Below are 57,671 nucleotides of genomic sequence, written 5' to 3'. Positions count from 1 at the left end.
CGTGAGAGGAAACTTCCATCGCGGCAAAGGTAGCCCCTTGCTGCGCCAGATCGTTAAGCACGTGCTGCACGTCGACGGCAGAGCCGGTGGTATTTTCCGTTGGGCAAACCTGGTCTAACAAACCGTTGCCCACGGTACCCATCACGGCGGCAGTTTCGCCCAACAGTTGACTCCACTGAGCCAGCAGTTGTGTGGTGGTGGTTTTACCGTTGGTCCCCGTCACGCCAATCAGGCGCAGACGTTCGGCAGGCTGATGATAGAAACGCCCGGCTAACGCCGACAGGCGCTGGCCAAGCTGGCTCAGGTAAATCACCGGCACGCCGTGCATTTCGCAAATTTTACCGTCTTCAGCTTCACCTTCCGCTTCGGCGATAACGGCGGCAACCCCTTGGGCGATGGCTTGCGGAATATAGCGGCGTCCATCCGTTTGATGGCCAACTACGGCGACAAACAGATCCCCGGCAGCCGCAATACGGCTGTCTAATATCATTTCCCGCAGCGCGCGCTCGGGTGCCGTTGGCACCCACGGAGCGAGTAAATCGCGCAAATTACGATCGGCCACCTGAACCCTCTTTGTTATTAATCACTAATTCGCTTTTGTCACCGGTGGGTAGCGCATCTGGCTGAACGTTCATGATCCGCAGCACGCCCCCCATGATGGCACCAAACACCGGCGCGGAAATCGCACCACCGTAGTATTTCCCACCCTGTGGATCGTTGATGACCACCACCAGAGCAAAACGAGGCTGGCTAGCTGGCGCCACCCCCGCGGTATAAGCGATATATCGGTTGACGTATTTACCATCCGGCCCGACCTTTTTGGCGGTACCGGTTTTAATGGCGATACGATAACCCTTGATGGCGGCTTTCACCCCACCACCGCCCGGCAAGGCGACGCTTTCCATCATGTGCACTACCGTACGCACGGTAGCCTCAGGGAAAACGCGTTCACCGGCAACCGGAGGGTCAACCCTGGTGATCGACAGTGGGCGATAAACGCCCAGGCTGCCGATCGTGGCATAGACTCGCGCTAACTGTAACGGCGTTACCATTAGCCCATAGCCGAAAGAGAAGGTGGCCCTCTCTATGTCAGACCACCGTTGTTTTTTTGGGTATAAGCCACTGCTTTCTCCGACCAGCCCCAAATTGGTCGCTTTTCCCAGCCCAAAACGTGAGTAAGTATCTACTAACGCTGAGGACGGCATCGCTAACGCCAGCTTTGAAACACCGACGTTACTCGACTTCTGCAAGATCCCGGTCACAGTCAGTTCCGAATAGCGCGCCACGTCTTTGATTTCATGGCCGCTAACGCGGTAAGGAATGGTATTGAGCACGCTATTTTCTTTCACTACGCCGCGCTGCAACGCCGTCATTACCACCATCGGTTTCACGGTAGAACCAGGTTCAAAAATATCGGTGATGGCACGGTTACGCATGGTGTCTTTCGGCGTATCGGCCATGTTGTTCGGGTTGTACGATGGGCTGTTGGCCATCGCCAGCACCTCGCCAGTGTTCACGTCCACCAGCACTGCGGTACCAGACTCCGCCTTGTTGAAGGCGACGGCGTTATTCAACTCACGATAAACCAGTGCCTGCAGGCGCTCATCGATGCTCAGCGCCAGGTTGTGTGCCGCCTGGCTGTCTACCGAGGAGATGTCCTCGATCACTCGGCCATAGCGGTCTTTACGTACGGTTCTTTCGCCCGGTTGGCCGGTCAGCCAGCGATCAAAGCTCTTTTCGACCCCTTCGATCCCTTCGCCGTCAATGTTGGTCACGCCGATGATATGAGAAGTAACCTGGCCAGACGGGTAGTAGCGGCGCGATTCCTGGCGCAGGTAGATGCCAGGCAATTTCAGCTTGTGGATGTAATCACCAATCGCCGGGTTAACCTGCCGGGCCAGATAGACAAACCGCCCCTTCGGATTGGCATTAATACGATTGGAGAGCTGATCGAGCGGAATTTGCAACGCGTCGGACAGCGCTTTCCAGCGCGAATCCAGCGTAATACCCCCGCGTTCGTTCAACTCTTTCGGATCGGCCCACACGGCGTTCACCGGCACGCTCACCGCCAGCGGGCGGCCAGAGCGATCGCTAATCATGCCGCGCGCGGTAGGCACCGCCTGCACACGCAGCGAGCGCATATCGCCTTCTTTCACCAACCGGTCCGGATTGATCACCTGCAAATAAGCCACACGCAGCATCAGCCCAACCAGCGCCAACAGAATACAACCGCACAGCAACGCAAAACGCCAGCTGACAAAGCTGGCCTGATCTTCCTGGCGTTTCAACTTCTTACCGGGACGTACTGCTTTCATGCGTTAGCTATTTGCTCCGTATCGTAACTTCGGCTAAACCACTCATGGCTTGACAATGATATTTTCCTGCGATGGATCAACGTGTTGCATCTGCAATTTTTCGGTGGCAATACGCTCTACGCGGCTGTGATCGCCAAGGGCATTCTCTTCCAGGATCAGGTTGCGCCATTCGATATCCAGCGCATCTCTCTCCAGCACCAGCTGTTCGCGCTCAGCGGTCAGCAGGCGGGTACGGTGCGCGGTGGTCACCACAAACACCGCAGAAACCAGCGCTGCGACCATCAAAATCAACGGGATCTTGGCGTTACGCAGCAGATCGCCACCAATGACGCCAACTAAACCGTGGCGCTCATTACCAATCACGCGGGCATCCTCTCGGCAATACGCAGTACCGAACTGCGCGCCCGTGGGTTTTCAGCCACTTCAACATCACCTGGCTTCATTTTGCCCAAGGCTTTCAGCGTGCGGCCGCCCATTTCACGCAACTGAGCTTCAGTGAGCGGAATTCCTGCCGGAACCTGGGCACCACGGCTGTGGTGGCGCATAAAGCTTTTGACGATACGGTCTTCCAACGAATGGAAGCTGATGATCGACAGGCGGCCTTCTGGTGCCAACACGGCCAATGCACCGTCCAGCGCGCGTTCGATCTCTTCCAACTCGCTGTTGATGTAGATACGGATCGCCTGGAAGCTGCGGGTTGCCGGGTGTTTATGCTTGTCACGGAACGGGCTGGCATGGGCGATCAGCTCGGCCAGTTCCTTGGTACGGGTCATTGGCTCGACCTGGTTTCTTTCCACGATGGCGCGGGCGATGCGTTTGGCGAAGCGCTCTTCACCGAAGGTTTTCAGCACCCAGGCAATATCGTCAGCTTCCGCTTTCATCAACCATTCGGCGGCGGATTGGCCGCTTGAAGGGTCCATACGCATATCCAGCGGGCCGTCACGCATAAAGGAAAATCCGCGTTCTGCGTCATCCAACTGCGGTGAAGAGACACCTAAGTCGAGCAACACGCCGTCGATCTTGCCCACCAGTTCCCGTTGCTGCACATAATCAGCCAAATCGGAAAACGGGCCGTGGATGATAGTAAAACGTGGGTCTGCAATAGATTGAGCTGCGGCAATAGCCTGCGGATCGCGATCGATAGCCAACAAACGCCCTTCCGGCCCCAGTTGGGACAAGATCAGACGAGAATGGCCACCGCGACCAAAAGTACCGTCGATGTAGATGCCGTTACTGCGAATATTGAGACCCTTCACGGCCTCATCCAACAGTACGGTCGTATGTTTATAATTTTCCAGCATGCTTATAGTGACAAGTCCTGTAGCCGCTCAGACAACGGTTCCTGAGTGGACTGTTCCACGTCAATATCATCCTTGACTTGTTGATACCAGATCTGTTCATCCCACAGTTCAAACTTGTTGAACTGCCCGACCAGCATCACTTCTTTAGTAAGCCCGGCATGTTGGCGCAGCGTATTGGCTAACAGCAACCGACCGGCATTATCCATCTGACACTCGCTGGCATGGCCCAACAGCAAGCGCTGGACGCGGCGCTCGGCGGGATTCATGCTCGACAGACGGGACAACTTTTGCTCGATGATTTCCCATTGCGGTAATGGATAAAGCAGCAGGCAGGGCTGATGGAGGTCAATGGTGCAAACCATTTGGCCTTGCGATTCCTCATTCAGTAAATCCCGATACCGGGTCGGTACGGCGAGCCGTCCTTTACTGTCGAGGTTGACCATCGTTGCCCCACGAAACATACCTGAGCTACCCCCTCATGACCCTTTTCACCACTTTACACCACAAATTCCCACATAAGGGAGTTTACGGAGGGTATGAAAACCTTGTCAAGCCAGAGCAAGAGCGGTTTGGCAATATTTATAGGCATAATTTGGAGGCTGGCTCACGAAAGGAACTCTATTTATTGCATGAATATAAATTAACATCATGATTAAAGAGGAGAATTTTCTAAGCGGAAAGAGTGTGATTAAAATAAACACAAATTGACGATTAAATAACTCAATATGCCCTTCTGCAATCCAGGTCTCACTTTTCAACATCGCTCTCGGTGGGGATAACCCCACCGCATCCCGCATCGGTCAAGGCTTGGCCACAAACGCCTGCCCGCTGAAAAATGCCATAAACCCTTGACTTAATAACACTCAGAGAGTATTTCGCTGCCAACGGCGCGCTATTTTACTTCAATTATTCCGTCAAAGAACAACCCAAAGATAAAATAAATGGCGAACCACTGGCTCAAGCCGCTAATTACGATTCAAATCAAACTCGTAAGATTATTCTCAAAACACCTATTTACAATTCGCCTGGCTTTTTTTGCCAATTTTTAAATATACGTAAATTTAGTGTGCCTATTTATAAATCCCCCACAAAGCCGTCCTCTCCCCGGCACCAGAAAATCATAACACATTGTTTATAATGATAATAATTTCAAGCGCCATTTTAAATTCCTGCTTTCCAGGCTTTTCCCTCTGTTTTCAGGATAAAAATCAGCCAAATGTTAAAAATAAAAATTTTAAACCACTTAAAACATTCAACTCAGTCAAGTAAACTACTAAATAGCAATACATCCAGTTAATAACACCTAATTAACATTAATAAGCAACATGTTAACCAATGAATTCAGGGATCGTGTCATGTCTAGAGCCGTTTCACCATGGCGCAGCGCTGCCGCCGATACCTTTGCGCTGGTGGTGTACTGTTTTATCGTCGGGATGGCGATAGAAATATTGATTTCGGGCATGAGCTTCAGCCAATCGCTCTCCTCCCGGCTGGTGTCGATCCCCGTCAATATCTTGATCGCCTGGCCCTATGGCCGCTACCGCGATTTCTTTATCGCCACCGCACGCCGCAGCCCCCGCGGGCAATTTTTGCTGCGTAACCTGGCCGATCTGTTGGCTTACGTCAGTTTTCAATCGCCAGTTTACGCCGTCATTCTGTGGAGCGTGGGGGCAGACGGCCAGCAGATCCTGGCTGCGGTGACCAGCAATGCGGTGATCTCAATGGCGATGGGCATGGTGTACGGTTATTTTCTGGAGTATTGCCGCAGGCTGTTTCGCGTGGTGGGTTACGTTTAGGTCCCCTCACCCCAACCCTCTCCCACAGGGAGAGGGAGCCGATGGTCCCTGCTCGAGTGGAAGTAAAGAGGTAATCTCAGCACCAAACAGGCCCACTCGATCGGAGAGAACAGATACGGAGCTGTAATCAGATTCTGTAGCTGGGATAACGCGCAGGACGAAAACCGTATCAACCAGTGGCACGATCGGTCCCCTCCCCCTATGGGCTGAGGAATCCCCACTAATTTTTTGTTAGTGGTTTCAGAGAATTAGAACGAGTGTTTTACGAACAATCTGTTCCATTTTGTTCGTAAATTGGCAGTGAGAGAATGACGAACGACTTCTTCTCGTCTGCTTAAGGCTGTTTTTCACCCCCACTTTTGTTTGAAAAACAGCCTATTTCTCGCCTCAATTTTTCTGGGGATTCCTCAGCCCACAGGGAGAGGGAGCCGATGGTCCCTGCTCGGGTGGAAGTAAAGAGGTAATCTCAGCACCAAACAGGCCCACTCGATCGGAGAGAACAGATACGGAGCTGTAATCAGATTCTGTAGCTGGGATAACGCGCAGGACGAAAACCGTATCAACCAGTGGCACGATCGGTCCCCTCCCCCTATGGGAGAGGGTTAGGGTGAGGGCATTATTTGCGGCTCAGGCTGCCACGGCGGAACAGGTTACGACGAATCCGCGTCATACCCGGTTTGGGTTTGCGTGGTTCATCCAGGCTGGCAAGCACCAGCTCCAGCACTCGCTCGGCAACATCACGGTGGCGTTGGGCCACGGCAAGCACCGGGCACTCTAGGAAATCCAATAGCTCATGGTCACCAAAGGTGGCAATTGCCAGATCCGCCGGTAAACGCCCATGCTGTTTCAGCGTTACGTCCATCACCCCCTGCAACAGCGAGAATGAGGTGGTAAACAGCGCCTGTGGCATCGGATGGGTTTTCAGCCATTCCGCAAACAGCACACCGGCCGCCTCACGTTCATAGCTGTTGGCATACAGATAATCCACCTGCCGCTCATCATCTTGCCAGGCCTGGCGGAAACCCTGCTCACGCAAGAAACTGACAGAAAGCTCAGGCAAAGCCCCCAGATACAGCACCGACTTGGCGGGGAAAGTGCGTAACTCCTGCGCCAGGGCAAAGGCGTCTTCCTGATCGGCCCCCACCACGCTGATAAAGTGTTCACGATCCAGAGCGCGATCCAACGCGATAATTGGGAAAGGATCGTTAGCCCAGCGTTGATAGAAAGGATGCTCTGGCGGCAACGCAGTAGAAACGATAATCGCGTCTACCTGACGCTGCAGCAGATGTTCAATGCAGCGCATTTCATTATCCGGCTGATCTTCCGAGCAGGCGATCAACAGTTGATAACCGCGCTGACGAGCCTGACGCTCCAGGTAGTTGGCGATGCGGGTATAGCTGGTATTTTCCAGATCCGGGATCACCAGGCCGATAGAACGAGTGCGGCCTGCACGCAGCCCTGCAGCTACGGCATTCGGGTGATAATTGTGCTCCCTGACCACGGCCATCACTTTTTCGACGGTTTTATCACTGACACGATACTGCTTCGCCTTGCCGTTGATGACATAACTGGCCGTAGTGCGCGAAACGCCTGCGAGACGCGCGATTTCATCCAGTTTCACGTTAACCCCTTTAAATGACTCTGAAAATGACAATGGATCCTGTGGCGTTGTTTACCCTACGCTTTCAGAGTACGGCTTAACACACAGCGTACCGAAAGCGGAAGGGTAATGAGTAACCATGATAGTCACTATGGTTATTCAACCCGTAATGGCGATCTAACAGCAGAAAACACGGCCGAGCAACCGCTTTCGCCCAAAGGTGCCAACAAATGGGCAAAAAATAAAAAAGAAAGGGCGTAGCAAGCCCGCCACGCCCTCGATACAGTGCAGAAAACCCGCTATCAGCGCATAATCTTGTCGCCGCGTGACACACCCACAATCCCCGAGCGGGCCACTTCAACGATTTCTGCCACTTCACGTACGGCGTTGAGGAAGGCGTCCAGCTTATCGCTGGTCCCCGCCAACTGCACGGTGTACAGCGACGAGGTAACATCCACAATCTGTCCACGGAAGATGTCCGTGCTGCGTTTCACCTCTTCACGTCCGTAGCCACTGGCCTGCAGCTTCACCAGCATGATTTCACGCTCAACGTGAGCCCCCTGCACCAGCTCACTAACACGCAGCACGTCAACCAGCTTATGCAACTGCTTCTCTATCTGCTCCAGCACCTTTTCATCACCCACCGTCTGGATCGTCATGCGCGACAAGGTTGGATCATCGGTAGGAGCGACCGTCAGGCTTTCGATGTTGTAGCCACGCTGAGAGAACAGCCCAACGACGCGCGACAACGCACCGGATTCGTTTTCCAGTAATACCGATAAGATACGGCGCTTCATCAGGTTCTCTCCGTTTTGCTTAGCCACATTTCGTCCATGCTTCCACCGCGGATCTGCATTGGATAAACATGTTCGGTCTCGTCGACGGTCACATCGACAAACACCAGACGTTCTTTTTCAGCCAGCGCCTGCGCCAGCTTGCTTTCCAGCTCATCCGGGGTACGAATGGCGATGCCGACATGGCCATAGGCTTCGGCCAGCTTGACGAAGTCCGGCAAGGAATCCATATAGGACTGCGAATGGCGGCCAGAATAGATCATGTCCTGCCACTGTTTCACCATGCCCAGGTAGCGGTTATTCAGGTTGACCACCACCACCGGCAGGTTGTACTGCAGAGCCGTGGACAACTCCTGGATATTCATTTGTATGCTGCCATCACCGGTGACGCACACCACCGTTTCGCCCGGCAATGCCAGTTTTACCCCCAGGGCAGCTGGCAAACCAAAGCCCATGGTGCCCAGGCCGCCAGAGTTGATCCAACGGCGCGGTTTATCGAACGGATAATAGAGCGCGGCAAACATCTGATGCTGGCCAACGTCGGAGGTGACATAGGCATCACCCTTGGTCAGACGGTGCAGCGTTTCGATCACCGCCTGAGGTTTGATGGTGCCACTGTCTTTGTTGTAGCCCAGGCAATCACGCGCGCGCCACTGTTCAATGGACTGCCACCAGTCACGCAGCGCATCGAAATCCTGCGCTTTACTCTCCTGCGCCAGCAGTTCCAGCATCTGCGTCAGCACCTGTTTGGCATCGCCAACGATAGGAATATCGGCATCCACCGTTTTGGAAATGGAGGTCGGGTCAATATCGATATGCAGTACCGTGGCATCCGGGCAGTATTTGGCCAGGTTATTGGTAGTGCGATCGTCAAAGCGCACCCCGACGGCAAAAATCACGTCGGAATGATGCATGGTCTTGTTGGCTTCATAGGTACCGTGCATACCCAGCATACCGACGCTTTGGCGATGAGTCCCCGGGAACGCCCCCAGGCCCATCAGCGTACAGGTGACCGGCAGGTTCAGCTTTTCCGCCAGTTGCAGCAACTCTTCATGGCACTCTGAATTGATAGCGCCGCCGCCCACATACATGATGGGCTTTTTAGCCGCCAGAATGGTCTGTAGAGCGCGTTTGATCTGCCCGCGATGGCCTTGCACCGTCGGGTTGTAGGAACGCATGCTGACGTCTTGCGGATACGCGTAGGGCATTCTTACCGCCGGGCCAACGATATCCTTCGGCAGATCGACCACCACAGGGCCAGGACGGCCGGTAGAAGCCAGGTAAAACGCCTTTTTCAGCACGGCGGGAATGTCTTCGGTACGCTTGACCAGGAAGCTGTGTTTTACCACCGGGCGGGAGATCCCCACCATGTCGCACTCCTGGAAGGCATCGTAGCCAATCAGCGAGCTCGGCACCTGGCCAGATAGCACCACCATCGGGATGGAATCCATATAGGCGGTGGCGATGCCGGTAATGGCGTTGGTGGCTCCAGGACCGGAAGTGACCAGCACTACGCCCACTTCGCCGGTCGCTCGCGCATAGCCATCGGCCATATGCACCGCCCCTTGCTCGTGGCGCACCAGAATATGATCGATGCCCCCCACCGTGTGCAGGGCATCATAGATATCGAGTACCGCCCCGCCCGGATAGCCGAATACATGCTTAACGCCCTGATCGATCAGCGATCGGACGACCATCTCGGCTCCTGACAATATTTCCATGGGTTTGCCTCCAGGCTTACATAGCTTGTTCTTGTCTGACGCCGGAACGTAGCGCCTGTCCTGTCTGGGGCATGGCCCCAACAATCTTATGGACGTTTTGGACTCTTAACATAGCGTCAGAATATGGGGCAAGCAAACGGCAAAATGGCTTATCGTGGGCAAGGGTATTGCCATCAGGCTGGAGAAGTGCGGCTTGGCAAAACTATGCACTAGCTGAGCGGTTGTCCATCTAGGCATTATTTCGAGGGTGGGGGTAATTACAGAACTATATCAGGCAAGGGCGACTGGGGATTTTTCGTCCGCCTGCCGCCCCTATCATCACTTTTCCTGATACATCGACTCTATTTCATGCTGATAACGCTGTAGGATCACCTTGCGGCGCAGCTTCAGCGTCGGGGTCAGCTCCCCCAATTCCATCGAGAAGGCCGCCGGCAGCAGGGTAAATTTCTTCACCTGCTCAAACAGGGCCAACTCTTTTTGCATCTCCCGCAGACGCTTTTCGAACATTTCGATGATATGGCTGTTGCGCAGCAGTTCGATCCGATCCTGATACTTCAGATTGACCGATTTGGCATACTCTTCCAACGACTCAAAGCTCGGAACGATCAGCGCGGAGACAAATTTGCGTGCATCGGCAACGATCGCGACCTGTTCGATAAAACGATCCTGCGCCAGGGTACCTTCCAGCATCTGTGGCGCAATGTATTTGCCGCCGGAAGTCTTCATCAGATCCTTCAGCCGCTCGGTAATAAACAGGTTGCCGCCATCGTCGATCATGCCGGCATCACCGGTTTTCAGCCAGCCGTCTGCGGTAAAGCTATCGGCCGTCTCCAACGGTTTATTGAAATAGCCTCGCATCACGATTGGCCCACGCACCTGGATTTCATTTTCATCACCGATGCGCACTTCCACGCCGGGTAGCGGCTTGCCGATCGAGCCAAAGCGGAAGTTGTTCTCTTCCCAACAGGAGACCGTGGCACAGGTTTCCGTCATGCCGTAGCCGTATTTGATGTTAATGCCCATCGCCTGGAAGAACAGGATGACGTTGTCATCAAGCTTGGCACCGGCCGCAGGCAAGAAGCGCACCCGCCCTCCCAGGATCCCCCGCAGCTTGCTTAACACCAGCTTGTCAGCCCAGCGGTGAGAGAGATCGAACAGCTTGCCTAACGGTTTTCCAGCCCTTTCCTGGAGGAACTTGCGTTCACCGCAGACGATGGCCCAGTGGAATAAGGCACGCCGCAACCAAGGCGCACGTGCGACCTTTTCATGCACCGCACTGAAGATTTTTTCATAAAAGCGGGGCACTGCGCACATCAGGGTCGGTTTGACATCGGCCATCGCTTCCCGCACCCAGTCGGTATTGGGCAGATAAACGTTCTGCGCGCCCGAATGCATGATAAAGAAGCTCCAGGCACGTTCAAACACGTGTGACAGTGGCAGAAAGCTGAGGGAAACGTCATCCGCCGTCACCGTCAGGCGATCGTCATGCAGCTGCAGCTGTGCGGCCATATTGCGGTAGTCAAGCATCACGCCTTTCGGCTCCCCGGTGGTGCCTGAGGTGTAGATAAGGGTGAACAAATCCTGCAAATCGCGCTCGGCAATTCTTTGCTGACGCTGGGCATCGAAACGCTCGATATCCGCAAGACGTTCGAAATGATGCAGGTGTTGAGCAATCTCACAGCCGCGCAAATCGGCTGAAGCATCAAAGACAATAATGTGGGTCAGTTGCGGACATACGCCACGCAGCGCAATAGCAGCATCCAACTGTTCTTGTTCGCCGACAAACAGAATGCGGATATCGGCATCGTTAATGATAAATGCCGCCTGAGCCGGAGTGTTGGTGGCATAAAGCGGCACGCTGACCGCCCGCAGTTCGAGGATCGCCAGATCGGCCAACGACCAGGCCATGCTGTTATTGGCAAAAATCGCGATACGTTCCTGTACCTCGACGCCCAGTGCCAGCAAGGCGCAGGCAATATGTTGCATATGCGCCCCGACCTGAGACCAGGTCAGCCGTGTTTCCCCCTGCGGAGACCACTGACGGAAAGCCGTATGTTCGGCACGGTTAGCAATTTGATGCTGTATACGTTCGACCTGATGGTAATGCTGCAAGGTATTGGTCATAGCGCTCTAAGCCTGAAATTAATCAATCAGTTAACCGCGATCGGAGCGAAAGCGCTCACATCTCAGCTTACACGTGTTTACTTTTTTTTCGCAGTCTACCTAGTCTCTGGCTGTGGGAAAAGGGATTTCAGCGTCGAAGTGTGAGCTAAAACGCGCTTGTACTCACTTCTCTTGATCTTGGACAAAAGGGAGTGCAAAAGGTTTATGCCAAACAGACAAAGTGGGATCGACGATAAGAAGGGAGAGGTGACAGGTTAAAATAGCGGCAGTGTCGTTTGGAGCAGAATAGAGTTTCAGTTGCTCAAATTAATTAACCCTCGCGGGTAAATGATATTTCCAATGATGCCACCACAAGGAATAATCTTAATTTTCCTTAACCCCATTCTTATTAATCCGTCGCGCTATCCATTATCAACCCGACGCACTCGAAAGCGCGCTGGGCCAATAAATCACTCATTAGCGCAATACACCAGCTTGGCTAAGTACAGACTTCATCCATTGATGGCCTTCATCACGCTCGGCAGACTCATGCCAGGAAAGATAACAGGTGATGGTTTTTCTCTCCCAGGGCAGCGGAATTAATTTTAGCTGCAAGGCTTGCGCGTGCTGCTGAGCAAACCAACGGGGAGCAATTGCCACCATCTCGGTCATGGCAACGAGATTCAATACGCTGAACAGGTCGGTACATTGCTGAGTGACACTGCGTTGTATGGTTTCATCAAGATAGTAGGGTTTGCTGAAGGAACAGAAACGCTCTAATGCAATGACGGCATGATGTTCCGCCAGCATTTGTTTCTGGCTAATGGTGCCCACCAGCCGTGGATGAGACTGCGCGGCAACCAGGGTCAATTCATCATCGAATAAGGCAATATCCTGAAACTCGGGATGCTCAAGGCGGCTGTAGCCAATAACAAACTCGGTTTCCTGATAGCGTAACTGATGCTCGATGTTATTGCTCATGTAAGACTTGGTCTGTATTTGCACGTTGGGAGCCATGCTCTTGACGTTGTTAATTATTTTGGCAGTCAGACGTATATCTAGCGGGCTGCAGACAGAAAGCACAAAGAGGCGTTCGCTGCTCAGGGCATCAAAACCAGCGCCTGGCAGCTCATTTTGTACCAGCTGCAGTGCCTGGCGTACCGGGCCAAAAAGTTGGCGGGCGCGCATAGTAGGCTGAATGCCACGGCCGAAGCGGACAAACAGTTCATCATTGAACATGATTTTCAGCCGCGATACGGCATTGCTGACCGCAGGCTGCGACATCCCTAAGGAATTTGCCGCTTTGGTAATATTCTGCATCTGCATAACCGCATCAAAAACAGTGAGTAAATTAAGATCCACACTGCGCAAATGAATATCACCGTTTTCTTTCCTCAAGACAGTTCCTGAATTATATTCGGACATATCCAAACTCCACTAAGTCCCATGTAGATAATCCCGCTAGCGCGCAAGGGAATAACGGGAAAAGACACACTTACGTTATTCCCACACAGCGAAATTAGTTATCCCTTTTGACTACCCTCGTAAGATAGCAATCGGGCATCATCCTATAAAAATATGACACAGCGGTGCATATTAGGCATTGTTCGTTGGTAGGTAGCCTTGGCACATCGGCTCGCAACTCGCCGATGGCATACAAACAAAATTGGCAGGCAAAACACCTGAGTTATGGATACCTGTTGGGTACTCATCAACCTCTGGATCAGACCATAAAATGAGTTAATGGACAATCATACCAGAGCAAAATAGATATCTTTAGCATCACTTAATTGATTGTAGCCACTCAGTTCAGCGTTAAAAATACGAACAATGAATAAATTAACACCAACAAATTGACACTGTGAATGATAAACCCGCAACATCAACCTCCAATCAAACCCCCGTTTGCTGTTTTTTTGCGCCAACGATAAATGTTAACCGAGTAGTTTTGTTAATCAATGCGACAGTGTCGCTTTCAAACCATTTATGCTAATAAACTGCCGATCATCAGCGGGTTTAGCACTGGCTCTGGGGGGTTTTGCCGAGTTTCCAACTAGTGCCATCCCCGTTGGTGCCGCGCTTTTCAATACCCCTGTTTTAATCAGGTGTTGACATGCCCCGGCCAATAAAGTATCAAATTAGGCAACGAAACAATTTTAGAGAAGCTGACCGCCATGATCCGTACTCACCGTCTACTAGGCCTACTACTAAACGCATCTTATGTGCGCGGTACGCTGGTGGACGGGGTTCAAAGCTGATTCAGCCCATCATCTGCAAAACCCGCGCTACTGCGCGGGTTTTTTTTTACCCGCTTAGCGTGAAACAAACACGACAAGGAACAACACGATGAGCCAGCAAGTCATTATTTTCGATACCACATTGCGTGATGGTGAACAGGCGCTGCAGGCGAGCCTGAGCGTTAAAGAAAAAATCCAGATCGCCATGGCGCTGGAAAGAATGGGTGTCGATGTAATGGAAGTCGGCTTCCCAGTCTCCTCTCCTGGGGACTTTGAGTCGGTACAGACCATTGCCCGCCAGATCAAAAACAGCCGCGTTTGTGGTCTGGCACGCTGTGTTGATAACGACATTGACGTCGCTGCCGAAGCGTTACGCGTGGCCGAGGCTTTTCGTATTCACGTCTTCCTGGCCACCTCCACCCTGCATATCGAATCCAAATTGAAGCGCTCTTTCGACCAGGTGCTGGAAATGGCGGTGCGCTCCGTGAAACGCGCCCGTAACTATACCGATGACGTAGAGTTCTCCTGTGAAGACGCTGGCCGTACCCCCATTGATAACCTGTGTCGCGTAGTAGAAGCCGCCATCAACGCCGGTGCCACTACCATTAATATTCCTGATACCGTTGGCTACACCACGCCAAACCAGTTCGGCGGCATCATCACTACGCTGTACGACCGCGTGCCTAATATTGATAAAGCGATTATTTCCGTCCACTGCCACGACGATTTGGGCATGGCCGTGGGTAACTCCATCGCTGCCGTCCAGGCTGGTGCCCGCCAGGTCGAAGGCACCTTGAACGGCATCGGCGAACGCGCCGGTAACTGTTCACTGGAAGAAGTGATCATGGCCATCAAGGTGCGCCAGGACTTTATGCAGGTGCACACCAATATCAATCATCAGGAAATCTACCGCACCAGCCAGTTGGTCAGCCAACTGTGCAATATGCCCATCCCGGCCAACAAGGCCATCGTCGGTTCCAATGCCTTCGCTCACTCCTCCGGTATCCACCAGGACGGCGTGCTGAAAAACCGCGAGAACTACGAAATCATGACCCCGCAGACCATCGGTCTGAAAGATGTCCAGTTGAACCTGACTTCCCGTTCCGGCCGCGCGGCGGTAAAACACCGCATGGAAGAGATGGGCTACAAGGAGCAGGATTACAATCTGGACGTGCTGTACGCGGCTTTCCTGAAGCTGGCCGACAAGAAAGGCCAGGTGTTTGACTACGATCTGGAAGCCCTGGCATTTATCAACAAGCAGCAGGAAGAGCCTGAACATTTCAGCCTGGAATACTTCAGCGTGCAGTCTGGCAGCAGCATTATGGCTACCGCCTCGGTCAAACTGAAATGTGGCGACGAAGAGAAGTCCGAAGCCGCCACGGGCAATGGGCCGGTCGATGCGGTTTACCAAGCCATCAACCGTATTACCGACTACCCGATTGAGCTGGTGAAATACCAACTGACCGCCAAAGGCCAGGGCCGCGACGCGCTGGGCCAGGTTGATATCGTGGTGTCTTACAATGGCCGCCGCTTCCATGGCGTGGGCCTGGCAACCGATATTGTGGAATCCTCTGCCAAGGCGATGATCCACGTATTGAACAATATCTGGCGCTCTCAGCAAGTAGAAAAAGAAAAGCAGCGCTTGCAGCAAACCAAACATCAAAATAATCAGGAAACGGTGTGAACATGACTAAGACCTACCACATTGCCGTCTTGCCCGGAGACGGGATCGGCCCGGAAGTAATGGCTCAGGCCCACAAAGTGTTGGATGCCGTGCGCCAACGCTTTGGTATCCGCATCACAACCAGTGAATATGACGTCGGCGGTATTGCCATCGATCGTCACAGCACCCCATTACCCGCAGCGACCGTTGCCGGCTGCGAGCAGGCCGATGCCATCCTGTTTGGTTCGGTGGGCGGCCCGAAATGGGAGCACCTGCCACCGGCAGAGCAGCCGGAGCGCGGTGCACTGCTGCCGCTGCGTAAACACTTCAAACTGTTCAGCAACCTGCGCCCTGCCCGCCTGTACCAAGGGCTGGAAGATTTTTGCCCGCTGCGTGCCGATATCGCCGCACGTGGCTTCGACATCCTGTGCGTGCGTGAGTTAACCGGTGGTATCTACTTCGGCCAACCCAAAGGCCGTGAAGGCCAGGGCATGCATGAGCGTGCCTTTGATACCGAGGTCTACCACCGCTTTGAGATCGAACGCATCGCCCGTATCGCCTTTGAGTCCGCCCGCAAGCGCCGCAACATCGTCACCTCGATTGATAAAGCCAACGTGTTGCAAAGCTCTATCCTGTGGCGTGAAGTCGTGACCCAGGTAGCCAAGGATTATCCGGATGTATCGCTGTCGCATATGTATATCGACAACGCCACCATGCAGTTAATCAAAGACCCGTCCCAGTTCGACGTGTTGCTGTGTTCCAACCTGTTCGGCGACATCCTGTCGGACGAATGCGCCATGATCACCGGCTCAATGGGCATGCTGCCTTCCGCCAGCCTGAACGAACAAGGTTTTGGCCTGTACGAACCCGCAGGTGGGTCCGCTCCGGACATCGCGGGCAAAGACATTGCCAACCCGATCGCGCAAATTCTGTCGGCCACTCTGCTGCTGCGTTACAGCCTGGGTGCCGATGAAGCCGCAGATGCGATCGAACGCGCCATTAATCAGGCGTTGGAACAGGGCTACCGTACCGCCGATCTGGCCGGTGCCGGCAAAGCCATCGGCACCAGTGAAATGGGCGATATCATTGCCCGCTTCGTGGCTGAGGGGGCGTAAATCATGGCCAAGACCTTATATCAGAAATTGTACGATGCCCATGTGGTGCATGAAGCGCCAAACGAGACACCGCTGCTGTACATCGATCGTCATCTGGTGCATGAAGTGACCTCCCCACAAGCCTTTGATGGCCTGCGTGCCATGGGCCGCAAAGTGCGTCAGCCGGGCAAGACCTTTGCCACCATGGATCACAACGTTTCGACCCAGACCAAAGACATCAACGCCAGCGGCGAGATGGCCCGTATTCAGATGCAGGAGCTGATCAAGAACTGCGCGGAGTTCGGCGTCTCGCTGTATGACCTGAACCACCCCTTCCAGGGCATTGTCCACGTTATCGGCCCTGAGCAAGGCATGACGCTGCCGGGCATGACCATCGTCTGTGGCGACTCCCATACCGCCACGCACGGCGCCTTTGGCTCGCTGGCGTTCGGTATCGGTACTTCGGAAGTGGAACACGTGCTGGCGACCCAAACCCTGAAGCAGGGCCGCGCCAAGACGATGAAGATTGAAGTCACCGGCAATGCCGCAGAAGGTATTACCGCCAAAGATATCGTGCTGGCCGTGATCGGCAAAACCGGCAGCGCTGGCGGTACTGGCCACGTGGTGGAATTCTGTGGCAAAGCTATCGAAGCGTTGAGCATGGAAGGCCGCATGACGCTGTGTAACATGGCGATTGAGATGGGGGCCAAAGCGGGCCTGGTGGCACCAGACGACACCACCTTCAATTACCTGAAAGGCCGCCAGTTCGCTCCTACCGGGGAAAACTGGGAACAGGCCGTGGCCTACTGGCGCACCATGAAGTCCGACGCCGAAGCCAAATTTGACACCACCATCACCCTGCGGGCGGAAGATATCGCACCACAGGTCACCTGGGGCACCAACCCTGGGCAGGTTATCGCGGTCGATCAGGCGATCCCAACCCCCGATTCCTTTAGCGATCCGGTGGAACGTGCCTCGGCTGAAAAAGCGTTGGCCTATATGGATCTGCAGCCCGGCATCAAACTGACTGACGTCGCAATCGACAAAGTGTTTATCGGTTCCTGCACCAATTCACGCATCGAAGATCTGCGTGCCGCAGCCGCCATTGCCAAAGGCCGTAAAGTGGCCGCAGGCGTGCAGGCGATTGTGGTGCCTGGCTCCGGCCCGGTCAAAGCTCAGGCGGAAGAGGAAGGTCTGGACAAGATCTTTATCGAAGCCGGTTTCGAATGGCGTCTGCCGGGCTGCTCCATGTGCCTGGCGATGAACAACGACCGTCTGAACCCAGGCGAACGCTGTGCCTCAACCAGCAACCGTAACTTCGAAGGGCGTCAGGGCCGCGGTGGGCGTACTCATCTGGTCAGCCCGGCGATGGCCGCCGCCGCCGCCGTTACCGGCCATTTTGCCGACATCCGTGAATTGCACTAAGGAGCACCAGCGTGGCTAAATTTACTCAACATACCGGCTTAGTGGTGCCTTTGGACGCAGCCAACGTCGATACCGACGCCATTATCCCGAAGCAGTTTCTGCAGAAAGTCACCCGCACCGGTTTCGGCCAGCACCTGTTCAACGACTGGCGCTTTCTGGACGATGCGGGTCAGCGGCCAAATCCCGAGTTTGTACTGAACCTTCCGCGTTACAAAGGAGCGAGCATCCTGTTAGCCCGGGAAAACTTTGGCTGTGGCTCCTCCCGTGAGCACGCGCCATGGGCACTGACCGATTACGGCTTTAAGGTGGTGATTGCACCAAGCTTTGCGGATATCTTCTACGGCAACTCATTCAACAACCAGCTGCTGCCGGTCACACTGAGCGAGCAGGATGTGGATACGCTGTTTAAGCTGGTGGCAGAGCACGAAGGCACGGAGTTCGTGGTCGATCTGGAAAACCAGACGGTAAATGCCGGGGGCAAAAGCTACCCGTTTGAGATCGACAGCTTCCGCCGCCACTGCATGATTAACGGTTTGGACAGCATTGGCCTGACGTTGCAGCACGAAGCGGAGATTTCCCGCTACGAGGCGCAACAACCCGCCTTCCTGAACTAAACCTCAGCCTCACCCGCCGCCCAGCGGGTGAGGCTTTCATCAAAATCACCAATAGCCTAGCCACTTCCACCACATTCCCCCGATCAGTGCCCAGATCAGCAGATTGACCACGCTCATGATAAAGCCGGTTTTCCACCATTCCCCCAGAGTGGTATAACCCGACCCAAAGATGATCGGCGCGGTGCCAGTACCATAATGGGTTAATGACATCATCAGTGAAGACGAGAAGGCCAGGATCAGGCCAAGCAGTGCCGGTGGTGCGCCAAGGGCAATACCTGCGGCAAAGAACGCGGCGAACATGGCGGTCACGTGCGCGGTGGTACTGGCAAAGAAATAATGCGAATAGAGATAGACAAGCGTTAACAGAATGGTCCCGCCGACCCAGCTCATTCCCATATGGTCGATACCCGAACCCACCGTTTGTGACAGCCAGCCAATCAGCCCCAGTTTGCCGAGGTAGGTCGCCATCATCACCAAAGCGGCAAACCAGACCACGGTATCCCAGGCCCCTTTGTGTTTCAGCACGTCATCCCAGCTCAGTACGCCGGTAGCCAGCAGGATCGCCAGGCCGATCACCGCAGCCGTCGTCGGATTAACCGCCAGAGCGGGGCCAAAAACCATTGCCGGAACCCCGGCCCACAGCACCAGCAACAGGGCAAACACGCCCAGCGTGATTTTCTCTGGCAGGGTTATCCGCCCCAGAGTTTGCAGCTTATCTTGGGCAAACAGTGGCGCATCCGGGGTGCTTTTGATTTCCGGTGGATACAACCAATAAACCACCAGCGGCATGACGAGCAGCGAACAGATCGCCGGTACCAACGCCGCTACCGCCCACATACCCCAGGTCAGTTCAAACTCGGAACCGGCACCTTTGGCGATCAGATTGACAATCAAAGGGTTAGGAGCAGTAGCGGTGATAAACATCGCCGAGGTGATCGGGTTGATGTTGTAGTTCACCAGCGAGAGATAGCGGCCAATCTTGCCGGAGGTATTCAGCTCGGGCTTGGAGCCAAAGCTGTCCGCTATCGATTTCATTATCGGGTGGATGATCCCGCCGCCACGGGCGGTATTGCTCGGCGTAACCGGGGCCAGCACGGTTTCCGCCAGGGTTAACGCATAGGCGATCCCCAGCGTTTTTTTGCCAAACAGCGAGATAAAGTAGTAGCCAATGCGCGATCCCAGGCCGGTTTTATTCAGGCTCAGGGAAATCATGATAGAGAAACCGATCAGCCAGATGAGTTGGTTGGAGAACCCGCTCAGTGCGTCGTCCAGTGCGGCCCCCGGCTTGCCGGGGTTGGTCACTCCGGTCACTGCCACCAGCGCAATAGCGATGATAGAGACGGCACCAATAGGCATCGCCTTACCGATAATGGCAATGATGGTCCCAATAAACAGCGCCAGCAAATGCCAGGCATTCGGTGCCACCCCTTCGGGAACAGGGATCACAAACCAGATCAGTAGAGCGGCGATAACGGCACAGAGGGAGGGAACCGGTTTGAGCGGCGTTAGTTTATCCATAACATACCCACTTTTATCAACGGGATTGGCATCTTAATGGCAAGATGGGTAAGAGCGCGAAGCTCACGCTCTGAGTCCATTTATCTTAGTGAGAAAGCGGCTGTTTTCTCAATGATATGTATCAACTAACAGGGCGTTACAGCTCACACTTCGCGAACTTTGGCACACATCCACAGTGCCAGGATCGCAAGCAGCGTGATCAGGTAGTAAACCGCATAGTGCCCAAAGTTTTCCACCAGCGCGCCTTGCAGCACACCGGCCAGGATCACCCCGGTCGAAATGCTGTTGGTGAACATGGTGGTCGCGGCACCGGGCCGCCCCGGCATCAGATCCTGAAAATACAACATGCCGATCCCGGCAATAATGCCAATAAACACCGCATTGAACAGCTGCAATACCATCAGGGCCGACTGGAACTTGAACAGCACCAGCCCGGCATAAAACAGCACGCCCGCCGCAACCGCAAACAGCATCATATTGCGTTTGCCAAAGCGTTTGACGTAATAGCCCGCCAGCAGCATAGCTGGGATTTCCAGCCCGGCAGCCGTGCCCATCAGCCAACCTGCCAGCCGTTCCGGCAAACCCAGATCGGCGGTGATATACAACGGCATATCGATGATATACATGGTGTTGCAGGTCCACATCAGCATCGAGGCCACAAACAGCAGACGCACATCGGGATCGCGCCAGGCGCTGATTGGCGCAATAGGCGGAGAATCTATGCTGATCTCAACGTTGGCACGAGGCACCGAAGGCAATATCAACCACACCAGCAGCACGCTGATGGCAAAAATCGCCGCCGCAATCATAAACATCACGGTAAAGCCGTAGTTCAGTGCCAACATAAACGACAGCGGCGGGCCGATCACCCAGGCCAGTGAAAGCTGGGCGCGCATCACCGAACTGAACATCACCACTTCACGTGCCGAGCTGTCCGCATACTCCCGCGCCAGGGCAAAAATCTGCGGCATGGCGGTATTGGCAACGGCGGCCAGCAGTACGCCTGCGGTGATCAACGTCAGGTAATCACGGTTGAACGCAAACAGCAGGCTATTGCCCACCGCCATGATACAGCACACCAGGATCAGCTTGCGCCGATCGCCACGGGTATCCGAACGCTTGGCCAACAGGAAGCTGACGATGATCCCGGCAATGGCATTCACGGTATAGAACATGCCCACCCACAGCGGGCGCACCTTTACCTCAGTGGTCAGGAACAGGCTCAGCGTGGGGGCTTGCAGCGCTCCGGCAATGCCGGTCAGGAAGGCAATCAGCAGGAAAGCGGCAAAAACGGGATTAAAACGGCGCGGCAACCAGCGTCTGAAACTCATAACAATGCCCTGACCAGAAATAAAGAGGGCTATGTTACCGAAGGAAAATTTCAGAAGATAGCGATGAAGGCATCACTATCTGAAAATCAGCGCATAACGCGCTCAGTTCCTCATCATGCGTAATCAGGATCACCACTGCGCCCGTACTCGCCAGCTGTTTTAATCGCGAAACCACCTGGATCAACCCGGTATAATCAAGCCCAGACGTGGGTTCGTCGAAGATAAATACCTCGCGCTGTTCCAGCAGTGCCAAAGCAATCACAACGCGCTGTTGTTGCCCACCGGAGAGTGCCATCGGGTGGACATCCAGCAGGCCACCCAGCTCCATATCATTGATGGTCCTATCCAGAGACTGAGCGTTCACGGTGTGCAACCCCATCTGCAATTCCTGCAACACGCTGGCAGCAAAAAGCTGCCGGTTAACGTCCTGCATCACCAAAAATGAGCGCCGTAAACGCTGCCTGCGAGGAAAGGGTTTTCCATCCAGCAAAATCTCGTCGCGGGTGTTCTCCACCCCCGCCAACTTTCGGGCTAGCGTACTCTTCCCTGCGCCATTCTCGCCGAACAGCACCGTGACACAGCCACGAGGAAAGTGCAGCGCCCCTTTGACTGGGTGCCGATAAACAATCCCGCCACTGCCAACTGGAGGTTCGGCAAGCGATGCTGGCTGGGGGGGTGTCAAAGCCCGCAGCCCTTGCTGCATACGCAGCGTATCATCGCGTTGCCAGAACTGGTGGGCGGGTAAATCTTCAACAATTTGCCCCTGCCTCAAGCGAAGGACACGATCAACTACTCCCTGTAAAAACCACAGCCGATGCTCGGCAATAATGATGGTCATGCCGATGCTACGCAGGCTTTGCAGTATCTGCGCCAAAGCGCTAATAGTGCGCGTATCAAGATTGGATGCAGGTTCATCCAGCAGAAGAATGGAGGGTTGATCCATCAATGCCGAACCAATGGCAATACGCTGGAGTTCTCCGCCTGACAGCATAAACATATTGCGTGCCAGCAAATGCTCGATCCCCAGGCGTTTCGCTATCCCGATTGCGCGCGCCAGGATAGCAGCTGGCTCCTGCCCGGCATTTTCGCTGCCGAATGCCAGTTCACCCAGCGGATCGGCGCAAAAAAATTGCCTACGTGGGTTTTGATAAACCGTGGCAACCTGACGCCCCAACCGATAAAGTTTCTCTGCCGCCGGGTTCATCCCATTGATGCTGATACGCCCTTCAATCACCCCAGGAATAACATGCGGCACTATTCCGTTAATCAGGCGCAACAGGGTGGATTTTCCACAACCACAATGCCCGGTTAGCAGCACACATTCCCCCTGACGGACACCCAGGCGGACCCTATCGAGCGCGGGACTCCCGGCACCAGGAAACGTGACGCTAACCTGTTCGAGTACGATGTCGTCCATTATGCCTCACCACAGTAAAAACACAGTACCACCAGCCCAATGCACAGCAAGACCAGCAGCAGATCTGCCACGGTAAATCTCAGTCGCAAAATGGAGGAGGGCGTACTGGGGCTACCTAGCCCCCGGCTTAACGCAGTGGCGGATAGGGCCTCACCCGATCGCAACATGACGCCTATCAACGGGATAAAAATGTACTCCAGCGTGCGCCAAGGATGCAGCAAAATACCGCCGCTACCCGGCAACCCCCGTAAACGCATGGCACCGCGAATGGCCTGCTGCTCCTCCCATAGCACCGGGAAAAAGCGCAGCATCACCGCAAGCGGGATGATCACCATGCGTGGCGCATGCAGGCGATACATGCCCGCAATCAGACGGCTGGGCGTAGTGGCACAGATAAAGTAGTACCCCATAAAGCTGGCGATAACATAGGGCCAGGCATACATCAGTGCCGCCAACAGCACCATCACGCCGGAAGGCAAACCAGCCAAGCTGGCCACCGCTGAAAGCAGCGACATCGCCCCCATACACAACGCTAATAACACAGCGGCACGCCAACGCCGCTGCATCAATAGCAATCCACTAATCACGGCAACGGATGCCAGTTGAAAAACACCGCCTTTACCGGTCAAAACCAGGGTATTAATCACCAGCAACGCCAACATATTGGTACGAATATCAATAAATGCCATCCGCCGCGCCGCAAAGATCTCAGCAACCGTTTTTCTGGACAAGCCCGGACCTCACAAAATGCTTATTGAGCACGCCCAATCCGATGACCGCGCCCAGCAACCCGCTGACAAAAATCCCTGCCAGGAGCCAGCATATAACCGGGACGGAAAATAACGCGCTAAAGCTGTGGGCATACTCCTGCCCCAACTGTTGAGCAACCTGGGCTTCTATTTTCTGGCGCATAAACAGCAATGGAAGCAGGCCGCCAACGGGCCAGAGATTGAAAATTCCGTAACCCAGGACCATCAAGGAGCGGCGCTGATTTTTTCTCGCCGCGCTGCAGATAACATCGGCGATCCCCCCGGCGACCAACGCCGAAACCAGCGTTAACACATAGTCCCCGGCAAGCACCATCACCACGGCCAACACCATTGCCATCAGGCTGATCAAGCCCTTCTGCTCCACTCGTGCCAGGTAGAGCATAAAAGGGATCCCTGCAATCATGCCGGACAAAACTTTGGTTATGGGGATGAGGAAAGGCGACAAAACGGCCAGCATGTTAATCGCCATATTGATAGTGATAATAATCACCGAGAATATACCGAGCGTGATCAACTCCGCAGGTCGAATACTCATTACCAAACCTCCTCGTTAAGCGGCGCCCTTACCGGGCTCGTATGGCTACGCCAGAAGTTGGCATAACGCCCTTGTTGGGTGATTAACGCCTGATGAGTTCCCTGCTCACAGACCTGCCCGTGATCGATAAACACAATCTTGTCGGCCGTTCTCACCGTATTCAACTGATGGGCAATGACTATCACCGTGGCACGCCCCTTCAGGGCGTTGATGGCCCGAGCAATCGCCATTGCGGTCAGCGGATCCTGTGCGGCGGTCGCCTCATCCAGCAGTAACAACGGCGCATCCTTTAACAACGCCCGGGCGATGGAGACGCGCTGGCGCTCACCACCGGAGAGCAGGCGCCCCCCTTCCCCTACCGGACTTTGCCACCCCTGAGGCAGACGATTGACGATTTCCGTGACGCAGGCCAATTCGGCTACCGCCAGCAACTGTGCCTCGCTGGCATCAGGGTTTCCCATGCGGATATTGGCCTCCAGCGTATCGTCAAATAAATAAACATCCTGGAAAACCAGGGAAACGGCCCCCATCAGCTCCGCATGACGTATCTGGCGAATATCCTCACCACCGAGCGTAATACGCCCCTGATTGACATCCCAGAAGCGTGCCACCAGCCGAGTCAGCGTGGTTTTACCACACCCGGAAGGGCCGACGAGCGCCGTCAGCGAACCGGGGGCTATCTCCAGGTTGAAATCATGAAAAAGCCAGGGGGAAGCTTCGTTATAGCGAAATGCCACTCGCTCGAAAGCCAGGTCATAGCGGGTAGGCATGGGGTGAGGTACCTCGGCTTCTGGCAAGGTAGGGAGCTGAACCAGTTGAACCACATCATTAAGTTCGATTTGTGCGCGCTTAAATGCCGTCCCCAACTCGGAAAGGATCTTCAGCGGCCCAATAAACTGGGCCCCCAGCCCGATCAGGGCGATGGCCCAAATCGGATCGAGCTGTGCCGTCAACACCAACCAGACCGCTACGCCCACTACCAGGCCAAAGATACATTGCACCACCAGCGCTTGGGTGATCAGCCCCAGTACCGAAGACCATAGGGCTTTCACCATGGTCTGCCGCTGGTGGTTAATCGCCTGCATCAATGGAAGATAGTTATGGCTCCCCGGCCCGCTCAATACCGCCTGACGCAGCAGCATTTGGTGATCGATAAATTCCAGCAGGCGTGCATCGGTTTCCTGAGCCGCTTCATGTACCCGCTCCTGACTGCCGGCATTGCGTCGACTCCCCCACCTGGCCGCCAACCAAATCAGCGGTGCGCTCAGCAACAAAATGCCGCCCAGACGCCAGTCGAGCGCCAGGCTCAACAACGCAATAGTCAACGGCGTGGTGATATTGATAATTAACGGAACCAGCAAATCCATCACCGTCTGGGCCACGAATAACGTCCCGCGCACCGCAACACCGCTGGCGATACCGGTCGAGCGAGAAGTAAACCAGCCAAGCGGCAAGGCCACCAGCCGTTCTCCCAGCCGACGGTGCATAATCACCATAATGCGCATGGCTTCACTAAAGCCGCGCATCGTGACATATGCCTGAAGCCCGCCATTCACCAGAGCACCGAGCAAAAGCCACACACATCCGATAAGTGCAGCGTGTATATCAGCAATAAACAGCGCGTACACAATGATGATAAAGCAGCCAACAACCAGCCCCTGAAAGACCCCCACCAACGCTACACACAGTATAAATCGCCAAAACCTGGCCTCAATCGAGCGTTCGCCCAGCTGTAATAATGACGCTATCATGCCACCCCCTCCGTTTGACCGGTGGCAGAACATTCCCGCCACAGCCGACCGTATAGCCCACCCCGGGCTAGCAGCTCCGCATGTTTACCCCACTCGCTGAGTTGCCCTTGATCAATAACCACGATCTGAGTGGCGTCTTTAATCGTCGAAAGCCGATGCGCAATGGCTAACGTGGTACGCCCACGGGTGAGATTGGCGATGGCCTGACGGATTTCCATTTCCGCATCAGGATCGATCGCAGAGGTGGCTTCATCCATAATCAGAATCGGACGCGCGGCGAGGATCAATCTGGCTATCGCCACCCGCTGAGTCTCCCCGCCGGAAAGGTGTACATCGATCCCCGGCACTGAATCATAACCTCGCGGCAATGCCATGATGCGCGCATCAATCAGCGCGGCACGGGCAGCCTGACGGATCCGTTCCAGGGGGATATCCTCCATACCCAGCGCGATGTTTTGCGCCAGGGGGATGGCCAGTAACGCGGGCGTTTGCTCCAGCACACCAACCATGCGGTAGAACTGTGGCAAAGGAATGTGCCGGATATCATGCCCATCAATACAAATCTGCCCGCAGGCCACATCCTGGTAGCGCGCTATCAAGCGCGCCAGCGTGGTTTTCCCGGCACCAGAAGGGCCGACTAACGCGGTAAAACTGCCTGCCGGGAGTGTCAGATTGATATCCCGCAAGATTTCTTTTTCACCATAGCGAAAACCAACCTGGCGCAGGGTTATCTCCCCAGTTCCCAATGAAACCGGCTCGCAGGCATTGGGGAGTTCATCCTGATTCAGTAATGCCTGAATGTCGCTTGCGGCAACAAAGGCGGCACTTCGCACCTGATCTGCCAGCGCAACCGTCATTATCGACGCGGGGAGCAGTATCGCCACCAGCGTGGCCACCATAACCTCAGCCGCCCCCATCGTGCCATTCCCTATTCCCCAAATCCCTACCAGCACCATCACCAGCGCCACAACCGGCGAGGTAATGGCAATGATCGCGATGGACTGGGCCTTCATCGCCGGACGTACCAGCGCGCTGAATTCATCATGGAAATGACGAGAGGCATCGGTAAACCGTTGGTAACCTTCCCCCGCACTGCCAAACACTTTCAACACGACAATGCCACGCACATAGTCAACGATCACCGCACTGATCCCAGCCAGCTGCGTGGAGATTTTCGTCATGATGCCTCGCATGTTGCCGCGCGACAGCAAAACCAGTATCAGGCAATAAAGCAGTATGGGTACGCAGGCGGCAAGCCCTAAACGCCAGTTGAGCGCGAAACAGAAACATAGCCCCACCAAGGGAGTCACTACTAACGCCACGCCTTCAACCAGGCTATGCGCTACCAATTGATGCAGCGCCTCGACGTCATTCTGGATAACCTGACGAGTCTTGCCGGCGGCGTGTTCACCAAACCACACGGCAGGCAGACGCCCCAGTTTCTCAATCAGCCGAATGCGCAATGAGCACTGTAGGTTTGCATCCGCAAAATGAGTGATGGCTAGCGCAATGGCCCCAAGACCAGACTGTAGCCCCAGCCCGGCGACAAACCAGCCCAACACCAGATATATCTGCTCCACCGGCAGGTGCGACACCAACCCCTGAGTGATATCGACCAATGCCTGATACGAGATCCAGCTACTCAGGCTGGCCAGGATCTGTATCGCTACGGCAATCAGCGTAGGGGTCAGTACTGGCCGCAATACCATCAGCAAGGGGTTGTTTTTTAAACTCAGCATGGCAACAGCTCCCTCAGATAATGCGGCAAAGACAAGTCGGGCGCCGCCAGATAAAAATGCCCTCCCGGCATACTTCTAGTGCGATAGCCGCCACGGCATGCGCTGCGCCAGCGATGGATGGCTGAGGTATCTATCTCACGATCGTCTTCACCGTAAACCACCGTTAAATCCGCCACCGTTCCCGGTACGGCCCGGTAGGTTTCCAGTAGCCGATAGTCATCACGCACCGTGGGCAAAAATAACCGACGCAGCTCGGGATCCTCCCACAGCGCGCTATTCGCCGGATGTTGACGGTTCATATCGGCAATCAACGCGGCATCATCCAGTTGATGCAAACGACTGTTGGGCGGGCAATCAGGTGGGTTTTGGCCCGAAACCACCGTCATTATCGGGCGTTCAGGTGTCATCTGCTCCAGGTTACGTGCAGCTTCGTAGGCAACCCAGGCCCCCATGGAATGTCCGATCAGCAGGGTCAGCGTGGATTTATTTAACCGCATATCCAACTGGCAGGCACACTCCCAGGCCAGAGCCTGTAGCGTTGCGGGCGGCGCTTCGCCCAGGCACGCATCGCGCCCCGGATAGGTTACGCCCCATAATTGATAGCAGGCTAATACGGTTGCCCAATGCGCGTAGAATCTTGGGCTACCGCCAGCATGAGGAAAGACCACCAGCGCCGTTGCCACAGGATTGACCTGATTGCCTATCCCTCCCAGTGGGTTGATGAGGCTCATATCTCTTCCTCCCTGTCGGTGAGCCCTAGTCGGTTACCGATCGCCAATGGCGGTGCCAGGCTGCGTTGCTGCGGATAACCGATACGCGAGCATATTGCTTGCCAAAGCTGAAGAACCGCCAGTTGCCGTTGCAAACGCACACTGCCAATTCCTTCTGGCGCCATAAAACGATGCAGCGTCGCGCGGATACCCGATGCCATCTCACGGTATAAATGAGCGATATCGGTAAGTTCCGGCTGTGGGCTGGTGAAAAACAGAGCCTCATCCGCAAGGCCATTTTCCCTATCATCAATCATGCCGGTCGGCATAGGCTGCTGTAGCCGCCTCTCCCATATCACCTGACCAAACGGGGAATGCAGCATCAGTTCGCCCTCATCGCAAAGTAAGGTTATCTGCATCAGAGGTTGTGAATTATCATCAGGCGAGGCAGCATCGAGGCGGTTCATCACTACAATATCGGCCTCAATCCCTTGCCAGGTGCTGCCAATCAAGATTTTCTCCGGGGAAGCCATCGGTGTTGCCGTGACTGACGGCGACGGCGCTCCGAGCACATCTGATAACACAAACAGGGCACAATGCAGAGTTTGCACCGACACGCGCATTTCCACCGAGCGAAGGGGACTCTCCAGGGCCAGGCGGTTGGCCGCACGCAGAAACCGTCGCACAGTTGGCATTTGGTCATAGAAGGGGGTGACGTCAAAACGAACGCCCTGCTGCTGCGCTACCCTTAGCGAATTCACCATTTCATGGAGATGAATCGGCAGTTCCTGCAACACCGGTATGCCCGCCAGCAACAAACTGCGAACGATGTCATCCCCTTCCCCGCCCACGATAGACGAACGCACCACGACCACGGCACACTCTGGCCGTGAATGAGCCAGGGCTTGATTGACACTGGAAAAGTAGTCGCAGGCTAATGCTTGCGCCAAGCGGCGCCCTTTTTCCCCACCGCGACCGATAATGGCGCTTAACCCATGTCCCTTTAAGGCTCTAGCGTAATGGACACCAAAGGTGGAGCCAACGACCCATATTCCCCGAGGGGCTTGAATTTTTGAGTCGATCATAGTTCGCCTTCCTCACAGTTCGTTGAATTGTTGGGGCCTTGCCAAACGATCCGTACTCCCGCAGGAGGCTGCGTCTGCCATTGCTGCCAAATCGCCAACGACTCCGGACGCTGGGAGAACCAGTTGGCACCCGACGACGACAGTGGTGCCAGAGTATTTCCCATCGCCCACGCCGCAACCGACCCCGTAACCTGATAGCTGTCGGTACAGGTCAGTACCGTGTGTTGCCCGTGCTCCGGCTGCCCGTCACTAATCCCTTCAGCACTCAGGCAAAAGTAAGGAGCCTTCTCTGTCATGGCATCGGCTATCCGCTGAGAGGCGCCCCCGGGGATCTCCCCTAACACCATAATTTCACTAAGCAAACGGGTGATTTCTACAGAGTCGGTTACGTTGAAACTCGCCAGCGACAGCAGGGATAATTCCTTTGCCGCGTAGGCAGCCTCTTCATCCACATAAGGATGTATGCCTGCAGACGGGGGAAAACAGGCAGGGAGTGACGGCATATCTACTACTTTGTGCCATTCACCCTGCTGCAAATGCCTCCCTGGATGGCCCGTGCGGTCATTTACCGCCTGCAGATATTCCGCCAATCCGGCGGGAGTGAGCGGTTGCAGGCCGCCGGTGAACGTGACCACTCGTAGCGAGTCAGTTCGACTAAACCGGGCACCAAGCGCACGGATCGCTACGCCCACTAATCCAGGCTGGACACCGGCCCCAAATATGCCGAGCCACCCCGCCGCCGCCAGCGGCGTATGCCAGCGCTCGATGGCGGCGGCATCACCACCCACTTCAATAAATACGCCAGGGCCAACGCACTGAGTCATAAGTTGCTCTATTACCCGCTCGGTCAGGGCAAATGAGGGGCCTGCACACTGAATAAACCGGCAGCACCCGCGCACCACCTCAGGCCATGGCGTTACTGCCAGTACGTCCAGTTCGGCAAGGCTCAGACGTTCTGAGTTCACATGGGCCAGGCGAGAGCGCAGCAAAGCAAGATTGCGCCCGGTAGCGAGCACCCGTTCCCCCTGCCTTAACAACGCCTCCACGCATGCAATGCCAACCGTGCCGCCGGCGCCGAACACGACAACGATATCGCTCATAGCCAGACCTCACTCAGCAGCGTAGCAATGGCTCCAGCCCCCTCACCTTCCAGGCAATCAAAGTGGTTACCGGCAATATCTCGTATGGTTAGATCGCCAAGGCAATAGTGACGCCAGAAGTGGGTCATATCTTCTCTCAGAGTCGGTAAAAAATGGATTTCACCGCGCTGACGCAGGAAAGTCACATTCCCAACATATCCCAAACGAGAAAACGCCCCTACCGCCCGCAAACTGGCAACATATACCGCGCGTAGCGCCTGCAAGGTTGCAACATCAAACCCGGACTCCGCTCGCTCCCGCGCCACCAAGTACTCAAGCCGCTGTTGGCTAGTGCGCAGAGCATTTTTCATGACGGCTTCGATCTGCGGGAATTGGGGCGCTAACTCGGCAACACAATTCTCAGGGATACGATCGCCATAGGTTTCTCGTGCCAGGTTGATCAACGCCCCCAGTTCACCCTCCGGGAAATCCAGTCCAATGTCTGCCGCAGGCCGGTTAAGCAAACGAGCCAGAGAATAGTCCAGCAGGACATCGTCTTCGATGATGAACGGAATACGATACGAGCTCACCACGATGAGCTGTTTTACCTCAATGCCGGACTCCAGCAGCTTTTCAGCCATCACGGCGGCAATCAGCCCCCCCATGCAATAGCCAAACAGATAAACCTGGCGGACCTGCTGCTCCCGCAGCGCCTGGCAGTAACGCTCTGCCAGCGATTCAAATAATTTTTCCGCTGGCAAGGTCAGATACCCATCACCCGGCGTACGACTGAGCCCCAGCACGGCAGGGCGCTCGTTAACCGACGCCAGCGCGTTAACCAGCGAGCGGTAGGGTTCCAGCCCCCCAGAGCCGTCATGTATCAGACAAAGAACCTCCCCCTCGCGGTTTTTACCGCTCAGCGAGCAAGCGGGCAGGAGTTCACTAATGGGGGAGGTTTCATCCGCAGAGGCTGGCTCATCCGGCGATGCTTCATGCTGCCAGACTACCCTGGAGCAATTTTCCAGCGTGGGGTCTGCTACAACCTGGCGCAGCAGTTCATCCCAAGCGATGTTTTCCGCTCCGGGGATGGCCCGCCGCAACCCACCAACACACTTCGCCAAAAGCAATGAATCGCCTCCGGCATCAAAGAAATTGGAGGTCAAGCTCAGCATATCGGGATTATCGATCCCCAGTACTGTCGCCCAAACGCTCGCCACCGCACGCTGACGCTCATTAAGCGGCTCAGCATTTGACTGCGGAGAGGCAAGCTGCGCACCAGTAGCCGGCAGATACTGCACTATTGCCTGACGGTCAACCTTGCCATTGGCGGTTAAAGGCATAGCGTTCAGCATCAGCAGACGATCGGGTATCATGTAGGCAGGAAGGTGCTGGCGTAGCAACTCGTTCAGTTCATCCACGTTCAGGCGTGCGTTTTGGCTGGCAGACTGGGCCCAAATCATCGTTTGATGGATCATCTGTATCGCACGCTGTGCCGGGTCGGTTGTCTGTGCATCATTGGGGTACATCACGCTGTGCTGAAACGGCGAGGCCTCCAGCGCCCGCTGCCAGTTCTCTCGAAGGTAAAAAGCATCCCCGGTGAGGTTGCGCTCATCAGTAAAACCCGTCAGACCTTCTTTAAACTCCATGGTGATCATCAACGGCGCATTGAGGCGAGTGGCGTCAATCACCGCCAAATCACCGCCGGGAACCAATAGAGCATGTAGCTGAGTTAACGTCTGGGGGATATGCCGGGCGTTGTGCAAGACATTTGCACAGATCACAATATCCCACGCAGCCAACCTGACCCCCTGCTCAATAAACGACCTGTTCAGATCCAGGATTTGGGTCGTAGCCTCCGGCCACTGCACAGCGGCTTCATCAAGGAAAAAGCGCGATACGTCAGTGAACAGATACTCAAAGACCAACCCCTGCGTCTGCTTGAGCTGGCGCAATCGCTGAATGACTGGCTCGGTGGTTCCTCCTACGCCCGCACCAATTTCGATAATGCGCAAAGGGCGTTGCTCATCAATGGCCTTGTGGGCATGCATCGCAACGCCAGCCACGATCAACTGGTTCAGATAGCGGTTAATCAAATTGCCGCCATAGGAGGCGCGAGCCACCTCCATTTTCCCTTCAGGGAAAAGTAAAGCCAGCGGATCGACCTCACCGCCGACAACCGCCTCCAACTGTTGCAGGCACAGATCAATGTAGGCAATCTGCTGATCGCCATAGTCGATATCATGAGCTAGCTGACGGGCCTGCTGCCAGAGACGCTTCGCCGCTTCGGGGGACATCGTTTCCTGCCATGGCGCAAGCCGGGCGGCGTTTTCGCTCAGCAGACGATCCCAGCGCGCCATCAGGGCGAGGTATTCTGGCTTCACGCTGACGTTTCGTTGGCGAATGTCCTGCATCGCCAGCAACGCAGCAAGCTCCATGGTATCAATCAAGCGAACAAAGCGCGGCACATCCAGGGTGGACAGGCTCTGTTGGTGCTGCTGTGCGATAGCATCAAGGATATCGTTATCCTGCGGCACGGGACAGTCATGACACCTGGCGGGCGTGACTACCGCAACCAACTGATTTTGCGGCGTCATTATCACAGCCACGTCACCAACCTCAGAGCGTGATCGCAACACGGCGGCAATTTCACCAGGCTCAATACGATGGCCATGACGTTTTATCTGATCGTCCTTACGGCCTAAAAACTCAATTTCACCATTATTGAGATAACGACCGAGATCGCCGGTCAGAAAAGCGGGCAGGCCACTGTCCGGCAAGATAATAAACGCCGAAGAATCAGCCCCCAGATACCCCGAACTCACCGCAGGCCCGATGATAACGATCTGTCCGATTTGCCCGCTCACGGTCTCTTCCCCATCGGCATTCAACACTCTCATCTCCTGCCCAGGAAGCGCACGGCCATAGGGAAGCGAGCGGCTGTAGCGACTGCCCGGCAGGGCCTCATGATAGTTAGACCAGATCGAGGCTTCCGTCGCGCCACCGAGCGCGATGAATCGGCAGTCAGGCACCCATTGGTGCAACTGCTCAGGCTGAGTCACCGGGATCCAGTCACCCGACACCAGGGCTGCCCGCAGCGCCAGTTGCTGCCGGGAGCTCCCGTTGGCCGCTGGCGGTAAGCAATCCAGCAGCAGCTGCAATTGGGCCGGAACAGAATTCCATATCGTGATCCGATGCCGCACCATATCCTGCTCCCAGGATCCTGGGTCGGGCGTAGTGCCTGCTGTAGGGATGACCAGCGCGCCCCCGGCGCGGAGCAAACCGAATACGTTAAAGATTGCCAGATCAAACGAGGGGCGAGACACCGCCAATACCCGATCGTCCTCATTCAAAGCCAGCATAGCGTGCAACGCATTGAGCGTAGTCAGTGCCTGAGCATGGGTAATGGGTACGCCTTTAGGTATCCCGGTCGATCCGGAAGTGAAAATGATATAGGCGACATCCTCCGCCGAAACCTGACGATTATCAGCGGGTACACGGGCAAGGCCCCCTGCACCAGGATCCAGCGTTTGTGGCGTTAACCAATGTTGACGTTGATGAGGGTAGCTGCACTTGAGCGTTGTCAGGATCGCCTGCTGGCGCGCCTGAGGCCACTGCGGATCGATCGGTACAAACGCCACCCCCGCCATTAGCGCGCCAAGCTGCGCCGCTACCTGCTCAACGCCTGGGTCAAAGACAATCAGAGCCGCATCACCTGCCTGACTCCCCTGAGCATAGAGCCAGTCACGCCAGGCACAGGCACGCTGGATTAACGCCACGCGCGTGAACTCTGTTTCCCCATGAATCAACGCGACCTGTTGCGGTTCATGCTGCGCCAAGCGGCAAAACGAAGCGATCAGACTTACCTCAGCAGCCTCTGTTACCGGGCTAATCCTGGGTATTTGCAGAGGCTTACGCTGTAACGGCGGCTGATGCCAGCGCTCCGCATCCCCTGACAAGGCAATCAGCGTGGCACAAAAATCGTTGAAAGCAGCATCCAGTACCGCCTCCGGATAACCACCAACCCGGGCGTCCCAGACAATGGATATCCCCCCGCCCTGAGCATCAGAGAGTTGTATATCCAGTAACACTTGCGGCGTCTGACTCAGCCCCTGCTCGATCCGGTGGGTATAGAATGCGCTATCAGGGCTTCCCACCCCGAGCGTTGAGGTCAGCACGATGGGCGTAGCGCTCTGCTCCCGTCGGTCATCATTGGGCAGCATTCGCAGCACTTCAACCCCTGACACCTCGCGGTGATCCAGCGCTTCGAATAGCTGGTGCTGTACCTCTGAAGCCGCATCAAGGGTGCTTTTTTCGCCGTTACATTCCAGCGCAATGAGCAGGGTAGAGGTGAAATCGCCCACGATGCGCATGACATCCTCCACCAGCGGATGGCGATCCAATACCGTCAACGTAATGCGAGAGCGCTCCTGTGCACCATAGCGACGGGCAATCCCGCCCAACAACGCCAAGGCGACAGAGGTCGGAGTAATTGCATGGCGACGGGCCTGGACCAGGAACGATTGCCATACCGGTTCATCCAGCGTATGACAACGGCGATGGTAGCTAACCTCTTCCGTTTCGGGCGGTTGCGGCTCTCCCAAACTCATCGCCTCAGGGAAAGATGCTGCCTTTTGCCACCAGAACGTCTCGGCACGGCGATATGCCTCCTGGCCCGCCGGGCTGGCGCGTTGCCACGCGCGTTGCAGCACGTAATCACGGAACGACAGCGATGGCGGTTGCAGCACCAGTTCCGGTTGGTTCAGAGCGCGGAAGAAATCCGCGAGAATAACGTTGATCCCGATAAAATCGGTAATAATCAGGTCAACAGAGAGGTGAAATGTAGCCTGCTCCCCCATGGTCACAACATGCGCTTCGATCAGCGGCGGCACTTGCGGATCGTAATGACGATGTTTTAACCTATGCCTGACCTCATCCTGAGTCTGGGCGAAAGCCTGTGCAGTTGCACATACTGAAACGTCAAGCGGCACCTCAACATCAGGATCAATCTGCTGCCAGCCTTCGCTGGATATGCGAGCATGAAGCATCGCGTGGCATGACACCATACGCCGCCAGGCCACCTGATAATCATCAACCCCCCAGCGTTCTGGTGCGGTAATCGTCAGTTCAGCATAACCATGGCAGCCGGTTCCTCCATCCACCCAGGCCTGGGTACGCCCCAGCAGGTAAGCCGCCTGTACCTCCGTTAACGGGAAGGGTTCGCTGCTCTGCTCAGGGTGATGCTGTACCCTGCCTTGCTGCCTTAGAGCCGCTAAAATAGCCTCTTTTTGCTGGCTGACCTGTTGACGCAGTTCTGCGGTAAAGACGCCCTCCGGCGCACGAAACCGCAATTTCCCACCGCTCTCCCACAAAACAATATTGAGCTGCTGTAGCTGTTCAAGAAAAGCGTTTATCGTTTTCATAGCAGTCCCTCATCAAAATCAGTAACACCTCCCGCAGGGATCTCCCCCTGGCTTTCCGCTTGGGCGTTCAACTGTGCAACCTGGGCGCAAAAGTCGTTAAACCGGGGATGAAGCAGCAAAAGACGTAAGGAAATACTCGGATCGATTTCGGTCTGTAACGCGCGTATACAGCGTGTCGCCTGGAGTGAATCCCCTCCAGACTGGAAAAAGTTATCCAGTGGCTGGTCAGCCTCGATTGGTAGATATTGACGCCAGATCCGGGCGATATGTGCTGATAATTCGGTTAATTCGCCGGGAGATGGTGCAGTTATCTCCACCAACTCCTGAAGGCGATAAGCTACGCCCGATGCCAAGCTATTGATCTGCCCTGCGGGTAATAGCGCAGTAATATAATCAACCGTGATATGCAGCCCACGTACATCATCGTGAACCTGAAAATCCATCGTGACCTGTGGCGTTTGCGAGCGTGCATACGTCATAGTACCGAACCCGAAATTATCGGAACGGGTGGTACCTGGCTCCAGCCCTAAGCCACTGGTAAACACCACCGGAAAAAGCCCCGCCATCGGCTCACCCTGCTGACGTACAACTTCACGGGCAACACGTAAGGTGCTGACCTGCTCAGGCGTTTCGTGGATCTGGAGTAATCCCTGATGGGCGACATATGCTTGCTCTTGCAGTCGTTGACGGCGCCGATCTGCATCAGTGGCCAGCGGACCCGCGTCGAAGGCCACCAGGCCCAAACGGGTAAAATCACCAACCATGCCCGTCACACCCGGTATATCCAGATCACGCTCAAAGGTGGTGACATTCAAGCTAAACGCAGATCCATCAGTTAACTCAGCAATCTCAAGCGCATAAGCGGCCAGGAGTAATGCTGCTGGCGTGACCCGCATCTGCGAAGCCTGCTGGCGAACGGCACGCCACAGACCTCCTTCGATTTCGTAAGAGCTGCGGGCGAAGCGAATATGACTCACCGTGTCGAGGGTTGTGAGATAGGGCAAGCGGGGAGCGGGCGGCATTGATTTCACTACCGCTGGTTCCGGCAACTCGCTATACAGATGCCTATACTGCGCGTAGGTCATGGTATGTGGCGGCGCGACAGGTTTTCCCTGATAAATCGCGCCCAGTTCACGCATCACCAAAAACATCGAAGTGCCATCCAGCATCAGATTGTCCATACCGATGCCAATCGTCTTGCCATCCGGCGAGATGCGGATCCGTAAAGGATAATCTTCGGTGGGATCGGGCGTTTCGGCTTCGGTAGAGGCACGCACGCGATCGGTGACCTCAATCAGGTCGTTGACCTGCGCAGTTACCTGTCCGAATGGCACACCGTCATGCCAGACCACCCGTGAACGCAACGCATCATGTCGGGCAACAACCTGACTGACTGCTTGCTGCCAGCGGGCAACATCAATCCCCTCAGGCTGAGGGACAAAGAACTCAAAATAACAATGCGATGCAACGCCGCCCAGTAACTGTTCCGGGGAGCGCCCTGCCAGATAGGCTTTTTGTAGAGCGGTTAAAGGATAGTCTGCCTTGTGCTCACCGAGCATAACGGTTTGCTCCGGGGCAGTAACACGTTGCGCTAACACCCAGTCCACAAAATCCGTAAAGGTGGGGTGATTAAACAGGTCAGCCAGCCTAATCGATAAGTGTCCCTGCTGACGTAGCGCCATTACAATTTGGGTGGCGCGGAGCGAGTCCCCTCCCAGAACAAAAAAGTCTGCCGAGGATGATAGAGGCGATTTCAGCTCCAGCACCGTTTCCCAGCAACGCGCAATCTGTGCTGCAACCTCGGTACTATGCTCTGCACTGGATGTAGGTGAATTAGACAGCTTGGCCGGGAGGTTAGCGGGGTGGTTTAACCTCAACTCGGCCTTAATCCATACCAGATTAGCCGCCAGACGCTGCATCTGTTCCAATACCGCGCCGTGCCACTCCAGACGCTGCCCCCAGGCTGATGCCGTCAACAGTGGCGATTGCCCGCCATCCACCAGTGTTGGATCGAGTAAGGCGGCAATCAACGATGCTGCATCAGGTTCAGTTACTTCCAACACATAGATGCGTACCGGGGTGTTGCGCCCCCCCACGGAGCCGATTTTTGCTAGCCAGGCTAACAGCTCGTCATCCCGATGTAGTGTCGCTGGCGCGATAATGACATCCGGTACTTGTTCCACTTGTCCGGCGGCCAATCCACTACGCTGAGCCAACGTATTAAGCACCGCGTTTTGCTCATACTCATCAAGAATTATCGGTAACTCGTTCTCGGCGGCAACCTGCGCTAAAGCCTGACCAAAAGCACCACTGCCCGCTCCCAAAATCAGAATTCGCAGGTGGGGCTGGGCGTGATTCAGACGGGAAAAATCCGCTAGTAGTTCAACCACCAGATCGCCAAAAAACCGAATCTGCTGTAACGAAGCCAACAATAAGCGCTCCGGTGCCAGTAGCGGATGTAGCAGCAGATCGTTACGTGGCCGGCTCCCATCCACACAGGATGCCAGAAACTGCCCGACTTCCCGCCATTGCCATACGATATCGGCATCGACCGTTGTCTGCCGTTGCCACGCGGCCACAACCGGAGCCAGAACATCAGGCACATTGCTTAGCACGGCCAGCGCTGCGGCAATCGCTCGCTCCGCTATCTGATGCCCACTCAGCCCGGCTGCCAATGCGCCGAGTGCAGACAGAGATGGCCGCTCAATCACCTCACTGGTTGCCCCGACGTCCGGCATCAGTTGAGTCATAAACTGGGCATGTGCTGCCATTAGCTGCGGATGTTCCAGACTGTCAACAGCATAATCCCAACGAACCTCAAGCCCGTCGCCGTCGGGTAAAACCTGGCAATCGATAATTACGCCCGGCGTGCGAGTGTGCGTCCATTCGATACGCGTTTCCCGGCGATATAACGACTCAACTTCCGGTATTCCTAGCGTACTGGTAAAGACAAAGGGATAAACCGCTCGCCCTCGTGCTGCAATATAGCGATCGTCAGGTGCCTTGCCGACGATGGCATCTGACAGTGCGCGTGATACATCAACAGGCGTGTCATTCTGCGTGTAGCGACACAGACGCAGTTGGGTAAATTGCCCCAATGCCTGAGGAGATCCCGGCGGACGCCAACAAACTGGCACCACTACAACCACCTGCTGCCGATCGCATAAAGCGATTAACGCCTCAGCATACGCTTTGAGGATCAGTGCCGATAAGGTCACGCGTTCTCTTTGAGCGCGCTCCTCAAGCTGGCGGCGTGAGCGGCTATCAAGACGATAAGTGAGCGATTTGATATGACTGATAGTGGGGGCCATCGTTGCCGACGGCAGGTGGGGAGGTAGCCAATCATCAGACCGCCATGCCGGGAGAGCCTCCTCCTGTTGCCCCTGCTGACGTACATAGTGCACAAAGGGGGTAATATGGGGTTCTAATTGGTAGCCAAGATGCCCCACCGTGACTCGCTCAACCAGAGCCAGGGTTATCCGGATCAGGCTCAGCGCATCTAGAGCAAGATAATTGAACATCAGGCCAATTCGCGTCGGTTGCCCTGCAACGGTGACCAACATTAACGGAGGCTGCTGTCTGGCATCGAGCGGCGCTGCAGCCAGATAGTCCTCCAACTTATGCTGTTCAGGCAGCATGAGCACCGGCACCGGTTTAGCGCTGACAACCTGTTGGTATTCCTCGGTACGCACCAGTCTAAGCGCGGTTGTTTCCTGGATCAGTTCATCGAACGCACGCTGCCAATGTACCAACGGATGATCCGCCGAGCTGCGAATAATGACCGAGAACACCGTATCACAACGGCTGACCCCAGGAATACCGTCGGCACCGAGCGCATAAGCCCGCTGCAGTGACGTCAGCGGCAAGGGCTGCCGCTGATTATCTTCTTGTGTCAACGTCTCGGCTGGTGTCTGCGTAACGCATGGCTGACAACGCTGGGCAAACGCTTCCAAGGTATTCGCAGCAAACAGTTCCCCGATCGCCACCTGAACGCCCTGCTCCATCAGCAAGGCGCAAACGCGCGTCGCCGCCAGGCTATCACCTCCCAAAGCAAAGAAATTATCGGAGGCGTTGACAGAATCAAGCTTCAATACCTGGCACCAGATTTGCCGGCATTTCGCAAACATTGCCGATTGCTCATATTGCCCATCGGTTTGCCCTACAGGCTCATCATCCTCAAGTTCCCGGCTTGCCCACTGACGATCGATCTTGCCATTTTGACTCAACAAGAGTTGCTCCCTTATCAGGAAGCGAGCCGGGATCATATAGAGCGGCAATCGACGGGAGAGCCTCTGACGTAGCTTCTCAAGATCCAGTTCGGGTTCATCGCAGACCAATAGCGCGCCTAACGCACGGCGCTGGCGAATAGGCACTACCACCGCATTGTCGATACCGGGCAGAGCCTTCAGAGTTTGTTCAACTTCGCCGCATTCGACACGATGGCCCTGGATTTTAACCTGAGTGTCCAGACGCCCGACAAAAAAGAGTACCCCCTCACGCCAATAGCCCAGATCGCCAGTGCGATACCAGCGTGTGGGATCTGCATCGGGCACCTCCAGCGAGTAAACAAAACGTTCGGCGGTGCGTTGCGGATCGCCTAGATATCCCTGCGCCAATCCCTCACCACCGATCCAGAGTTCGCCTGTTACGCCATCGGGACAGTCAACAAAGTGGCCGACATCATCCTCACGCACCACGCGGTATTGCTGACCACCCAGTGGTAAACCATAGGGCACGGAAGGCCAGTGCGCCTTAAGATCGTCTGGACGACGGATCACATATTCATTTGACCAAATAGCGGCCTCGGTACTGCCCCCCATGGCCACCAGGATAGTATGCGGAGAAATCTTTCTAAGGCGATCAAACAACGCCGGCGCGACCCAATCGCCGGAGCACAAATAGGCACGAATAGAGGGTAAATCATCCACGGCAATCGCCAACATCGTTGCCAAGGCTGGTACGGAATTCCATAGCGTGATGTGATGTGACTTGACCAGCTCGGCCCAGCGAAATGCATCACGCCGCTCGTTCTCATTAATAGTGACAATACAGCCGCCACCGCTGAGTGGCCCGAAAATGTCATAGACACTGAGATCGAAATCCAGAGAAGAGACAGCCAATAGGACATCGCGCTCTGTGACGCCATGACGGGTGTTCACATCAACGATAGTGTTGTTGGCGGCCCGATGGCAAACCGCAACGCCTTTCGGTTCCCCCGTTGATCCCGAAGTAAAAATTACGTAGGCCAACGCCTCCGATGCCCCCTCAGGCAGCCGAAGCTGTGATAAGGGCGTTTGCTGTTCAAGCAGGTCAAAATCCGCTGCCGTCAGCAGGTAGCGCATTCCCGAGCGCTGACGGATTGTTGCCAAGCGATCTTCCGGCATATCCAGACCTACCGGGAGATAGGCACATCCTGCATACAAAGTGGCCAACACGGCGACGACCTGAGCTGGCCCCTTGGGCAGACGGATACCCACAATATCGCCAGGTACCGTATGAGTCACCAACCGGGCCGCCAGACACAGCGCTAACTGATCCAGTTCGATGTAGTTCCATCGCTGTTCCTCTGGCAAGCGCCTCGCAAGGGGATCGATCTGTTCCGGAGCCAATTCATAAGGAACAGGTGAGCTTATCAACGCTATCGCCTGCGGCTGTTTTTTCACCTGTTGCCGAAAACCGCTGAACAGCATCGCGGGTGAACAGGCGGCCGGCGTAGAGTTTACCTGGCTACGCCATGCCTGACTGGCGCGCGGAAGTTGGCTCTCGACGCGACGCCCCGCGATCACGTCATCTATCGACTCCGTGAGCAAGGCGAAAACGGCACTTTCTACATCTGCCGGGATCGCTGCCCGTCGAGCGTCAAAAACCACCTGGATTGGTTGCCGCTCACACAGTTGGATCACCTGACAATCAATCACGGTCTGTGGTGTTTGTGCCCAGACACGGGGTTGACCAAAGGTGTCTACCACCAGCATATCGAACACCGGCCGTTGCGCAGCATAGGTGAAAATATAAGGTGACATGCCTGGATGGGGGCGGGTCACATCGGCCAGCGCACGACGTAACTCGGTTTCGCTATCTACTCCGCGCAGTAACCGATAACGGAGATCGTCATGCGTATCGCGTGCCAGCGCCTCCAGTGACTCAGCCTTTCTGGCACGGTGCGCATAAGTGACCGTGCGCTCCGCCAACTGCATTTCGCTGCCCGTCGTCGATACATTGGTCACTGTCACAATAAAATCGGGGGTTGCACTACACAGCCGTAAAGCCCTGGCATATAGCGCCAGAACCAGCGCTGAAGTCGCGACACCCAGTTTGGCCGCATACTGTTTGAGTCTTGACCACTGCTGAGGGGAATAGCATCGAGAACGTCGCACTACAACGTCAGGTTGCGTGCCGTTTGCACTCGCAGGTCTGAAAGTGGTAAACGGTAATTCGGGCGGAGGAGGAAGCTCATCCATTCTCCCCTGAGCCAGCTTCAGCAGCTTGTCCCGACCCCGTTGGCGTTTGCGTTCGATACGCGCTTGATTTTCACTTAACTGCTGATAGAGCTGCTCTACCGCAACATATTGTGGCAAGGGTGGCTCACCGCGATAATACAACGCAAGATAATGCATCAGCGCAGAAAGACCTGGCAGATCCACCGCCGCTAAAGATATAGCGATATGCAGCGTCGTGTCACCGTCGTGCCATCTTGTCAACTCAACCCCCCAGAGACGACCCGAGGTTAAATCAACGGATTGCGATAACATGCGTTCCCGAACCGAAGAACCATGTTCATCCTCTTGCGAGCGATGCTGATGGTGTATTTTCAGTTCAGGGATCACCCCTTCAGACAGTGTCAGGTGGTCGGCATCCATAAATCGCATTCGCAATGCCGGATGTTCCGCAACAGCAGCCATCGCCAGATGCAATTTCTGCTCATCCACCGCCTTTCCGGTAAACGTCAGATAGGCGACACACTCCTTCCCTCCCAACGGTAAATCCGGCTGGCGGCCCACAAAATAAGCTCGTTGGATCCTCGTTGTAGGGAATAGATCCTGGCCTGATACGCAATTGAGCGTTGACACAGATACACCTCCTTTCCATTGAAAACCAGCAACATGTTCCTTATCGCTAATGGTATTGAATAGTTAGCGTGCAAATGATAATAATAATCATTACCAAAAGAAGTCAATCATTAAATACGCGTTATTTAATGTTATTACATAACACATAAGGAACACCTATCCGGAAAGGAGAACGGAAAAATGAGATCTTACTTCTGGCTCGCCATCGGCTGGAGCCTACTCTCAACGGTACAGGCCAGTACCGAGCAACCCACCCAGCAGCCCAAAGAGGATGTAATAACGGTAGACAGTACAATCAATGCACGGTTTATTTCGGAGTCAAATCGAACAATCCCTTTTACCGTCAATCATCAAGACGGACTTATGCTAGAACAGCGCCAAATCAAAGATGGGCAAAGTCTTTTATGGCAAACACCCGGGATGGCGTTGAACAGTGATGGGCAGAACCCTGAGTCATCGATCAAGATCAGGGGAATAGGCTCAATTAACCAAGTCAGCAATGATGATACCTCTGTGGTAACGATGCTAAACGGCGTTCCCATCCCACAAGGAAATATCACCAACCGCCTGCTGGATATTGATCAGGTCGATATCCTGAAAGGGCCGCAGGGAACCCTCTTCGGGCGCAACAGTGAAGCGGGGGTGATCAACATCATGTCGAGCAAACCTACAGACCTATTTACAGGCCACATTGGCAGTGAATGGGGAACCCATGGCTATTCCCTCGGTGAAATGGTAGTTAACACACCGCTTACCGACACGCTCAGTAGCCGCGTGGCATTGCAGTATGATCGAAAAGATGCGGTGCTTAAAAATCAGCAGGATGACGATAAGGTGCTCAGCCACCCGCAGAATCTGACCGGGCGTGCCAGCTTCGGCTGGCAACCCGAGGAGAGTGACAGCCTGCTTTTTACCGCCGATCATCAACGTCTGCGCCACAATGCCGTGGGCATGATATTGTTAGACGGCAGCGATAAAGCCAGCTTGCCCAAAAATTCGATGAATGACTGGAGAAATGACACGACCCTGACGTTTAACTGGCAGCACTACTGGGATCGTCTCCAGCTAACTAACGTCACTGGCTGGGGAAAATATTCTCACTCCTCGTCTGGCCCCATCACCGACTCACGCATTAGCCAGCGTCTGTATGACACAAACTATGATTCCTGGCGGATATCCAGCAACCGGCAGAAGCAGTTTTTCCAGGAGTTACGCCTGGGCTCCACGGAAGATAGCCCCTTTTTCTGGGTATCCGGAATAAACTATATCCACTCAGGGCGTACACATCGGTATAACGGTGCCAGGAATGAGATCCCCGAGTGGGACTACGATCCTTTAAACGCCCAGATCCACCGTCGTTTTAATAACGACAGTTTTGCGCTGTTCGGCGAGACCACCTTTCCTCTCACTGATGCACTGGATCTCACCACTGGATTGCGCCATACCTGGGAAAAAATACGTTATCGCGCCAGATGGAATGCCAACCCTGGCTATGCCAACCCCGGCCCTACAATACAAAACGATAACCAATCCCTGTCTGAAAGTTATTTCACCGGTCGCATGGGTCTCAACTATACGCTGACCGAGGAATGGAATGTTTATGCCACCTATTCCCGAGGCCACAAGTCAGGCGGATTCAGCGATTGGGATACCAGTATTGCCAGCGGCCAGCCTTCAACCCCTTACCGAGAAGCCACGGTTGACAGCTACGAAATCGGTGCCAAAGCGTTGGTTCCCAGCCTTAACCTGGAGATTAATCAGGCGTTTTTCTACAGCCAGACCCGTAACGACCATTACTACACCCTGCTCGATCCCAGCCGAAGTTTTGCCACCGTTATTGAAAACTTTGATACCGAGAGCAAAGGCGCTGAGATGTCCGCAACCTGGCGACCCAACGCTAACCTGATGGTAACACTGGGCATGGACTACACACTCGCGACAATCACTCAACTGCCCCAGAACAGCCAGTCCGGCGGACATGAGGGCAACCGAATCCCGGACGTGCCACGCTGGGGAGCTTCATTCGCCACGGATTATTCACACCGGATGCAGCTCGCAGAATTACCGCTGGTGTTTAATGCCAGTCTGAACTACCGCTATAGCAGCCAGCGTGAAGCCGATGTAGGCAATACCTTTAAATTAGGTGAGACACAACTGGTCAATGCACGTATGGGCTTTAAAAGCACCTATGGAGATATCTACCTGTGGTCAACCAACCTACTGGATAATCGTAGCCCGGTTTATGGGTTTTATTACCCAGCGCTCGCACCAGCAGAGGGAGGCACTGGCAGGGATGCCTATGTGGGAACCCTCAGAGAAGGCCGGGTCGTGGGTATAAGTTATCAATATTACTTCTAGGCATGTCCGACGCATGAAAAATGCCAGTGGGTTACCCCACTGGCTGGTGAAAAGCACCATTACTCAGAAACACTTTTGCGGTGAGCGTCAGATACGCTCACGGTATTGCTTGTCGCTCGGCGCGGCGATGTCCCACTGGGTCAAGTGGGCCAGCATCTCCAGCCGTGCCTGTTCAGGTACCACCTGCAGCCAGTCGGCCTGCTGGCGGCGGATTGCAGTGAAATAACGCTGATAAAACTGTTTGGTTAACAGAACTGTCATCGGTTATCCCTCCGCTGATTCAACTGCCCTCATTATCGGCGTAATATAGGGAAAGATAAATTGACGACTTGATGCCGGAGAGTTCCTCTTTTATGTCCACCTCACGCCTGCAACAACAGTTCATCCGCCTGTGGCAACGCTGTCATGGGCAAACCACCGAAACCACGCTGCAAGAGTTGGCAGAGGTGCTCAGCTGCTCCCGCCGCCATGTTCGCTCGCTACTGGGAGCCATGCAGCACGAGGGCTGGCTGACCTGGCAGGCCGAATCCGGCCGGGGTAAACGTTCGCAGCTCAGCTTTCACTACACCGGATTGGCACTGCAACAACAACGCGCCGAGGAACTGCTGGAACAGGATCGCATCGACCAATTGGTCAAACTGGTGGGCGATAAAAACGTGGTACGCCAAATGCTGCTTTCCCAACTGGGGCGCAGCTTCCGCCAGGGAAAACATATCCTGCGCGTGCTCTACTATCGTCAGCTTTACAACCTGTTGCCCGGTTCGGCACTGCGCCGTTCGGAAACCCACCTGGCAAGACAAATTTTCAACGGCCTGACGCGGGTAAACGAGGAAAATGGGGAACTGGATCCCGATCTTTCGCATCATTGGCAAACGATCACCCCTTTGCACTGGCGTTTTTATCTACGTCCGGCGATCCATTTTCACCATGGCCGTGAGCTGGAAATGGAAGATGTGATCCATTCGCTCAACCGCCTGATCCCACAGCCGCTATTTTCCCATATCGACAGGATCGTCTCACCTACGCCCTATGTCATCGATGTGCATCTGCACACGCCGGACTACTGGCTACCCTGGTTGCTGAGCAGCGTACATGCCATGATCCTGCCACGCGAATGGCAGAGCCTGCCGGACTTTGCTCGCCATCCGATCGGCACCGGTCCCTATCGCGTGATACACAACAACCAAAGCCAGATGAAAATCCATGCCTTTGACGACTACTTTGGCTATCGCGCCCTGATCGATGAGGTCAACATTTGGGTATTACCGGAAATCACCGAAGAGCTGGCGCACTCCGGCGTCCAGTTGCAGGGGGATGATACCGGTAGGAACGAGCTGGAAAGCCGCCTCGAAGAAGGCTGTTATTTTCTATTGTTCGACCAGCGTTCGGCACTGGCGGCCGATCCGGAAATCCGCAGTTGGCTAAGCGAACTGATCAACCCGATCGCACTGCTGAGCCACGCCGGGCCGCTCTACCAGCGTTACTGGGCTCCGGCCTATGGCATCCTCCCGCGCTGGTTGCATAACCGGGTACTGGGGCAGCAACCCAAGCCTGCAGGCTTAACCGAATTGACCCTGACCTTCTACAGCGAACACTCCGAGTTCCACGCAATCAAGCAGGCTATCGCCTCTTTGCTGGCCGAACAGGGCATCACACTCAATGTGCAGATCGTGGATTATGAAGCCTGGCATAAGGGCAAGGCGCAAAGCGATCTGTGGTTAGGCAGCGCCAACTTCACCCTGCCGCTGGAGTTTTCGCTGTTTGCCACGCTGTACGAACTGCCGTTGATACAACATTGTCTGACGGAAGATATCGCCCAGGATGCCGCTCTGTGGCGGGAAAATCGCCTGTCCATGGCCGAGTTTTGTCAGCGCCTGGTCAGCAGCCATCAGTTGCATCCGTTATTCCACCACTGGCTGCAACTGCATGGCCAACGCAGCATGCGTGGGGTACGGATGAATACCCTCGGCTGGTTCGATTTTAAATCTGCCTGGTTTGCGCCACCGGAAGCATAATCGCCTTTCACCCGCGCCACTAAGCCTCTACAATAGCGCCGACTCAACGGGGTGCGGAGAACCCGCCAATTTTTGGCCAACGGTTTTCCGCTGAGAGCACACCCGTCGAACCTGATCCGGTCAATACCGGCGGAGGGATTTGAGCATGGCACGTTAACCTTCGTTAACCCAGTCCTCAGATACCTTTGCCCCTTTATTATTAGGAGTGCAAAGTGGTCAAAAAATACCTGCCCTGTTTATTACTGCTAGCGGCGATGCCCATCCTGGCCAAGCCAACGCTGACGGTTTACACCTACGACTCTTTCGCTGCCGACTGGGGCCCAGGCCCGGCGGTAAAAAAAGCCTTTGAGGCCGAATGTGACTGCGAATTGAAATTCGTGGCGCTGGAAGACGGCGTTTCATTACTCAATCGCCTGAGAATGGAAGGCAAGAACAGCGCCGCCGACGTGGTTTTGGGCCTGGACAACAACCTGTTGCAAGCCGCGCAGCAAACCGAGCTGTTCACCGCCAGCCAAGTCGATACTAGCAAGCTCACCGTTCCCGGTGGCTGGCACAACCAGACCTTCGTTCCCTATGACTATGGCTACTTTGCCTTCGTCTACAACAAAGACAAGCTGAAGAACCCGCCGACCAGCCTGAAAGAGTTGGTGAGCAGCGATCGCCCCCTGAAAATCATCTATCAGGATCCACGCACCAGCACGCCTGGCCTTGGCCTGCTGCTCTGGATGCAGAAAGTGTATGGCAACGAGGCACCGCTTGCCTGGCAACAGTTGGCGAAGAAGACCGTCACCGTGACCAAAGGCTGGAGTGAAGCCTACGGCCTGTTCCTGAAAGGGGAAGGTGACATGGTACTGAGCTACACCACCTCCCCCGCCTACCATCTGATCGAAGAGAAAAAAGACCTGTATGCGGCGGCCAACTTCAGTGAAGGCCACTACCTGCAAATCGAAGTCGCGGGCAAGCTGAAGGCCAGCAAACAGCCAGAACTGGCCGAGCGCTTCATGCAGTTTATGATCTCCCCAGCCTTCCAGAACACCATACCCACCGGCAACTGGATGTACCCGGTGATCAAGACGCAGCTACCCGCCGGTTTCGAACAGATGGCCGTACCGCAAACGGCATTGCAATTCAGCGCCGAGGAAGTGGCACAACAGCGTGGTAACTGGATCCGGGCATGGCAAACCGCCGTCAGCCACTGATCCCCCGCTGGTTATGGCCGGGGCTGATGGCCGCCGGTCTGATCCTGCTTGTCGCGTTGGCGGCTATGGGTTCGCTGTGGCGTCATGCGCCTGAAAACGATTGGCGTAGCCTGTGGCAAGACAGCTACCTGTGGCACGTGGTGCGCTTTACCTTTTGGCAGGCGCTGCTCTCTGCCGTGATCTCGGTGGTGCCGGCTATCTGGCTGGCCCGGGCGCTGTACCGGCGGCGCTTCCCTGGCCGTAACTTGCTGCTGCGCCTGTGCGCCATGACGCTGGTGCTGCCGGTGCTGGTCGCGGTGTTTGGCATGTTGAGCGTCTACGGCAGGCAAGGCTGGCTGGCAACGCTCTGCGGTTGGCTGGGCGTGAACTACAGTTTTTCGCCTTATGGCCTGCAAGGCATTCTGCTGGCACATCTGTTCTTTAATATGCCCCTGGCCACCCGCCTGCTGCTACAGGCGCTGGAGAACATTCCCACCGAACAGCGCCAACTGGCCGCACAGCTGGGGATGAACGGCTGGCAGCAGTTCCGCTTTGTGGAGTGGCCAGCGTTACGCCGCCAGATCCTCCCCAGTGGAGCCTTGGTGTTTATGCTGTGTTTTGCCAGCTTTGCAACCGTATTGTCGTTGGGCGGCGGGCCGCAGGCCACCACCATAGAGCTGGCGATCTATCAGGCCTTGAGTTACGACTACGATCTCAGCCGCGCTGCGCTGCTGGCGCTGATCCAACTGGCTTGCTGCCTGGGGCTGGTGGTGCTCAGCCAACGTTTGAGCCAGACTCTGCCGGTTGGCCATACCCACGCCCAGCGCTGGCGCGACCCGCAAGACAGCCTGGGGCGGCGTATTGCCGATACGCTATTCATTATCGCTGCCCTGCTGTTGCTACTGCCGCCATTGTTGGCGGTGATCATCGACGGTGCCAACCAGACGCTGGTCACCGTGCTGCAACAGCCAATTCTCTGGCAGGCCCTGTTCACCTCGCTGCGCATCGCACTAGGCGCGGGTATTTTGTGCGTGGTATTGACCATGATGCTGTTATGGAGCAGCCGTGAACTGAAACTGCGGCAACGGGCCGCCTGGGGCCAAACGCTGGAACTGAGCGGCATGGTGATCCTGGCGATGCCGGGCATTGTGCTGGCTACCGGTTTCTTCCTGTTGCTGAGCGATACCACTGGGCTGCCGCAGTCGCCTTATGCGCTGGTGATCCTCACCAATGCGTTGATGGCGGTGCCCTACGCGCTGAAAGTGCTGGAAAATCCGATGCGCGATCTGGCCGAGCGTTATAATCCTTTATGCTTGTCGCTGGATATCCACGGCTGGCAACGGCTGCGCTGGATCGAGCTGAAAGCGCTGCGACGCCCGCTGGCGCAAGCACTGGCCTTTGCCTGCGTGCTGTCGATTGGCGATTTCGGTGTGGTGGCACTGTTCGGCAACGAACAGTTCCGTACCCTGCCTTTTTATCTCTATCAGCAGATTGGCGCTTACCGCAGCAACGACGGGGCCGTAACTGCCCTGCTGCTGCTGCTGCTCTGTTTCCTGCTGTTTACTCTGATTGAACGTTTACCGGGCCGCCATGCTGACGCTTGAAAAACTGACCTATCTGTACGAACACCTGCCGATGCGTTTTGACCTGCGCATTCAGCCGGGAGAACACGTCGCGGTGCTGGGCCCTAGCGGCGCAGGCAAAAGTACCTTGCTCAGCCTGATCGCCGGTTTTCTACCGGCGGCCAGCGGCAAGCTGTGGCTCAACGGAAGCGATCATACCGCTTCGCCACCGGCCAAACGCCCGGTGTCGATGCTGTTTCAGGAAAACAACCTGTTTGCCCACCTGACGGTCAGGCAAAACATCGGCCTGGGGCTGGATCCTGGCCTGCGCTTAACCGCCGCACAGCAGGAACAGTTGGCACAGATTGCCCAACAGGTCGGGCTGGAAGAACATCTGCAGCGCCTGCCGTCACAGCTTTCCGGTGGGCAGCGGCAGCGGGCAGCCTTGGCGCGTTGCCTGATCCGCCAGCAGCCGATCCTGCTGCTCGACGAGCCTTTCTCTGCACTCGATCCGGCACTGCGCAGTGAGATGCTGCAACTGCTGCAAAACGTCTGCGACCAGCGCCAACTTACACTGCTGATGGTTTCACACAATCTTGAGGATGCCGCCCGCATCGCGCCGCGTACCTTGCTGGTCGTGGATGGCCGGATTTATTACGACGGCCCGACGCAGGCATTGGTAAGCGGCAGCGCACCGGAGGCCAAGGTGCTGGGTATTCCGGTTAAACCGTGATCTACCACGCGTTTTTTATGCTGAACCAATAAACCTGTTGTGCGAATTTTGCACCTGTGGTTTTATAAAATTCTGTTTTTTACTACTGATGATAAGGCTCCCTGTGATCGCATCCTCGCTGACCTCGACCCTACTAACAACCGCGCTACCAGCCGCGGTGGTCGTCGTGCGTGTGGTGGTGGTCGTCGGCAACGCGCCGTAGGGTCCGAATCAACGCATCGATTCCCAAACCCCGCCGGCGCAAACCGGGCGGGGTTTCTTGTTTTAGTCCCCCTGCCCAGAAAAGCTAACCGGCCCAGAGAAAAGGAAAGGCACATGGCAACTTCGGGCACGCCACACCAAGGCCAACGTATTACCGGCGCACAGCTGATCGTGCATCTGCTGGAGCGTCAGGGTATCACCACTATTGCAGGCATTCCCGGTGGCGCAGCGCTGCCGCTGTACGATGCTCTGAGCCAAAGCACCGTCATCCAGCACGTGCTGGCCCGCCACGAGCAAGGGGCCGGTTTTATGGCGCAGGGCATGGCACGTACCAACGGCAAGGCGGCGGTCTGTATCGCCTCCAGCGGCCCGGGAGCCACCAATCTGGTGACCGCCATTGCCGACGCCAAGCTCGATTCGATCCCGCTGGTGTGCATCACCGGCCAGGTCTCTTCCTCGATGATCGGCACCGATGCCTTCCAGGAAGTCGATACCTACGGTATCTCCATCCCAATCACCAAATACAACCACCTGGTCCGTGATATCAGCGATCTGCCACAGGTGATCTGCGACGCGTTCCGCATTGCCGAATCCGGCCGCCCAGGCCCGGTGTGGATCGACATCCCGAAAGACGTGCAAACCGCCGAAATTGAGTGGGATTTGTTACCGCCAATGGCCGTACCAGATGCCCCACCGGCCTTTGATAGCAAGCAGGTTGAACAGGCTGCGGCAATGATCAACCAGGCCAAGCGCCCTATTCTGTATCTGGGCGGCGGCATCATCTGCGCAGAAGCCCATAAACCGGCGCTGGAAATGGCCGAGCGTTCCAACCTGCCAACCACCATGACGCTGATGGCATTGGGCGCAATGCCGGTAGAGCACCCGTTGTCATTAGGCATGTTGGGGATGCACGCCGCGCGCAGCACCAACTTCATCCTGCAAGAAGCCGATCTGCTGATCGTACTGGGCGCCCGCTTCGACGACCGGGCAATCGGTAAAACCGAGCAATTCTGCCCGAACGCCAAAATTATCCACGTGGACATCGACCGTGCCGAACTGGGCAAGGTTAAACAGGCCAATATTGCCATCCATGCCGATGTCGGCCAGGTGCTGCAACAGCTGTTACCGATGATCGAGGCTCAGCCGCGTAGCGAGTGGATGAACACCGTTAACGATCTGAAGCGTGAATTCCCGTTCAACATGCCGAGCGTGGAAGATCCATTAAGCCATTACGGTCTGGTTAAGGCCGCTGCACGCTGCGTGGATGAAAGTGCCATTATCACCACCGATGTCGGCCAGCATCAGATGTGGGTAGCCCAGGCTTATCCACTGAGCCGCCCGCGCCAGTGGCTGACCTCCGGCGGTTTGGGCACCATGGGCTTTGGTTTGCCTGCTGCGATTGGTGCAGCCCTGGCAGAGCCGCAGCGCAAGGTGCTGTGTTTCTCCGGTGACGGCAGCCTGATGATGAATATTCAGGAGATGGCGACCGCCGTTGAGCACAATCTGGATGTGAAGATCATCCTGATGAACAACCAGGCCTTGGGATTGGTACACCAGCAGCAGACGCTGTTCTATCAACAGCATATCTTTGCCGCCACCTATCCAAAGCGTACCGATTTCCTGAAGATTGCCGCCGGTTTTGGCCTGGATACCTGCGATTTGAATGCCGAGGCAGATCCACAGGCTGCGCTGCTGGCGGCGATCCAACGCCCTGGCCCTTGCCTGATCCACGCGCTGATCGATATCAATGAAAAAGTCTACCCAATGGTGCCACCGGGTGCCGCCAACATCGAAATGATTGGAGAATAAGCCATGCAATCACTACAAAAGAATCCACAGGTGATCCTGGAGTTGGCGGTACGGAACCATCCGGGTGTGATGACCCACGTTTGCGGCCTGTTTGCCCGCCGTGCCTTTAACGTGGAAGGTATTTTATGTATGCCGCTGAAAGATGGAACCCAGAGCCGCATTTGGCTATTGGTGGCCGACGATCAACGCCTGGTGCAGATGATCAGCCAGGTTGAAAAGCTGGAGGATGTGTTACAAGTGAAACGCCATAGCGAAGATATGCGGGTATTTGAGCAGTTGGAGGCGTTCTTCCAGTAAGCTTTCGCGGCTGAATGTTAAAGGCCGGGAGTGGTTAGCCCCCGGCCTTAGCTACGTTTCCATTATCAGTTCAGTAACTGAAGCACATAACGGATCAGTTCCAGCAACGCGATCAGCGCCCCAAGAACGATGATTGCCTTGTCAATATCAATCACCCGTCTTCTCCATAACATGGAGTGAGCCACCGCCGCTTACCCTTACATTGCCTGTCACAGCGCAGCACTCAGTTGTTAGATGGGTGCAGTCTCACTCCGGCCAGAGCGCCGGATAACGGCACCACCCGTACACCCGACCAGGACTTGAATGTGTACATACGCATACCGGAAGTAATGACAGCAGCAGAGCTAACCCGCTGATTATATCTTAACCAATCCAAGGCACGACATACCAGATATCCGATTTCTGAGTTTTTTGACATTAGGGGAGTTCAAAGATAAAATTGGTCCCGTTAGATGGGTGCTGTCTCATCCGGTCAGAGTTACCAGCTCTAGAGCGGGAAATAAAAAAACCGACCTCACCAGTCGGTTTTTTTACGCCTGAAATCAGCCCGCCAGCACTTTCCATAAATGTTAAAGGCCGGGAGTAGTTAGCCCCCGACCTTAGCTACGTTTCCGTTATCAGTTCAGTAACTGAAGCACATAACGGATCAGTTCCAGCAACGCGATCAGCGCCCCAAGAACGATGATTGCCTTATCAATATCAATCACCCGTCTTCTCCATAACATGGAGTGAGCCACCGCCGCTTACCCTTACATTGCCTGTCACAGCGCTGCACTCAACTGTTAGATGAATGTGGCTTCACTCCGGCCAGAGCACCGGATAACGGCACCACCCGTACACCCGATCAGGGCTTGAATATGTACATGTGTGAACCGAAGTAAAGACAGCAACAGAGCTAACCCGCTGATTATATCTTAACCACCTCAAGGCACGACATACTAGATATCCGATTTCTGAGCTTTTGACATTGGAGGGTATCAAAGATAAAATTGATCCTGTTAGATGAATGCGGCTTCAACCGGTCAGAGTTTTCCACTCGGTACCGGGAAATAAAAAAACCGACCTCACCAGTCGGTTTTTTTACGCCTGAAATCAACCCGCCAGCACTTTCCACAGCAGGTGTCGATACACCGGCATTAACGCTTGCTGATGCATATAATAGAAGCAAACCAGTGCCCCTACCCAGCCAGCAATACAGGCCAACCGCAGCCGCATCGGCGTTAGCCAGCGCGTTAGCTTGTCGGCACTGCGCTTTCCTTCACGCCACCAGCGCCAACTCAGCCAGGCCGCCAGCCAGACCAAGACCACCACACCAAACAGCAGCCATTTGAACAACGCGCTGTTGGCGCTAGCAGGAATATCGATCGCGACTCCCGCCAGAATGCCGGGGAAGAAATAGACCGGTGGCCAGGTCAGGCAACCGATGATATTGGGCAACGCAAATTTGTAGGGAGGCAGATCGAGCATGCCGGCCACCATCGGCACCAGCGGGCGCGTAGGGCCAACAAAGCGGCCGATCAATACGGTAATAATGCTGTGCTGATGCAGCGCATGCTCGGTTTTATCCAGCATCGCCTTGTTCTTTTTCAGGAACGACCAGCGGTGCAGCGGCCCCTTGAAAGCCCGGCCGATAAAGTAGGAGATCCAATCCCCCAGCAGACAGCCGACAATGCCAGCCCCCCAGGCCATATAAAAGTCCACCTGCCCGCTGCCGATCAGTGCGCCAATGCTGGCCATCATCACCGTACCCGGCAATAACAAACCGACCAACGCCAGCGACTCCAGGAACGCCACCAACATGACCACCACCAGGGTGAAAGCCAATGACTGGGTGATCAACTGCTGTAAATAGGCTTCCATTAAACCTCTGTTGGTAAGCTAAACGTTTGGGCGAAGGATTGTCCGGCGCTGGCCAGGGGGAGTCAATTGTTGAATTGTATGTAGATTTAGCCAATCCGGCCAATAATAGACAATTACTGTATAAAAACCCATACTATAAACATCTATAGATCACCGATGCTCAAAAACTAGTGACATCTCTACAGCAGGGTTTCTTACTCACCCGCCATTGGCGTGATACGCCCACCGGTACCGAAGTTGAGTTCTGGCTGGCAACCGATAGCGGGCCACAACGGCTACGACTGGCCCCACAGACCTCCGTGGCATTTATTCCCGCCGCACAGCGTCAGCGGGCGGAGTTACTACTGCGTGAAGAGCGTCATATCGAGCTGAAACCCCTGCCGCTGCAAGATTTCCACTCCCGTCCGGTGATGGGCCTTTATTGCCGCCAGCACCGTCAGTTGATCAAGCTGGAAAAGCTGCTTAAAGAGGGCGGCGTCAACATATTTGAGGCCGATATCCGCCCGCCGGAACGCTATCTGATGGAGCGTTTTATCACCGCCCCGGTGTGGTTCAACGGCCAACCCGACGGTAATGGCCTGTGGCTCAACGCCCAGATGAAACCTGCCCCAGACTACCGCCCCACTTTAAAGCTGGTATCGCTGGATATCGAAACCACCGCCCATGGCGAACTTTACTCCATCGCGCTGGAAGGCTGCGGCCAGCGCCAAGTGTATATGCTCGGCCCGGCCAACGGCGGCGTTGAGGCGCTGGATTTCGAACTGGAATACTGCAACAGCCGCCCACAGCTGCTGGAACGCCTGAACCAATGGCTGGAGCAGCACGATCCCGACGCCATCATTGGCTGGAACCTGGTGCAGTTCGATCTGCGGGTGCTGCAAAAGCATGCCGAACGCTATCAGATCCCCCTGCGCTTTGGCCGTGGCGGTAACCTGTTGGAATGGCGCGAGCACGGCTTTAAGCAAAACCACTTCTTCGCTTCGGCCTCCGGACGGTTGATTATCGACGGTATCGAGGCGCTGAAATCGGCCACCTGGAACTTCCCGTCCTTCAGCCTGGAATATGTAGCGCAAGCGCTGCTTGGGGAAGGGAAATCGATCGATAACCCTTACCAGCGGATGGCAGAAATAGACCGCCGTTTTGCCGAAGATAAACCCGCCCTGGCCCGCTATAACCTCAAAGACTGCGAGCTGGTGACACGCATTTTCGCCAAAACCGAACTGCTGACCTTCCTCCTCGAACGCGCCACCGTGACCGGGCTGGCGGCCGATCGCAGCGGCGGCTCGGTGGCGGCCTTCAACCATCTTTATATCCCGCGCATGCATCGTCAGGGCTATGTGGCCCCTAACCTTGGGGAGTTGCCGGAAGAGCACAGCCCCGGCGGCTTTGTGATGGATTCACAGCCCGGCCTGTATGATTCGGTGCTGGTACTGGATTACAAGAGCCTGTATCCATCGATCATCCGCACCTTCCTGATCGATCCCGTCGGGCTGGTAGAAGGCATGCAGCACCCGGATGATGAAAACTCGGTGCCGGGTTTTCGCCAGGCTCGCTTCTCCCGTAACAAACACTGTCTGCCGGAAATCGTGCGCCAGATCTGGCAGGGGCGCGAAGCGGCCAAACGCCACAACAACAAACCGCTGTCGCAGGCGCTCAAGATCATCATGAATGCGTTCTACGGCGTGCTGGGATCGAGCGGCTGTCGCTTCTTCGATCCCCGGTTGGCCTCGTCGATCACCCTGCGTGGCCACGAGATCATGCGCCAAACGCAGGAGTTGATCGAAGCTAAAGGTTACCAGGTGATCTACGGCGATACAGACTCGACCTTTGTCTGGCTGAAAAAAGCCCACAGCGAACAGCAAGCCGCCAAGATTGGCCGCGAACTGCTCGATCATGTCAATCAATGGTGGCAGCAGCATCTGCAACAGCAATATGGGCTGGAAAATGCGCTGGAGCTGGAGTTTGAAACCCACTATTCCCGCTTTTTAATGCCCACCATCCGCGGTGCCGAACAGGGCAGCAAAAAGCGCTATGCCGGGTTGATCAGCAAACCGGACGGCAGTGAAGAGATGGTGTATAAAGGGTTGGAAACGGTGCGCACCGACTGGACCCCGTTGGCACAGCAGTTTCAACAGCAGCTCTATCAACGCATCTTCAAACACCAGCCCTATCAGGACTTTGTGCGCGATTACGTGGCCAAAACGCTGAACGGCGAATTTGACGACCGGCTGGTGTACCGCAAACGCCTGCGGCGCAAGCTGGACGACTATCAACGCAATGTCCCGCCCCACGCCCGTGCAGCCCGCCTGGCCGATGACTATAATCGTCAACAGGGGCGGCCGCTGCAATATCAGAACGGTGGCTGGATCAGCTATGTGATGACGCTAGCCGGACCAGAGCCGCTGGAAAACCGGCAATCCGCGATCGATTACGATCATTATCTCGAACGCCAGCTGCAGCCGGTGGCAGACGCTATACTTCCCTTCCTGTACGACGATTTTTCGGCGTTGGTAACCAGGCAGATAGGTCTGTTCTGAGCGGTCAAAGCAGAAGGTAATGCCATCCCATGG

General features: G+C 55.3%; 40 protein-coding genes and 1 riboswitch (1 of these 41 cut by a window edge). Of the genes, 14 read left to right on the top strand and 26 right to left on the bottom strand.

Annotated elements, in window-relative coordinates; translation table 11 throughout:
* The 5 genes in view from murE to mraZ are tightly spaced (at most 42 nt apart) and all read right to left on the bottom strand, a layout consistent with a single transcriptional unit that may run on beyond the window.
* Window positions 1-562 carry the 5' end (the start) of a UDP-N-acetylmuramoyl-L-alanyl-D-glutamate--2,6-diaminopimelate ligase gene (murE, locus tag ABIE29_RS02385; protein WP_248943996.1) on the bottom strand. Its footprint begins 926 nt before the window's first position, so the window shows 562 of its 1,488 coding nt (coding positions 1-562); its start codon is at window positions 560-562; the stop codon falls past the left edge of the window.
* Complete coding sequence (locus ABIE29_RS02380) at window positions 549-2,315, bottom strand: peptidoglycan glycosyltransferase FtsI (RefSeq protein ID WP_429616654.1); 1,767 nt, start codon at window positions 2,313-2,315, stop codon at window positions 549-551. The genes murE and ABIE29_RS02380 overlap by 14 nt, the downstream gene beginning before the upstream one ends.
* A gap of 42 nt (window positions 2,316-2,357) precedes the next feature.
* Entirely contained in the window at window positions 2,358-2,678 is a 321-nt protein-coding gene (ftsL, locus tag ABIE29_RS02375) for a cell division protein FtsL (RefSeq protein WP_429616653.1), read from the bottom strand.
* Window positions 2,675-3,616, bottom strand: a complete 942-nt coding sequence (gene rsmH, locus ABIE29_RS02370) for a 16S rRNA (cytosine(1402)-N(4))-methyltransferase RsmH (RefSeq protein WP_024527176.1) — start codon at window positions 3,614-3,616, stop codon at window positions 2,675-2,677. The genes ftsL and rsmH overlap by 4 nt, the downstream gene beginning before the upstream one ends.
* Before the next feature lie 2 nt (window positions 3,617-3,618).
* A complete protein-coding gene (mraZ, locus tag ABIE29_RS02365) occupies window positions 3,619-4,077 on the bottom strand; it encodes a division/cell wall cluster transcriptional repressor MraZ (protein WP_429616652.1) in 459 nt (152 codons plus the stop codon).
* A gap of 894 nt (window positions 4,078-4,971) precedes the next feature.
* On the opposite strand from mraZ, the gene ABIE29_RS02360 reads away from it, so the two are divergent.
* Entirely contained in the window at window positions 4,972-5,412 is a 441-nt protein-coding gene (locus ABIE29_RS02360) for an L-alanine exporter AlaE (protein WP_429616651.1), read from the top strand.
* Between the two features lie 616 nt (window positions 5,413-6,028).
* Here ABIE29_RS02360 and cra read toward each other — a convergent pair.
* From cra to leuO, 5 genes are all read right to left on the bottom strand, one after another.
* Window positions 6,029-7,033: a catabolite repressor/activator gene (gene cra / locus ABIE29_RS02355; protein WP_429616650.1), complete on the bottom strand. Its 1,005-nt coding sequence runs from the start codon at window positions 7,031-7,033 to the stop codon at window positions 6,029-6,031.
* A gap of 281 nt (window positions 7,034-7,314) precedes the next feature.
* Window positions 7,315-7,809: an acetolactate synthase small subunit gene (gene ilvN, locus ABIE29_RS02350; RefSeq protein WP_021179312.1), complete on the bottom strand. Its 495-nt coding sequence runs from the start codon at window positions 7,807-7,809 to the stop codon at window positions 7,315-7,317.
* Window positions 7,809-9,527 carry an acetolactate synthase 3 large subunit gene (gene ilvI, locus ABIE29_RS02345; protein ID WP_429616649.1) on the bottom strand — a complete coding sequence of 573 codons (1,719 nt, stop codon included), beginning with the start codon at window positions 9,525-9,527 and terminating at the stop codon, window positions 7,809-7,811. The genes ilvN (ABIE29_RS02350) and ilvI overlap by 1 nt, the downstream gene beginning before the upstream one ends.
* A gap of 318 nt (window positions 9,528-9,845) precedes the next feature.
* A complete protein-coding gene (locus tag ABIE29_RS02340) occupies window positions 9,846-11,651 on the bottom strand; it encodes an AMP-dependent synthetase/ligase (protein WP_429616648.1) in 1,806 nt (601 codons plus the stop codon).
* A 456-nt stretch (window positions 11,652-12,107) separates the two neighbouring features.
* On the bottom strand, window positions 12,108-13,055 hold the full coding sequence (gene leuO / locus ABIE29_RS02335; protein WP_429616647.1) for a transcriptional regulator LeuO: 948 nt from the start codon (window positions 13,053-13,055) through the stop codon (window positions 12,108-12,110).
* Window positions 13,056-13,976: 921 nt separating this feature from the next.
* Between leuO and leuA the strand changes: the two genes are divergently transcribed.
* Genes leuA through leuD form a run of 4 tightly spaced genes read left to right on the top strand, consistent with a single transcriptional unit; the run spans window position 13,977 to window position 18,663 of the window.
* A complete protein-coding gene (gene leuA, locus ABIE29_RS02330) occupies window positions 13,977-15,551 on the top strand; it encodes a 2-isopropylmalate synthase (protein ID WP_021179308.1) in 1,575 nt (524 codons plus the stop codon).
* Window positions 15,552-15,553: 2 nt separating this feature from the next.
* A complete protein-coding gene (leuB, locus tag ABIE29_RS02325; protein ID WP_429616646.1) occupies window positions 15,554-16,645 on the top strand; it encodes a 3-isopropylmalate dehydrogenase in 1,092 nt (363 codons plus the stop codon).
* A gap of 3 nt (window positions 16,646-16,648) precedes the next feature.
* Complete coding sequence (gene leuC / locus ABIE29_RS02320; protein ID WP_429616645.1) at window positions 16,649-18,049, top strand: 3-isopropylmalate dehydratase large subunit; 1,401 nt, start codon at window positions 16,649-16,651, stop codon at window positions 18,047-18,049.
* Between the two features lie 11 nt (window positions 18,050-18,060).
* A complete protein-coding gene (gene leuD / locus ABIE29_RS02315; protein ID WP_429616644.1) occupies window positions 18,061-18,663 on the top strand; it encodes a 3-isopropylmalate dehydratase small subunit in 603 nt (200 codons plus the stop codon).
* Between the two features lie 45 nt (window positions 18,664-18,708).
* Here leuD and ABIE29_RS02310 read toward each other — a convergent pair whose 3' ends face one another.
* From ABIE29_RS02310 to ABIE29_RS02255, 12 genes are all read right to left on the bottom strand, one after another.
* The gene (locus ABIE29_RS02310) at window positions 18,709-20,181 is read right to left on the bottom strand and encodes an anion permease (RefSeq protein WP_429616643.1); all 1,473 of its coding nucleotides are present in this window, start codon (window positions 20,179-20,181) and stop codon (window positions 18,709-18,711) included.
* 143 nt (window positions 20,182-20,324) lie between these two features.
* A complete protein-coding gene (locus tag ABIE29_RS02305; protein WP_429616642.1) occupies window positions 20,325-21,512 on the bottom strand; it encodes a sugar efflux transporter in 1,188 nt (395 codons plus the stop codon).
* Between the two features lie 34 nt (window positions 21,513-21,546).
* Window positions 21,547-22,929 (bottom strand): ABC transporter ATP-binding protein, encoded by a 1,383-nt coding sequence (locus tag ABIE29_RS02300; RefSeq protein ID WP_429616641.1) that lies wholly within the window; start codon window positions 22,927-22,929, stop codon window positions 21,547-21,549.
* Complete coding sequence (locus tag ABIE29_RS02295; RefSeq protein WP_429616640.1) at window positions 22,929-23,618, bottom strand: energy-coupling factor transporter transmembrane component T; 690 nt, start codon at window positions 23,616-23,618, stop codon at window positions 22,929-22,931. Before ABIE29_RS02295 ends, ABIE29_RS02300 begins: the two co-directional genes overlap by 1 nt.
* 19 nt (window positions 23,619-23,637) lie before the next feature.
* A complete protein-coding gene (locus ABIE29_RS02290) occupies window positions 23,638-24,234 on the bottom strand; it encodes an MptD family putative ECF transporter S component (protein ID WP_429616639.1) in 597 nt (198 codons plus the stop codon).
* Window positions 24,234-25,985, bottom strand: a complete 1,752-nt coding sequence (locus ABIE29_RS02285; protein ID WP_429616638.1) for an ABC transporter ATP-binding protein — start codon at window positions 25,983-25,985, stop codon at window positions 24,234-24,236. The genes ABIE29_RS02290 and ABIE29_RS02285 overlap by 1 nt, the downstream gene beginning before the upstream one ends.
* Entirely contained in the window at window positions 25,982-27,724 is a 1,743-nt protein-coding gene (locus tag ABIE29_RS02280) for an ABC transporter ATP-binding protein (RefSeq protein WP_429616637.1), read from the bottom strand. Before ABIE29_RS02280 ends, ABIE29_RS02285 begins: the two co-directional genes overlap by 4 nt.
* On the bottom strand, window positions 27,718-28,455 hold the full coding sequence (locus ABIE29_RS02275; RefSeq protein ID WP_429616636.1) for a thioesterase II family protein: 738 nt from the start codon (window positions 28,453-28,455) through the stop codon (window positions 27,718-27,720). The genes ABIE29_RS02280 and ABIE29_RS02275 overlap by 7 nt, the downstream gene beginning before the upstream one ends.
* Window positions 28,452-29,519: a Gfo/Idh/MocA family oxidoreductase gene (locus ABIE29_RS02270; RefSeq protein ID WP_429616635.1), complete on the bottom strand. Its 1,068-nt coding sequence runs from the start codon at window positions 29,517-29,519 to the stop codon at window positions 28,452-28,454. The genes ABIE29_RS02275 and ABIE29_RS02270 overlap by 4 nt, the downstream gene beginning before the upstream one ends.
* Complete coding sequence (locus ABIE29_RS02265) at window positions 29,516-30,619, bottom strand: hypothetical protein (protein WP_429616634.1); 1,104 nt, start codon at window positions 30,617-30,619, stop codon at window positions 29,516-29,518. The genes ABIE29_RS02270 and ABIE29_RS02265 overlap by 4 nt, the downstream gene beginning before the upstream one ends.
* Window positions 30,616-36,018 carry an AMP-binding protein gene (locus ABIE29_RS02260; protein ID WP_429616633.1) on the bottom strand — a complete coding sequence of 1,801 codons (5,403 nt, stop codon included), beginning with the start codon at window positions 36,016-36,018 and terminating at the stop codon, window positions 30,616-30,618. The genes ABIE29_RS02265 and ABIE29_RS02260 overlap by 4 nt, the downstream gene beginning before the upstream one ends.
* Window positions 36,015-43,088: an amino acid adenylation domain-containing protein gene (locus ABIE29_RS02255; protein ID WP_429616632.1), complete on the bottom strand. Its 7,074-nt coding sequence runs from the start codon at window positions 43,086-43,088 to the stop codon at window positions 36,015-36,017. Before ABIE29_RS02255 ends, ABIE29_RS02260 begins: the two co-directional genes overlap by 4 nt.
* A gap of 180 nt (window positions 43,089-43,268) precedes the next feature.
* On the opposite strand from ABIE29_RS02255, the gene ABIE29_RS02250 reads away from it, so the two are divergent.
* On the top strand, window positions 43,269-45,446 hold the full coding sequence (locus ABIE29_RS02250; protein WP_429616631.1) for a TonB-dependent receptor: 2,178 nt from the start codon (window positions 43,269-43,271) through the stop codon (window positions 45,444-45,446).
* Between the two features lie 87 nt (window positions 45,447-45,533).
* Here the strand turns inward: ABIE29_RS02250 and sgrT are convergent, their stop codons facing one another.
* On the bottom strand, window positions 45,534-45,707 hold the full coding sequence (gene sgrT, locus ABIE29_RS02245) for a glucose uptake inhibitor SgrT (RefSeq protein ID WP_429616630.1): 174 nt from the start codon (window positions 45,705-45,707) through the stop codon (window positions 45,534-45,536).
* Between the two features lie 92 nt (window positions 45,708-45,799).
* On the opposite strand from sgrT, the gene sgrR reads away from it, so the two are divergent.
* The 7 genes from sgrR to ilvN (ABIE29_RS02210) all read left to right on the top strand — a co-directional run bounded on the left by sgrR (window position 45,800) and on the right by ilvN (ABIE29_RS02210) (window position 53,241).
* The gene (gene sgrR / locus ABIE29_RS02240) at window positions 45,800-47,461 is read left to right on the top strand and encodes an HTH-type transcriptional regulator SgrR (RefSeq protein ID WP_429616629.1); all 1,662 of its coding nucleotides are present in this window, start codon (window positions 45,800-45,802) and stop codon (window positions 47,459-47,461) included.
* A gap of 37 nt (window positions 47,462-47,498) precedes the next feature.
* Window positions 47,499-47,617, top strand: a riboswitch (TPP riboswitch).
* Between the two features lie 56 nt (window positions 47,618-47,673).
* Window positions 47,674-48,660: a thiamine ABC transporter substrate binding subunit gene (gene thiB / locus ABIE29_RS02235; RefSeq protein WP_429616628.1), complete on the top strand. Its 987-nt coding sequence runs from the start codon at window positions 47,674-47,676 to the stop codon at window positions 48,658-48,660.
* Window positions 48,636-50,243: a thiamine/thiamine pyrophosphate ABC transporter permease ThiP gene (gene thiP / locus ABIE29_RS02230; RefSeq protein WP_429616627.1), complete on the top strand. Its 1,608-nt coding sequence runs from the start codon at window positions 48,636-48,638 to the stop codon at window positions 50,241-50,243. Before thiB ends, thiP begins: the two co-directional genes overlap by 25 nt.
* Complete coding sequence (thiQ, locus tag ABIE29_RS02225; protein ID WP_261160852.1) at window positions 50,230-50,934, top strand: thiamine ABC transporter ATP-binding protein ThiQ; 705 nt, start codon at window positions 50,230-50,232, stop codon at window positions 50,932-50,934. The genes thiP and thiQ overlap by 14 nt, the downstream gene beginning before the upstream one ends.
* Before the next feature lie 88 nt (window positions 50,935-51,022).
* The gene (gene ivbL / locus ABIE29_RS02220; RefSeq protein WP_193569011.1) at window positions 51,023-51,136 is read left to right on the top strand and encodes an ilvB operon leader peptide IvbL; all 114 of its coding nucleotides are present in this window, start codon (window positions 51,023-51,025) and stop codon (window positions 51,134-51,136) included.
* 113 nt (window positions 51,137-51,249) lie between these two features.
* On the top strand, window positions 51,250-52,944 hold the full coding sequence (gene ilvB / locus ABIE29_RS02215; RefSeq protein WP_429616626.1) for an acetolactate synthase large subunit: 1,695 nt from the start codon (window positions 51,250-51,252) through the stop codon (window positions 52,942-52,944).
* Window positions 52,945-52,947: 3 nt separating this feature from the next.
* Window positions 52,948-53,241 carry an acetolactate synthase small subunit gene (ilvN, locus tag ABIE29_RS02210; RefSeq protein WP_024527189.1) on the top strand — a complete coding sequence of 98 codons (294 nt, stop codon included), beginning with the start codon at window positions 52,948-52,950 and terminating at the stop codon, window positions 53,239-53,241.
* Between the two features lie 65 nt (window positions 53,242-53,306).
* Here ilvN (ABIE29_RS02210) and dinQ (ABIE29_RS02205) read toward each other — a convergent pair whose 3' ends face one another.
* From dinQ (ABIE29_RS02205) to ABIE29_RS02195, 3 genes are all read right to left on the bottom strand, one after another.
* Window positions 53,307-53,387 (bottom strand): damage-inducible type I toxin DinQ, encoded by an 81-nt coding sequence (gene dinQ / locus ABIE29_RS02205; RefSeq protein WP_166735140.1) that lies wholly within the window; start codon window positions 53,385-53,387, stop codon window positions 53,307-53,309.
* Between the two features lie 471 nt (window positions 53,388-53,858).
* Window positions 53,859-53,939: a damage-inducible type I toxin DinQ gene (gene dinQ, locus ABIE29_RS02200; RefSeq protein ID WP_166735140.1), complete on the bottom strand. Its 81-nt coding sequence runs from the start codon at window positions 53,937-53,939 to the stop codon at window positions 53,859-53,861.
* Window positions 53,940-54,333: 394 nt separating this feature from the next.
* Window positions 54,334-55,101, bottom strand: coding sequence for a DedA family protein (locus tag ABIE29_RS02195; protein ID WP_429616625.1), 768 nt, complete (start codon window positions 55,099-55,101; stop codon window positions 54,334-54,336).
* 170 nt (window positions 55,102-55,271) lie between these two features.
* Between ABIE29_RS02195 and ABIE29_RS02190 the strand changes: the two genes are divergently transcribed.
* On the top strand, window positions 55,272-57,638 hold the full coding sequence (locus ABIE29_RS02190; protein ID WP_429616624.1) for a DNA polymerase II: 2,367 nt from the start codon (window positions 55,272-55,274) through the stop codon (window positions 57,636-57,638).
* Window positions 57,639-57,671 lie beyond the last annotated feature (33 nt).

This window comes from Serratia sp. 2723 (genome assembly GCF_050434425.1).
Classification (GTDB): domain Bacteria; phylum Pseudomonadota; class Gammaproteobacteria; order Enterobacterales; family Enterobacteriaceae; genus Chania.
This window is presented reverse-complemented; position numbering and strand designations above follow the sequence as displayed.

Bases quoted from the DNA above. Each gene is read 5' to 3' on its own strand.
- ilvN (WP_021179312.1), bottom strand. From the start codon at position 7,809: ATGAAGCGCCGTATCTTATCGGTATTACTGGAAAACGAATCCGGTGCG.
- sgrR (WP_429616629.1), top strand. From the start codon at position 45,800: ATGTCCACCTCACGCCTGCAACAACAGTTCATCCGCCTGTGGCAACGC.
- ABIE29_RS02295 (WP_429616640.1), bottom strand. From the start codon at position 23,618: ATGGCATTTATTGATATTCGTACCAATATGTTGGCGTTGCTGGTGATT.
- sgrT (WP_429616630.1), bottom strand. From the start codon at position 45,707: ATGACAGTTCTGTTAACCAAACAGTTTTATCAGCGTTATTTCACTGCA.
- leuA (WP_021179308.1), top strand. From the start codon at position 13,977: ATGAGCCAGCAAGTCATTATTTTCGATACCACATTGCGTGATGGTGAA.
- ilvI (WP_429616649.1), bottom strand. From the start codon at position 9,527: ATGGAAATATTGTCAGGAGCCGAGATGGTCGTCCGATCGCTGATCGAT.
- thiQ (WP_261160852.1), top strand. From the start codon at position 50,230: ATGCTGACGCTTGAAAAACTGACCTATCTGTACGAACACCTGCCGATG.
- leuC (WP_429616645.1), top strand. From the start codon at position 16,649: ATGGCCAAGACCTTATATCAGAAATTGTACGATGCCCATGTGGTGCAT.
- ABIE29_RS02340 (WP_429616648.1), bottom strand. From the start codon at position 11,651: ATGACCAATACCTTGCAGCATTACCATCAGGTCGAACGTATACAGCAT.
- ABIE29_RS02265 (WP_429616634.1), bottom strand. From the start codon at position 30,619: ATGAGCGATATCGTTGTCGTGTTCGGCGCCGGCGGCACGGTTGGCATT.
- ilvB (WP_429616626.1), top strand. From the start codon at position 51,250: ATGGCAACTTCGGGCACGCCACACCAAGGCCAACGTATTACCGGCGCA.
- ABIE29_RS02305 (WP_429616642.1), bottom strand. From the start codon at position 21,512: ATGAGTTTCAGACGCTGGTTGCCGCGCCGTTTTAATCCCGTTTTTGCC.
- rsmH (WP_024527176.1), bottom strand. From the start codon at position 3,616: ATGCTGGAAAATTATAAACATACGACCGTACTGTTGGATGAGGCCGTG.
- ABIE29_RS02275 (WP_429616636.1), bottom strand. From the start codon at position 28,455: ATGAGCCTCATCAACCCACTGGGAGGGATAGGCAATCAGGTCAATCCT.
- ivbL (WP_193569011.1), top strand. From the start codon at position 51,023: ATGATAAGGCTCCCTGTGATCGCATCCTCGCTGACCTCGACCCTACTA.
- ABIE29_RS02300 (WP_429616641.1), bottom strand. From the start codon at position 22,929: ATGGACGACATCGTACTCGAACAGGTTAGCGTCACGTTTCCTGGTGCC.
- ABIE29_RS02280 (WP_429616637.1), bottom strand. From the start codon at position 27,724: ATGCTGAGTTTAAAAAACAACCCCTTGCTGATGGTATTGCGGCCAGTA.
- ABIE29_RS02290 (WP_429616639.1), bottom strand. From the start codon at position 24,234: ATGAGTATTCGACCTGCGGAGTTGATCACGCTCGGTATATTCTCGGTG.
- leuB (WP_429616646.1), top strand. From the start codon at position 15,554: ATGACTAAGACCTACCACATTGCCGTCTTGCCCGGAGACGGGATCGGC.
- ABIE29_RS02195 (WP_429616625.1), bottom strand. From the start codon at position 55,101: ATGGAAGCCTATTTACAGCAGTTGATCACCCAGTCATTGGCTTTCACC.
- ABIE29_RS02285 (WP_429616638.1), bottom strand. From the start codon at position 25,985: ATGATAGCGTCATTATTACAGCTGGGCGAACGCTCGATTGAGGCCAGG.
- ABIE29_RS02360 (WP_429616651.1), top strand. From the start codon at position 4,972: ATGTCTAGAGCCGTTTCACCATGGCGCAGCGCTGCCGCCGATACCTTT.
- leuO (WP_429616647.1), bottom strand. From the start codon at position 13,055: ATGTCCGAATATAATTCAGGAACTGTCTTGAGGAAAGAAAACGGTGAT.
- mraZ (WP_429616652.1), bottom strand. From the start codon at position 4,077: ATGTTTCGTGGGGCAACGATGGTCAACCTCGACAGTAAAGGACGGCTC.
- ABIE29_RS02310 (WP_429616643.1), bottom strand. From the start codon at position 20,181: ATGGATAAACTAACGCCGCTCAAACCGGTTCCCTCCCTCTGTGCCGTT.
- ABIE29_RS02380 (WP_429616654.1), bottom strand. From the start codon at position 2,315: ATGAAAGCAGTACGTCCCGGTAAGAAGTTGAAACGCCAGGAAGATCAG.
- thiP (WP_429616627.1), top strand. From the start codon at position 48,636: ATGGCAAACCGCCGTCAGCCACTGATCCCCCGCTGGTTATGGCCGGGG.
- ilvN (WP_024527189.1), top strand. From the start codon at position 52,948: ATGCAATCACTACAAAAGAATCCACAGGTGATCCTGGAGTTGGCGGTA.
- ABIE29_RS02250 (WP_429616631.1), top strand. From the start codon at position 43,269: ATGAGATCTTACTTCTGGCTCGCCATCGGCTGGAGCCTACTCTCAACG.
- ABIE29_RS02270 (WP_429616635.1), bottom strand. From the start codon at position 29,519: ATGATCGACTCAAAAATTCAAGCCCCTCGGGGAATATGGGTCGTTGGC.
- ABIE29_RS02260 (WP_429616633.1), bottom strand. From the start codon at position 36,018: ATGAAAACGATAAACGCTTTTCTTGAACAGCTACAGCAGCTCAATATT.